A 55,701-nucleotide genomic window follows, 5' to 3' on the forward strand; every position below is an offset into this window, starting at 1 on the left:
ACAAGGAGATGGCCGCAAGAGAAGGGTGGGGTCTGACCCGTAGGGTCAGACCCCTTTGTATCCGTCAGGAGGGGAGCGATGCACCAAAAAACAACTACTGATGACCAACCTTCTTCCGAACCACCACCAGCAACCGCCAAACATGGCTAAGCGACCAGTCATACAGCGCGAACAATCCAACAAACGCCGCAAACATCAGCCACTCGGGCAGGTGGAAGAACTCACCAAGCAGTCCAACGCTGGCGAACAACATGGCCACTATGGTGATCATCAGCAGAGCTTCGCGGTCGGAGAATCCGGCGCGCATGAAGATGTGGTGCAGGTGGTCACGGTCTGGTTTCATTACCGACTGCCCTTTGCGGGCGCGGCGTACCATGATGGCGACCATATCCATCAGGGGGATGGCGATAATCCACAGGGCCGTTACCGGGCGCATGGCCATTTCGCCGGGCTGGGTGGCGTTTACCAGCAGCCACACCACGGCAAAACCGATAAACATGGAGCCCGCATCGCCCATAAAGATGCGGTTGCGGAAAGGGGGAATACGCAGGTTAGCCATCAGATAAGGCACCAGCGCGCAGCTTATACCAACCGCCAGCGCCAGCTCAGCCACCAAACCGGAGGACGTGCTGAACAACAACGCCAAAGAGCCCAGCGCCACCAGCGACAGGCTACCAGCCAGGCCGTCGATGCCATCCACCATGTTAAAGGCGTTGGTGGCACCAATTACCGCGGCAATGGTCACCAAAGGCCCGAGAATACCGAGCTCAATGGGCCCCAAACCCAGCAAATCACCAAAGGTTACCAGCGAGGTACCAGAGCCAAAAGTCAGTACAGCGCCCAAAAGAACCTGCACACCCAGGCGGAATTTCGCAGGAAGGTCCCGGGCATCGTCTACTGCCCCCACAATCACTAGCAGCGCGGCGCAAATCAGGAACAGCCCATGGCCACTGATCAGCGGCATGCCAATCATCCAGGCCACGCTCACGCCTATAAAAGCACTCAAGCCACCAATCAGCGGCACCGACCCCTTGTGGAGTTTCCGGTGGTCAGGCGTATCCAACAAGTGCACCCTGCAAGCAATCGGGCGCAGGAAAAACAATGAGAGATAAGAAAAAAAGCCAGCCATAAGGCCGACGGAACTAGCCGCTTCCATGTGTAGGTCTCTCGTTAATTCAATAATGCCACTAAGCAGGGGACCACCTTAGCTGCTAAATAAACCCTGTGCTATGAGCACAAAGTAGACAGTATAGCGGAGGTGTTAACCTTACGTTACATGCCTGGAGGGATTTAACGTTGTTTTACTAAGGAGATGGTCAGGGAGAATGGCGTTGGCAGATGGTCAGACCCCTTCGGGGCCCGGCAAAGGGGTCTGACCCCACCGGGGTCAGACCCCTCTCACTCCCAAACTTCGGCAGGGGAAGGAAGTTAGCAGATGGTCAGGGGTCTGACCCGTAGGGTCAGACCCCTTCGCGCCCTTTTCGCAGACTCCTCACCTAAGCAGCGTCTCAGCCTGCACAAAAATCTGACCCAGGTGCTCCGCCCCCAAAAAACTCTCCCCATAAATCTTACAAAGATCCTCAGTCCCACTAGGCCGCGCCGCAAACCACCCATTCCGGGTCGTCACCTTCAGGCCACCAATCGCCGCACCATTGCCCGGCGCCGTGGTCATGGCCTCCACAATCGGGTCTCCGGCCAGCTCGGTAAACGGCAAGTCCTCCGGCTTCAGGGTTTTCAGCTTTTGCTTCTGCGCAGCGGTAGCGGGGAAGTCTTTACGGCGGTACACCGGCGCGCCGTATTTATCCGTCAGCTCCGCATAGTACTCACTCGGCAACTTGCCAGTCTTGGCGCGAATCTCCGCAGCCAGCAGGCACAAAATAATGCCGTCTTTGTCGGTGCTCCAAGGCTTACCATCAAATGTCAGAAAACTCGCCCCGGCGCTTTCTTCGCCGCCGAACACCAGCTCGCCGGTGTACAGGCCTTCCACAAACCATTTGAAGCCCACGGGCACTTCGTACAGCCCCCGGCCCTGCCCGGCTACCACGCGATCAATAATGGAAGACGACACCAGGGTTTTACCCACCTTCAGCCCCGCGCCCCACTGCGGCCGGTGGCTGAGCAGGTAATCGATGCACACCGCCAGGTAATGGTTCGGGTTCATCAGGCCGGCAGCGTCGACAATGCCGTGGCGGTCGGCGTCCGGGTCATTACCGAAGGCCAGGTCGAAGCGGTCTTTGATATTCAGCAGGTTGGCCATGGCGGCAGTGCTGGAACAATCCATGCGAATCTTGCCGTCGTGGTCCGGGGGCATGAAGGCGAAATCCGGGTCTTGGTTGCGGTTGACCACTTCCAGGTCCAGGCCATAGTGCGCCGCCACTGCATCCCAAACCGCCAGCGCCGCGCCGCCCATGGGGTCCACACCCAGTTTCAGGCCGCTGCTGGCAATGGCGTCCATATCCACCACCTGCCCCAGGCGCTGCACGTATTCCTGCACAAAATCCCAGGGCTCGGCCGCCACCACCGCCTGCCGGCGCGGAGAAGTCTTCACACCCGCAAGCCCGGCTTCCAGCAACTCATTGGCCCGCCGCTCAATCCAGCCCGTAGCATCCGTACCCGCCGGGCCGCCGTCCGGGCCGTTGTATTTAATCCCGCCGTCTTCCGGGGGATTGTGAGAGGGCGTAATAATCAACCCATCCGCCAGCGCGGCAGTCTTATCGGCGTTGTGCACCAGAATGGCGTGAGACACCAGCGGCGTGGGCGTAAAGCCACCGTCAGAATCCACCCGCGTCACCACGCTGTTACCCGCCAACACCTCCAACACCGAATCCATCGCCGGGCCAGACAGGCCGTGGGTGTCTTTGCCTACGTACATCGGCCCGGTAATGCCCTGCTTGCTTCGCCAGTCCACCACCGCCTGGGTAATGGCCAGGATGTGGTAGCGGTTGAAGCTCCGGTTCAGCGACGTGCCGCGGTGGCCGGACGTGCCGAAAGTGACTCGCTCAGCGGGGTTTTGGGGGTTGGGGGTGTGTTCTTTGTAGGCTGCCAGTACTTTGTTCATTTCGGAAGAGGGTTCCATTTTTTGGCCACGAAATCCACGAAAGGACACGAAAAAATTAAGAGACTAATAAATGATGCGCTTTACTGTGGCTTTGGGAAAAGCAAAGTTGACTAACAAGCCGAGCTTCAAACCTGTCGCCTTCAAGTAGTTGATTAACTGGGATTCTGCTGCGAGCGGGACTTTTTGCTGGGCCTTTAGCTCAACGATAATGCGATTCTCCACGAGTAAATCCAAACGGTGCTCGGCTAGGGGCTGGCCTTTGTAGTTGATGGTAACCGCGGCTTCAGACTCCACAGCCAACCCAGCAGCCCGCAATTCGTGTACCAACGCCCGCTGATACACCGATTCAAGAAAACCACAACCCAGGTGGCGATAAACCTCGTATACACAACCGGTAATCCGGTAACAAAGCTCTTTTTCCTTGAGCATCATCTAGTCCTTTTACTGATTTTTTTTGCCACGAAATCCACGAAAAAACACGAACAAAGATGACTGATAAGAAAAACCAAAAGCTTTCTATCTTTAATTTCGTGTTTTTTCGTGGATTTCGTGGCCAAACAGTCCTTATCTTTTCATTTTTCCGTGTCCTTCCGAGGATTTCGTGGCAAAAAAGTCTTTAACCCACAGAATCACAAGTCCAGCTTATACCGAGCATAGCGCCCTTTGCTATAAATGGGCGCCAACACACCCTTAACAACCAGGTGTTGGAGATCCCGGGTAGCAGTGGCTTTGGAGCAACGCGTTAAGTTCTGATATTTCGCCGCATTGATCCCATTTTCAAAGCTCGGCGCATCCTGGCCCAGCATCCTGCGAATCAGCTTAAGCTGTCTGTCATTCAGAGATTCAGTGTCGAGCCCGTCCCAGAAGCGGGCCTTTCTCACCACGTACTGAATAACATCAAACGCACCTTCCAACGCCTCAACAACCCGCTCGCCAAACCAATTAACCCAAGGCGTCACATCCAGCGTATCTTTCGACGCCTTGTTAAGCTGCTGGTAATAAGCCTTCCGATGTCGACTTAACACCGTTGCCAGGCTCATCATCAGCGGCTGCCCCAGCATCTGGCACACAGCCACATCCGCAATAGCCCGCCCCACCCTGCCATTACCGTCTTCATAGGGGTGAATCGTTTCAAACCACAGATGAGCAATCGCCGCACGCGCCACACCGGGTAAGGCGCGGGAGCCATCCTCAAACCAACCCAGGAACCGCTGCATTTCCTCGGGCACACGCACAGAAGGCGGCGCCTCAAAGTGAACTGTCGGATTGTGAACAGGGCCAGAGACGATCTGCATGGCATCTGGATGAGTACGCCACTGCCCCGCCATGCCGGCCGGGCCCAAAAACGGGCCAGAATTGTGCGCCGGAAGCACCAGTTCATTCCAGTGATGCAGGCGTTCCGCTGTTAATGGTTCTTCGTAAAGGTCCATCACTTCAAGAATCAGAGCGGAGATACCTGCCGCTACCGGGTCATGTACCGCCATCTTCTCATTGGGGCTCAAAAAATGATTCTTGATGGAGCTGCGCACATCCGCGCGATTAAGCGATTCACCCTCAATCGCACTGGTTTCGATCGCAGCGCTGACCAGAAGATCCAACTTCGCTTCGCTACCAAGGCTTTCCGGCAAAACCGCCATCGCCCCAAGAATCTTATGAGACGCCGCAAGAGCCTTACTCGTCCAGAGCTCTGCAGAGTTCTGATCAAAGCTGTAAGCAGGCCAGTTGTCCAGTTGCCATGTATACATCGAATGAGCCATTAGCAGATATCTATCGGCTCACTTTAGCATGAAATAATGAGCCGTTAGAAAAAACTTAACGGCTCAACCAAAGCTGGCGCCCCTTCTTAGAGAGAATTTTTGCCACGAAATCCACTAAAAACACGAAAAAATTATTAAAAAACGTTTTTTTATCTTTTAACCCTTTCGTGTCCTTTCGTGGATTTCGTGGCAAAAAAAGCCCTTAACCCCCAGCCTCAGCCATCACCAATCAGTGTTCAGACTCAGACTGATGACAAACGTTGCTTAATATGAGCTTCAATAACCTTTTGATAGCAAGCGGAGATGTGTCTCTTTTTCTGCCTTAAGGCATCGATTTCGGATCTCGTCAACTGTTCGAAAGCCGACGAGATATCCTGCTTCGTTAGCTGTGAGGGCGGACGTGTGTATTCCGAAGATTTGTCTGATTTCATCTCCAAAACGCTCCTGTAATAGCCTTATATGCTGTTTAGCTGGCCGAAAATCCTTAGAACGACCAGCGTTAGCTAACACCAGTGTACCAAGAACCTGCCCTCCATGGAGCAGCAGATAATTCGCAAGCTCTGCCAGAGTGCCTCCCATGCTCGTAACATCGTCAACCAGAACATAATGAGCACCGCTCTTCACCGCACCTTCAAACGATGGCCGCAAGCGCAGCCTCTCCATCGGATCAGCACCTGTATGAAAAACACGCTGCAGCTGAACGATATCGGTTTCACTTTCACCGTTGAATATCTCTGCAGCCATGAGCGATAAAATAAGCGGCAACGCATTATCACCCGATGCCTCCCTCGCAAAAGGCGAGACAAATATCGCACCCTCTGGAAACTCTCTTCGAAGACCGTACAGAAAATCGAAAGCAAGATCCTCGATCAACTCAAGTGCGGCATTTGGGTCACCGCCTTTGGCTGCAGTGTATGACGAATGCGCTTTTAGATCCTCATCAGTACTAAAAAGATGAAAATGCTGCGCATCGGGGGGTATTGCGTAAACGCGCTCCATTTGTCTTACGTTGTCAGACATTGTAACGCAAATTCCGGACGAATGATGATGCTCTTCATAGCGCTTCCTTACTCCCTGGAGTTAACTGGAATTCCTTTTTCTAGCCAAAGTATTCCTATTTTTTCGTGTCCTTTAGTGGATTTCGTGGCAAAAAAGTCTTTAGCAGTCACCCACCAAATCCACACCTCCCCCCCTAGAGTTAATTGGAATTCCTTTTCTTGACCAGGCTTTCTCTAAAAAAGCTCACTGTGGCTGCCAATTCTCGCCAGCTGCAGCGTGCCGTTATCAACCCTGTAGATCAAAACCAGGTCTGGCTTGATGTGGCAATCCCTGAAACCATGCCAGTTGCCGGTCAGAGCGTGGTCGACATTCTTGTCTTCCAGTGGCTCATCACGCTGCAGCTTAGAGATAATGCGTCCCACCTCGACAATATCCGGGATGGGCAATTTCGTTATCTTTTTGAAGTCTTTTTTAAACTGGGTTGAGTATTCAAGGCTGTGCATGCGCGATTTTGCCATCCGTGAGCTCTTCTAAAAGGCTATCCAGCGACTCCGCGCGGTGCCCCCTCCCTTCCCTGAGTTCCTGCATAGCAGCAGTGCTCGTTTCATTCGGCTGCGGCACCTTGATCTCAAAGGGAATCCCGCCGTGATTAATAACCGCACGAGCAAACAATTTAATGGCTTGTGACGGGCTAAGGCCAACCTCGTCACAAATATGCGAGAACGCAACCTTGGTATCGTGGTCTATACGGGCACTAAGCATCTCGGTTTTCATGACGCGCTCCATTTGTCTTACGTTGTCAGACATTGTAACGCAAATTTCGGACGAATGATGATGCTCTTCATAGCGCTTCCTTGCTCCCTGGAGTTAATTGCAATTCCTTTTTCTAGCCAAAGTATTCCTATTTTTTCGTGTCCTTTAGTGGTTTTCGTGGCAAAAATTCACAACGCCCACCCGCTTGGCGCACAAACTAAGCCACACTCTCACGCTTTGGGTGAGCCTGATCCCCCAACCCAGCCAACAGCCCCTGCACACTGATGTCTTCATCCAGGGCATCCCAGTGAATACCATGAACACTCAGCTCAAAAGCTTCACGGCTTGCACTATCAGCACTCAACAAACGGGGAAACCAAACCAGCGGCGCACCAACCGTTCGGCCATCGGACAACAAAACCCAAAGGTTATCCTCATCAAACCAGACTTTCTCAGGCGAAATAGTCATGCCACGCATCCTCCAAAAGCTTCTGATTTGCCTGCACCGCTTCTAACAGTACCCGAATATAGAAAAAGAACTTGAATCCTTGAAGTCTGAAAACTACGGGCACTTACATCTCCCTCCCTGGAGTTTATTGAAATTCCTTTTTCTAACCAAAGTATTCCTATTTTTTCGTGTCCTTTAGTGGATTTCGTGGCAAAAAAAGTCTTTAACAGTCACCCACCAAACTCACACCACCCCACCCCAAACGCCCAACCAACTCCCCCAACCCGGGGCTCTTGTACGGCACCGAATCATCCTCCCACCGCCGCCGCACGCTCTCATGCACCACCGGCTCCACCGCCCGCACATGCTTGCGCCCCATGGCCTTATAGAAGCCCTTGTACTCATTATGCTGCCGCCCTGCATAATCCGGGTTCAGGCGCAGGAGGAAGTGGGGTTCCAGCCCCAAGCCGCAGGCCTGGGCTTCGCGGGCCATCCACTCGCCGGGGATATCGCCCAGTGCGTGGTCCGGGTAGCCACCGCCGATGTCGGTATGCACACCGGCAAACCACACCTGCTGCAAATCAATCCCCGCCTTGGGGCTCCACAGGGTAGGCTCGAAATCTTGCCGGTTTTCGTCTATGGCCACCGCATGGCGGGCGTGGTTGATGATGCGGCTGGGCTCGGTGTCGTGGAACAGGTAGCGGCTGGTACCCAGGGTACCCAGAAACGGCGCGGGAATGCCCAGGGCGCCGACGGTATCGAACACGCCGATAAAATGAATACGGCTGACATCCGCCACCGCGTAGTTTTTGCGGAAGGTCTCCGCCTTCTCCCGCCCGGGGGCAGAGGCCGGGCCGCGGTTGCGGTACAGGGCATAGGCATGGCCCACCTTCTCGGCATGCTCACGCCGCAAAATCCCGCAGTTGCGAATCAGCCCCGCCAGCGAACGCACGGTATAGGCACCGCGGCTGAACCCGAACAGATACAGCGCATCACCCGGCTCGTAGTTGTGCACCACAAAGCGGTAGCAATCCTGAATGTTCTTGTCGATGCCCTTGCCGGTAATACCGCCAGAGAACTTGTCCCCCTCCGAACCCACACCCCAGTCGTAAAACACCACCTGCTTGTGGCCAGCGGCGTCTTCCGGGGCAATGCCCTCAGCCAGGCGCAGAACGTGGGTGGAGGTGTCGGACTCCGGCGATTGCCAGGTTCCGTCTGAACAGATGATGATGTTTTTCATGGTGCCTCCTGTTCCCTGGAGTTAATTGGAATTCCTTTTATAGGGCTTGCCCCTACCCTTCTTTATTGATTGTTTGCCACGAAATCCACGAAAAAACACGAACAAAGAAAATCACAAACACCCCAAATAAGCCCCAACCACCAAATCCTCACTAAACCGCTCTTCCATCCTCCCCCGAGCCGCCTCCCCAGCACTCTGCACCTCAGCAGCATCCATCCCCAAAACCCGCCGCATAACCCCAGCCAAAGACTCCGCACTGCGCACCTCACACAACCACCCGGTCACCTCCGGCTCTATGGCATGGCGGCAGCCGGGTACGTCGGTCACTATGGCCGGGCGGCCCATGGCGGCGGCTTCCAGAACGGTGCGGGGCATGCCTTCGCGGTAAGAGGGCAACACCAGCACATGGGCCTGCTCAATCAACGGGCGAACGTCGTCTGTGGCACCCGGGTATTCCACAATGCCCTCGGCCTGCCACTGGCGAACCTCCTCCTCGGAAATCGCCGTGCGGTTACTCACCCCCAGCGGCCCCACCAACAGGCAACGCACATCCAGCCCTTCGGCTTTCAGCTGCCGGCAGGCTTCGGCGTATTCCCGAACGCCCTTATCCCCCAGCAATCGGGCAATCATAATAAAGGTGAACGGCCCGCCTTCTGGCAGGGGCGAGGCCTGAAACCGCTGCAAATCCACGCCGGAGCCGGGCAACAGGGTATAGGGCGTATCCCCCAGCAACCCCTTATCCCGAAAAACCGACAAATCTTCTTCATTCTGGAAGAACAAGCGCCGAGCCCGGCGGTTCACCAGCCCATACACCTGCCGCACCCGCCGGAATAGCCAGGAATCGTGAATAAACGCCGTACCCAGGCCGGAAATGTTGTTGGCAAACGGAATCTTCTGCAGCGCGCACACCAGGCCGCAATAAATGTTCATCTTCACGGTAAAGTTGAACACAAAATCCGGCCGGTACCGGCGCATCACCGCCCAGATAAACCGCAGGCTGCGCAACTCCTGCACCGCGCCCGTGCTCTTGCCATCCAGCGGCAAGGCAATGTGCTCCGCACCCAGCTCATCCACCAGGCGCTGGCTGAAGTCATCCGGCGGCGACAGGCAAATCACCCGGTTACCCTGCGCAAGCAACGCCTGAATCGTGCTCGCGCGAAAGTTATACAAATACCAGGAGGTATTAGACGTAAGAAAAACCACCGGCTTCAAAAGCGCACCCGCCTGCCCGTTCAATGCTCCAGATACCAAGGCATAGCCTTAGCAATCCCCGCCCGAATCCGAAACTCCGGCGCATACCCCAGCTTACTCGCCGCCTTTCCAATATCCGCCTGAGAATGCCGAACATCCCCCGGCCGAAAATCCCGGTACACCGGCTCTTTGTCATACACCACGCCATTCTCCGCCAGGGCACTCTTCAGCGCCGCGAACAGATCATTCAGCGTGGTGCGATCACCCACCGCCACGTTGTAAACCTCATTCTTGGCAGAATCCTCCGCCGTGGCCGCCAGCAGGTTGGCTTGCACCGCGTTTTCGATAAAGCAGAAATCCCGGCTGGTGTCGCCATCGCCGTTGATGAACACATCCTCACCCCGCACCATGGCGGCGGTCCATTTCGGGATTACAGCGGCATAGGCGCCATCCGGGTCCTGGCGCTTGCCGAACACATTGAAGTAACGCAGGCCAATGGCCTTGAAGCCGTAACTGCGGGCGAACACCTCCGCATACAGCTCATTCACATACTTGGTGACCGCATAAGGCGACAACGGCTTGCCAATGTTCTCCTCCACCTTCGGTAACGCCGGGTGATCGCCATAGGTGGAGCTGGACGCCGCATACGTGAAACTCTTCACCCCCGCATCCCGCGCCGCCACCAGCATGTTCAGAAAACCGGTAATGTTGGCCGCATTGGTGGTGATGGGATCATTCAAAGACCGGGGCACCGAACCCAGTGCCGCCTGGTGCAGCACATAATCCACACCCTCGCAGGCCCGGGCGCAATCTTCCGGATTACGGATGTCGCCCTCGATAAACTGAAACCGCGCCCACTGCTCTGCAGACACCAGGCTGCGAACCTCATCCAGGTTGCGCCGATAACCGGTCGCGAAGTTGTCCAGGCCTACTACGCGCTGGTTCAGCTTCAGCAGGTGCTCCAGAAGGTTGGAGCCGATGAAGCCGGCTGCGCCGGTGATTAGCCAGGTTTTGGGTTGTTTGGGGAGTTGGTCGAGAAGTTGCGGGTAGCGCCGATTATCAGCAGAGAGCATCAGAGAACCTTTTAGAATTTATTGGCCACGAAAACCACGAAAAGACACAAAAAATACGGAAGAGATAGTTAGCGCCCCACCAAACGCCCGACAATCTCTTTGATCGCCCGGCTACTCCCATCCAGCGCACTGGTTTCAGGGAGCAGGTTTCGCCACAAAGGCCTGGACAGCACCTCATGGTCGGTAGCGACAGGAATAACCTCCAGGTCCTGAGCCTCGAACAATCCCTTCGCCCTTGGCATGTGATAGGCAGAAGTGACCAGAAGAATCCTGCTAATACCCTGCTCTGCCAGTATCTCCGCGGAGTATTCCGCATTCTGGGTAGTATTCCGGCTCCGGTTTTCCAGAACCATCGCCTGGCCGGGAACTCCGAGATCCTGCATAAACTGGCCCATAGCTTCCGCTTCAGACGCAGCACTGTGCGAAGGATCGCTGCCACCGGTCAGCAGCACCAATGGTGCTTTAGAAGCATGGTACAGCCGGGCAGCATGCCAGACTCGATCAGAACCGGATTCCAGATTCGGATACAGGTCGCCATGGCCGGCAGGCGACACACCGCCGCCCAAAACCACAATAGCCTCAGCCTGGGGCACTTCTTGAATCGCTATTGGTGGGTGTTGATCTTCCAGATAGCCGCGAACCCAGTTACTGGCGGCAGGTAGAGACCAGAACCACAGCCAGAGCAACGCTAAGATACCAAACCAGAAAGCATGGCGCTTACGACCTACCAACGCGAGAAGCAGCGCAAGCAGTCCGCCAAATAACGATGCGCCCAGAGGCGACATCAGTGCTATAGCAACCTTGGAGACTACAAACATGGTTTAGTCATCAATCAGTCTCGAGCCGGCTCAACCTCGAAACTCTTAGCCTTCGCCCGAAAATACTCGTTAGTTTTCGATTTGCACCAAGCAACAGCATGCTTTTCATAAAAAGCAAAATAGATAATTCCGGCGACCAGAGACGCGCCAGAGATAACCCAAAATGCCAAAACTGGGGACCAGTTTTCGGAAAGCATCGGAAGGATTCGAGCAATAACAGACTGAGCCGGGTTGTGCGCGAGATACACAGAATACGAAGCTGCACCGAGATACAGAAGAAGCCGAGGGGCCGGCACTTCCAGATTCTCGACCCTCGTGAACAGAACAATCATAGCGGCAAACACCAGCCCGATGTAGATCCGGCTGAATCCATTTATCACTAATACATAAAGAGCGGTCGCCAACACCAAAAAGCCCGCCCAATATACAATTCGGCTCAAGCGGAATTGCGGACAGAGAAACACTGCCATTCCAACGTAGAACCAAAGGTTCAAAGGATTCAAAAGAACCTGAAGAAAACCCGAATCAGGAACGTCAAGCAACTGCCGCAAGAAAAGGATTGCGAGTAACCAGCTCCCCATTACGCATATGAACAGCGTTCTCGATATGAAAATCGACGCGAACAGCAGATAAAAAAGCAACTCATGCTTGAGCGTCCAGGCAACGCTGAGCGCTGTAGCCTCAACGGTCGGTAGCAGCGTAAAACTGGTTAGCAAGCCAATTTCTCGATCAGCCGCACTCAGCTCCGGCAGAAGTTGGTACGCAAAATACAGTGCAACGCCAACGGGCAGATACGGAACATAAATTCTGACGAGTCTGTGCGAAAAGTACTCACCAAGCGTTTTACCCTTTGCAAGCATCCGCGAAGAAGCAAAAGCAATGATAAAGCCAGAGAGGACGAAGAAGAAATCTACTCCCAACAAACCCCGAGCGAAAAACGGGTAGTCCACACCCTCAAAGAACGCATTTGTCGTCAAGACCGCGTGGTGCAGAAGCACCCAGATGGCCGCCCCCCCCTCATTACTTCCAGCCATAAAAATTTCTTCATTTAGCACCTGAGTGACAGATCAGAGCGAGATCGTTTAAAAATTGGACCTATACTCTGGACCAGAAATAATCAATTCGCTCTGATACGGCACGTAGCAGATATTTGCATGCCGCGAAGTAGAGAACCATGCCACCATATAAACCCCATACATCAATACCGGAGCATAGATCGCAACTTTCACAAACCTACGAGAAAACACCAAAGGCGAAGCATACAAAAACACCAAAATGCTAACCGGCATCACGTAATAAATAATCCGGTGAAGCGCAATGGAGGACATCACAGCAACAGGAATCAACGCGATGGTAATCAGCATAAACAGGTTCATCATCGGAAAGAGATCCGGGTAGCGCTCCTTCAACTGGTTCTGTTTCCAGAAAAACATCCCGCACGGAATCAAGAGCAAAACAAACCGGATCAGTGCCCCACCGGACGAAACCTCACCATAGATCTGGTCAATATACCGATCCTGGTACACAGACAAACGATCGCCCAAGAGGAGAGCAACCAGAGGCGATGCCAGCAGAAAAATGATCAACAGCTTTTTAGCAGAAACATCCCTTCCCGCCAGAAACGCGATTGGAAGAAACATTGCAGCCGACTGGTGGAAAGTTGTTGCCAACAGTATGACGACCGCCGTCCCAATTTTGTTGCCTTTGCAAAAATAAACAAGGCTCAGCATCAGAAGGCTGACAGCAATTGCTTGGCGCAATCCTGACATTCCCAGCTGCACTACAAGTACTGGAAAGAAAAGCGCCAGAACCATCAACGAGCGCGGATACAAAAGGCTGAACCTGATCATGCATAAAACAATGATCAAGGATGAGAAAAATATCAGCCAGACATATTCGAGATCTAAGGAGTGAACCAGAAAATTGAGGAGGTGAAACCCGGGCTCCTCCATCAGCGCATAAGCGCTTACATCACCGGAATAATCAATCCGGTCAAACCGCATCAGATACCCGAAGTAATCACACCCAACCCAGTACCTGGTCCCCATAAAAAGCAGAAGAGCAAAACCAAACACGCCCAAGAAAAGAAAATTCACTCCTCTTGACACTTTCAGGCTGGCTGCAAAAACCAAAAAAAAGTAAAACGCTGCGTATGGAAGCATCAGTATGTAACTATCCTATCAAGCCCTTTCAGGCCCAACTGCATTCAGGCCAGTTCGGCCATGGTGACACTTTCCATGCCAAATTGATCACGGAGCGTTCGGAATTTCGCCAGTACGTCATCCAATTGCTTCAAATTCTGCTCCATATTCCTCCCCATATTGTGAGGATGCCACCACAGGTGGTAGGTATCACCACACCTTGCTGCATGCTCCATCTCAGCTTTTACCCTTTGCACATGGAACTTGGAATAGAGCGGCATCTTCGGGTTCCACGGGCGTAAAAACCTGGAGGCCCGAACGTCCACCACCCCATCCTGTACGGCAGGCGCATTATAAGAAAGGGAGCTGGATACCGGGAAAACGCCATCCAGAAGCCGCAGCCCACGAACAGCCAGCGTGTTTTCCTTACCTGACCTGGGGCGGTAAAGATAAGTGGGTGGATTCCCCCTGAATGCAGTTATCCCATGCTCCCTGCAACACGTCACGTGGTCATCCATCATCTGGTTTCGGGGAAACACAATCGATTTGAAAGTATGGCCAGCATCACCTGCTATAGCGCTGGCAGACTCAATATCCGCAGAAAAGTCTTCCACGGTTTGGCCAGGCTCCAGGCAGTAGTAGTGGGAGTATGTGTGGGTTGCCAGTTCCTGCCCCTCGGTATTGGCAATCTGGTCGACAAGGGAACGCCCAAAGTGTAACGGGTCCTCCCGCTCATTCGCGCCAACACCCGAGCGGATAAACTCGTAAGGTGACAGTTCGGAATTGATATATCCCGGCTCCTTCAAAGGGGCATAGCCCAGCATTTCATCTCTGGTACGAGCGAACAATAATCCCACCGTTGCCCAGGTTGCTTTCACCTGGCTTTCAGAGAAACGCTTGAGCATCTCTGGAATCGCCTTGCGCCCTCCGAGTACCGCATCACCATAGGATTGGTCAGTGCGATGGTCACGTACCCCCCACATCAGCTCGAAATCCAGGGAAATTACCAGTTTCGCTACCATGTCACTTGCTCCGCACCCTCTGCCTACCCTTGGCGACAAAGTTATTGATCTCAGCCAATGCAGGTTTAGGATCATCCATCGAAAAAACGGCGGAGATTCGTTTTTTGCTGCCGCCCAAGGTGTTGATGTCCGGAGGCGGAAGAATAAAGTCCTTGTTAGACCTATAAAACCAGGTAGACCAAAGATCTTTCAGAAGATACCGCCACCGAACACCATTCTGCTGCGGCAACTCGGGCAGCGCAACATCAAGCCCCGCCAACCGGTAATAAGCCGCCAATACCGGCTGTTTTGCCGCCCCAGAGCTGATGGAGAACCAAAGGGACGGCCGAACATTAATCTCAATGATTTTCCATTCCCCGGTTACGGGATCACGCTTGAACTCTGAAGCGGCGATACCACGATACCCAATCGAAGACAAAAGCTTCTCGGTGATCTGACGGCACTCATGCTCATCTGAGCTCTGCACCAGCGAGGCAGAACCGAACCCGGGCGGGTACTGACGCAGCTTTCTCGCGGTGAATGGCTGAACAGCGTTATTGCCTGAATCGAAATAGCCACAATAAAGAGCAATTTCGCTTTCCGGCCCGGGCACAATTTCCTGAGCCAGAAGCATAACGCTGCCGTCAGGAATCGAATCGAGTATTCCCTCTAGCTCACTCTCATCCCGAACCATCCAAACCTTTTTACCCTTCATCAGCTCCTTGATTTCATGAATTCGGCTTGGCTTGATAATGCACGGAAACCGCAACTCGTCACGTAACCCTCGGATTTCTGAAACCGTGCCTTTCCACAGCGTGGGGAAAGCCACACCCTGAGAGCCGCAAATTTCATAAAAGCTCTCTTTGTCCATGATCTGCGAAGCCAGACCGTCTGAGTATGACTCCTGAAAGAAAAAGTGCCGGGCGAGTCGTTCACTGTTCTCAATAATCAGGTCCACATCCTGATCGGATGTAGGAATGAGTACCGGCTTTTTTCCTTTTTCCGCAAACTCGGAAACCGGAAACATCTCACACAGCATATTCAGCCTGCGCTCTGGGTCTGGCTCGACAACCCTACCAGACAGATATCGAGAAGCACTTCCCGCCTGCGTTTCCGAAGAAACACCAATCACCGGCACTCCATGCCGCCCCAATTCCCGGACAACATGCAAACCAGTGGGCGAAAGCCCCATCACCACAGCATGCGGCAACTCAGTGGCGGTAAGCTTATTCATGGGTGGCACCTTTGGCTTCCAAAACATCATAGAACAAATCAACCATTGCTCGTGCTTGCTTTTCCGGGGAAAAACGAACCTCAACATCCGCCCTGGCAGCCTTGGAAATGCCCTCCCTCTGGGCTTTATCTTCTATCAACTCTGACAGTACTTGATACCAGTCCTCATTTTCCTTACACAGAAAACCAGTTTCACCGTGCCTGATCAGTTCAAGGTTGTAACCAATGCCGGCACACACCGGCACCACGCCTGCCGCCATATAGGTACGGGCCTTCCCGCCAGACTTACCGTTAGACCATTCATCCTGAGGCAAAGGCATTAAGCCGATATCGAATCGCGCCAGCCCTTCAACCTCACCCTCCAGAGACCATGCGGTGTTCACCCAGGGAACGCCGTCCATCGTAAACTCATTGCCCCCAATGATTTCCCACCTCACATCAGGATAGCGTGACGCCAGTTTCTGCAGGGGTTCCTGAATCAATTTGAGATACTTCACCGTGGTGGGCGAGCCCAGCCAGCCGATTGTAATGGGCCGACCCGCCTCTACATCCGTCCGCTCCCGGTAACGGCTTGTATCCTCTGCCACTTCAAGCGTGACAGCCTTACCACCTTCTGAACGGGCGCTATCCCTCAGCCAGTTATTACCCGCCACAGTACAATCTGCGATTGTAAACATATCGCGCGTTTTTTCAGGAGAACGCAGTAACGTTGCAATCGGGTTATAGCGGCTCGGCTTTTTAATAAACAGCGCATCGTCGAAATCGAAAAAGATCACTGCTCCATTTTTTTTTAGAAAACGCTCCAACACTGGGGGCCCAAACGGGAACAGCTCACGCTGCATGTAGATAACGTCATAACTGCGCCATTTGCTGAGAGCCTTCAACCTGGCCAAGACCGCCCTGGCCGTTGCCCAGACCTTTTTCAACGTATGGCCGGATTGAAGGGTCATCCTGTACATGGCCGTATCCATAAAGCTCTGCACAGTGCACTGAACCCCTAGTTTCTCCAGATGGGGAACATACTGGAACACGCGATAGCGGGAAGACGCACCTTCAAGAGGATAGCGAGTGAGGAACAACACCCTTAACGGCCTTTCCCTGGTCATTTCTGGCTTACCTCTGAATCATCACCGGCCAATTTGTGATAGATACGGCTGTACTCAGCCACGCCACCCTCAAGCGAAAAACGCTCCTCAGCTGCAGTCCTGCACCTCTGAGCAATGCCCGGCTCCTGTGCCAGCGCAATAAGCCGTTCAATGGCAGTATCCAGATTTGCCAGATCAACTCCTCCAGCCTCAGTGACTGGCAGCGTAATGCCCGTGTTAGTGGCTGCGAAGTCCTCCCGCACATCGCCCACACCATCATTTGCCAGACAAGGCTTTCCGCAAGCCAGGAATTCCCCCATACGGGTAGGGCATGATGCCCGCTTCGACCATGCCGGCTTTATAAAAAATATCCCTGCGTCCATGCGCGAAACCTGTTCGCCCACCTCATCAAAAGCCGCCTCGCGAATCTCCACCCTGTTCATATCCACACCGGCGGCCTGCAATTCTGCTCTGATCTTTTCGTGGCCACCCTTGTTGATAACCAGAAAGCGCGCATCGGCACGCCTATCAAACAGCCTGCGCACTGCGATAGCCACATCTTCGAACATGTACCAACTGCCGACCGAACCTATATAACCGAGCGTAAAATCAGCTCTCGGGACTTCGTGGTTCTTAAACAGGTCCAGGTTTGTACAGGTAGGGATAACAGAAACCGGCGGCACCCTGCCGCTCAGGTACTCGAACGCTGAAAACTCACTTACCCCGGACTTCGTTAGTGAAACCACATGGTCGGCAGCCAGAAACAAGCGCCGCTCTACCGTTTTGAAAACCCGATAGGGCGCACTGCGCCTGGACCAAATACCACCGTCCACGCGTTCGTCTGGCCAGAAGCCACGCATATCAAAAACGAACCGTGCTCCGGTTTTGCGCTTAACAGCCAACCCCATGAGACTTGCGATATAACTTCGGCAATGCACTAGATCAATGTCTGAAGCACGGGCAAGCCTAACAGCCAGTCGGGCCCCTTTGGCAATATCAAACATTGTCCCCACAAGGGGCGGCTTATTATTCCAGGTCAACGCATGCCAGTTCACACCGTGGGAGTCACAACGTTGTTTGAGCTTATTGTATCGCTCCGAGTCTTTGAGATTTTCACGCTTCTCGAAAGTCAGCAGTGTCATGCGGTGGTCTTTCGCCAAAGCGAGCACATATTGCAACACCTGGCTCTGGCCAAGCGGATCCATCAATCCGGTGTAGGAAATATAAAGAGTATTAGCCATGGAATATCGAGTCTTAAGTGGGCAGGGCGGCACCTTGCGAAGTCAGGGAGAGATTACATCAAGATATTTTTGAGCAATGCGTTGAAGGGAGAAATCCTCAGCACGAAGTTTAAGCCCGGCCTGGTCGCCCTTTTGGGTTAGGGCAGCAAAAATTGCCTGAGAAAGCGCTTGGGCATCACCAACTGGCACCAAGGCTCCATACTGCCCTGCAGCCAAAATCTCCGTCGGCCCAACGGGACAATCAGTACTGACAACCGGCAACCCATACTCCATGGCCTCAACAATCACATTCCCAAAACCCTCATAATCCGAGGACAGGACAAACAAATCAGAATGCGCATACCAAGGCCCTGGATCTACCGCAAACCCGGGGAGCAGAACCCTGCCTTGAAGCCCGAGGCAATCAACCTTCTGCTCCAACTGCTCGCGCATCTGCCCCTCGCCAAGAATGCATAGGGTTGCGCCAAGCGAAGCTGGCAGGCGGGCAAAGGCTTCAATCAGGAGATCATGCCGCTTAACAGGCTTCAGAGTACCCACGGTGAGGATGATCGGCCCTGGGCGCCCACTGATTTGTTCTGGACATGCGGCATTGACGTCGACTTTCCCTAATGCAGCCGGGTTATGAATTACGGTGAACTGTTCACGAGGAAGGCCGGACAATGTTGACAGATCATCTGCAATACCAGAGGAAACGGCAACCATAACATCTGCCAATGGATAACATAAACGCTGCGAAGACTGCATAACCAGCCGGTGTAATCGCCCATGGCGGCCGTAGGCAATGGATAAAGGCGAGTGTTCGCTGATGATGACGCGACCTTGGTATCCCGCTAGCCGAGCGGCTAAAGGCGCAAATACAGTTAGAGGCCACATTGCGGCGATAATTGCGTCTGGTTTGCTCTCTTTTAAATACTTAACCAAAGGCCTAAGTACGTTTCGAACTCTGGCTGCTTTCAAGTCTACAACTTTTGCCGATGCGGGAAGGTGATCCAATAACTCACCGACAGCATTCCGTAAGACAAACTCTGTTGAAACTCCGACACGCGCCCATTCATCAGCCAAGTTTACGTGGAGGCGTTCAGCACCGCCGGGGCGGAGGTCTGGAAGCACAATCCCGATGCGTAACTGGTCCAAACTAGTGCCTGCCACTATGAGGCCAATCGGTCGATTTTGAAATTCCAGGAATCAAGGAATTAAAGATCAGGAAGACATTCTTATCGAACGTTTCTCGGGAATATTCACGCAAGTGTGAAACGAGCATGCCCTTATCCACCCTGTGTGTGTCAGAAATTAACCATTGACGCCAATTTTCTACGTCGAAATCACTGAAAACCTTGCCGGCAACGCCGACGGCCTCCGGCAATCCACCCCGATCTGAAACCCCAAGTCGGCGGCCTTGAGACAGTGCCTCCACAGCGACTAAACCGAAGGGTTCATGCCATACAGAAGGCATCACCCACGTGTACGCCTGCTTGAACATTTCAGCCCTATCATTGGCCCACCCGATAAAGTGCATATTGGCGGGCATCTCGAATTGATCAGGCAAACGGTGTCCAAAAACCAAGAAGGTCTTCTCCGGTACCAATCTCGCCAACTCTGCAACAAACTGAACATTCTTGCCGGCCCGGTTTACAAAACCAACAGAGTTCATTGATTTGGCGTTAAAAGCGTTCTTTAAATTCAAAGACAACGTCAGTGGAGGATAAAGCAAACGAGTATCGAGCTCAGGGCCAATCAGCCCTCTAACCTGGCCCTGCATGTATTTACTATTAACCAACACCGTATCCGCATAACGCAAACTCGGTTTCAAGCCCTGCCCCGTCGCAAGCAACCGTTTGAGACTTTTTATGCGTTGCCTGAGATTCGCCCCCGGCACCGACCACCCAAAATCTTCATACGCCTGGACAATCGAGACCGTTTTAAAACCCCTTTTTCGTGCAATACCCAGTACAGCGTTGGTGGCTGAAGTCGTTATCAGAACCGTGCAGCTCGAATCCATGGGCAGCTGAGCCGTAAGCGTCTTGCGCCAACTCAAAGCACGAGCGCCCCGGACTCCTGTTCCCATCTCCTTGAAAACTTCTAACTTGACCCCCTCAGGCACACTAGGGTCAGGAGCATTCAGCGCAATGACCGAAACATCTACATGCTTCGCCAACGCTGCTACAAATTGATAGTTATACAGCGTCCCACCTGTAGAGCCGGCTGTCCCTGGCGGCAACCAATGCTCAAGCAAGTAGATTACTTTTACGTCCCTCACCAGCTTAGGTTCCTCGAACCTGGCCAAAACGGGCAAGCATTGAGCAACCGATCATTCAAGCCATCCAGCCGAGTTGGGCTAACTGGCAACTCGGACTGCCCGAGCAGCGGCAACCACTCTTCACCGCTACGAATGCTGATCGGGCCATCAACCTGCTTTCCAATGGATGAATAAAAGTCGTGGTACTTGAACCCATCACCAATCGGCCGTTCAGAGAGCTTCACCCACTGAGAGGGCACGCCATACGCTTCTGCACAGATCAGGCCGTGTAGCGACGAGGAAATAATCTCGTCACAGGAGCATATTTGGTCAATAACATCAAAAACACCGCCCGTGATATCAATAAGCAGCGAATCTTCAGGCAGAGCACCTGGCTGAACACATGGCAGATCCAATTCATAACAATGAGGAATTACTCCAACCTTATATCTCCGACCTATGTCTCTGGGCTTGTAGTATCTCGGCAATAAAAAAGCGGGATCTCCAACAACATCTGGACACTCAATGCCCAGCTGCTGCAGCCGCTCCATAGACCGGTAGCCACGAACGGCATGAACGGCAGCTGGAGCCTGTTCGATTCCTTGCTCCTCGCTTATAAAACCGACACCCCAAACTACGGCCTTCTTCCTTTGTGCATGCTCAAGAGAGCTACCAATCATGTAATAAATCGGGCGATCAGAGGTCGGGAATACGTCGAAAGCATGCACAACGTTCTTACCTGAAATCATTCTGGCAAGAACAGGGTTCAGTTTATCTCCCCAATTGATGCCAATGACACCTTGGCGAGCCCAGTGAAGAACCAAATATTCATTTTCCCGCCTCGCAGCATAAGTGCGAGCAATCTTCCCAGGAAGGTTCCCCAACCTTTTAAGGGTATTTTCCATAATGCTAACCATCTAATTTCAATAATTGTATTGTGTGACAACCAGACATCTAAAAAACAGAAATTAACTACCGAAAAATAAGACCAGAATTAAAACTCAAATAAAATTAAATTATAAACCCACTTATAACCGGAAGCCCATTAACCATTTATTTTTTTTAAATTCCAACCATTTCTTTAGGCACCTAAGCTTTTCTCTTTTTGAAACAAACCGCGAAACCAAAACATCAATTATACTTAAATCCCTACTAAACCCATCATAAACCTCAATCCTTAAACGCTTTCGGAATAGATACCCTTTCAAAGCCAAACCCAATGACTTAAAACAAACCTCATCAATTATTCTTTTTTCGCGTGCTTCTTCAAGATCTCGGAAATATTGAGCTTCCATAACCCCGAAGTCCATACTTCTCAGGCTTTCGATTCCGGAAAGATTATTTTCATGAATCCTTCTCAAAACCATAGGAACCTGTAAATACATTCCTTTTGAGCCGTAGATGGATCTAAAAAGCGCGGGCGTATCTTCTGCTGGACAATCAGTCATTAAAGACGAATAGCTCGTATACTTGGACCTTACATAAGCCCTTGAAGCCCCTATTAACCGAGGCGCATTTCCATCAAAAACATCCTCAACTGAAAAAGACTGCATTTCGAAAGCCGATCCTGAAGAGGATTTGATGTCGGGAAGCTCTCCGGAAAAATTTATGCATGCGCCCTCAAAACACCCGATTGTCTTATCGTTCAAAAATGCTTGGGCACTTATCGATGCCCTGTCAGGCATGGACACATCATCACCGGCCGCAACAACGACCAAATCGCCTTGGGCCTTCCTCATCACCAAATCGAAGTGAGCGGCAATCCCGAGGTTGTGTTCATTTTTTCTGACATATAGTTTGTGGGGCCCATTATATTGATCAGCAACCGACTTCATGATCTCGAACGTCCTATCCGTCGAACAATCATCAGAAAGAATAATCTCCAAAGGCTCATAAGTCTGAGCAAACGCCCCCTCAATCGCCTCCCGAATATACTTCTCCTGGTTATAGGCAAACAAAGCAAATGTTACTAGTGGGCGTTCTTGTGTACTTTCCTGCGTCATTTGAAAAATCCTGATAAGCCAGCATCACCGGCAAAACTACGAAACTATAGTGGGGGAAGATGCGTGTAGTTGTGGAGCGTCAGAAAACCACTCCAAAAACTCACAAACAGTCGGCAAACTCTCAGCCACATCGCCCAACTCACCGTCATCCAACCTTTTACAAAACTCCGCCCACTCAGGCTCGTCCTTCGCACCCGACAAACCAAGGACAGCTTCTATATCACCCTGCGGCCAGATCCAAACATTGTGAGCTTTAAGTTTTTCATGCAGCTTCTCAGCGACAGGCTTCCCTTCGTCAGTTGCGGCCCATTCCGCATATACCTGCGCGGCCTTCTTGGTTGCATTTTTGTTCGTTGGCCTGCCATCACCGCCGATTTTGATGCCAGAATCGCTCTCTGCCATAGCAGCAATCTGGCTTAGGCATTCACGCAAGTCTTCGTCCCCTCGGGATAACAAGCCATGTTTTATCGCTTGGCTTGGGGCATAGTCAAAATCTGCGATACCGAAGGCTTCTATCCCCAATTCTTTAAACACGCCCAACATACCTTTCATACCACCAACGCCATCAAGGGTAACCGTCGCTATTCTGTCAGCAGCCAAAGTGCACCCCTTTATGGATTCGTAAAGTGCAGGCAGGATTCGCTTTTCGGTTTTCCCTTCAACAATGACCACTCTGTCGCTAAACAACCAGGCGCTGGCGTTGGCAAGATCAAATGCCGTGTGTAGCTGAGTATCATTATCGGTGATACGTTTACGCAGCGCTTCGGCCATGCTGGGCATCACTACTGTCTGGCCCGTGGAGGGGCACTTTCTAGCTATTCTCGTTTCGACAATGGATTTTCTATCAATCATCATCGGTGAATGGGTGACGAACACTACTTGATAGGCCCCCTCAGAAAGCTTGGTCAGCGCTGCTCGCAACTGCTCCACGGCCTGCGGGTGTAGAAACAGCTCAGGCTCTTCAATCAAAAGAAGGCGCCTTTGGCCCTCGTCACTTCCGTTCGACTTTATATCTGCGAGGTAGCGTATCAACGCCATCTGGATGCTTCGCTGCGCACCGTGACCGAGACTGGAAAAATCGCGGATAGTGCCGCGCCCATCTTCACTCACCCGCACCGTGCCTTGCCGAAATACCGATGCAATTTCAGGAACGGGAATGTCAAGATGTATGTTTATTCCCGGAAAAAAATCCTGGAGCACGGAGGTTGCTTGAGAGTCAAAGTCATTCAATTGCGTAATTCTGGAAGGGCTTTCTGGCGCAAGGTATTGGCGCACATCATCCAGCAATCCTTGTAACCTGACACCGTGTTCCTTTTCAAGCGAGCTAGTGAATTCAGCAAGCAGCTTGCCCAGAGTTGTACCGTTTTTCGATTTGGTTGCATCTTCTGCAGCGTCTTGCATTGCTCCAATGAATATCGGTTCAGGAAACAACACCTGTAACGCTTGAGAAATACCCGTCGGGTTTTGCTTCCAGGCAGCCGGATCGCCCTCAGCTAGCCCAGGTTCCCGGATCTCCAGTTTCACCGCTTTGCTAACACTGCCGCCGGGCTCTTTCTGCTCCCTGCGGATTCTCAAGGTGCTGTTTTCAATAAACGGTTGTAACTTGTTTCTATGCTGCGCTTCTAATTTATCCAGAAGTACATCATCAAGCCCTTCAATGGTTGCTTCTACTGAGGCCGGTTTACTGGCGTCATAGAAATCCCCAACTGCCAGAGCCGTCGGTGATATCAGCCATGCAATGGCTGACATAATGTTAGATTTACCGGCATTGTTGTAACCAACGATGGGCGTGCAATTGCCTAATGCCAGCTCGATGTCTCTACACGATCGGTAGTTCTTTATGTGGATGCGGGAGAGGTGGTGCATTATCAGCTCCTGATTGGCCAACCTAATTTGTTATACAGAGCATAACCTTTAGTGGCCAACCGCCCTTCAGGCCCAGTTTTTTGCAGCACTATACGCCCCCCCACAACCCCGGTCACAACCGCGACTAACGGTGAAATAAGAAGGCCTAAACTCGGGCTACTCATAGCAATAACGAGGATGCTTAACGACAAAACCACCTGAAACCCAAATAATTTTAGTGAAAGCGTTTGCCAGCGAAAGCCCCGGAGATGCCTTACAAGTAGATAGACGGTAGCAAAATAAGCTACGTAACCCAGTAGAAATGCAACGCCAGTAATTTCCAGCCCCACCGTCGGCAATAGCAACCAGATCAACGCCAGGAACACCGCATTGAAACTGAGTTCCATGAAAAAATAAATCCGAGCATGAGCACCCGCAACAATCGCAAAGCTCATCGCCCAACTGGCCAACTTGAATACATTACCAACTGTCTGCCACTGCAGGAGTGTTGCAGCTGGCCCAAAGTCACCAGCATATAGCAGGGTAATGAGCCAAGGAGCCCAACCAATTAGCAGCAATAGTACGGGGCCGCCAATCGCGAGCCCCAATTGTGCCTGATCATTCATCAAACGATTGGCTACATCCTGGTTGTGAATCACCTCGGTCAGTCGCGGGTAATAATCGGCTCCCATGGCACCCAGAAGGAAACCGACGTAGGTCATAGTAATGCCCCAAGCAGCGGCGAAATAGCCGGCAGCGTCCAATCCTAGCTCCCGGGTTACGAGAGCTCGCACCAGCAATAATGTCCCCGTTGTTGCAAGACCACCCGCCATGAAAGCTGCACCAAGTCGCGCCATTGGTTTCCAGGTTGCCCAGATTTCTTTCAGGCCCATCGACGAGGTCGCGGCTTCTCTTGGCAACCTTCGTATAAAAAACAAAGCCGCCAATAGGTTTGCTAACGGCTGCACAATTAAAAACCAGATCAGTCCGGCTTTACCAAACCACCAAACAGCCAATAAACCGAACACAGTGGCCACAAATGCACCGATAACGGTCACCCGGCCCAAATCTCCAATGCGTCGCAGACCCTGAAGTAGCGCCGTGTGAGCTGTTGCTAACAGCGATAACAGGATCGCGATGCCCACCAAACCAATCTCAGTGGCGAGTGTGGCATCACCAGTTAACCAAACCGCCAAGGGCCCACGAAACAGCCATACTGCGACCATGGCCAAGGTACCTTGTACCAGGTGGGCCGCCAGAAGAACGCGGCTGACCCGGTTCAGCGTCTCCGCATTGCCCTTCGCACCTGCGATTTGCCTGACTCCACTGGACCCCATACCCAGCCCGGCGGCATTACCCACCATCTGCTTGAGGTTGTTGTAAATTCCCAACAACCCGATCCCAGCCGGCCCCAATAGCACGGCGATAACTTTCATGCGGATTATGGAGAGGGCAATATTGACCACTTGGGCGGAGCCGATCACCAGCATGGACCGGATCAGCCCGCGAGAGTTAGAGGAGTTGGAGTTGGTCATTAGACGCGATTGACCGCCTCTATCACCTGGCTCACCTGCTCGGGAGTCAGGTGAGGCCCCATTGGGAGGCTTAATACCGAGCGGTGAATCTCTTCGGTCAACGGCAACGAAATTTCCGAGAATGGCTTGTATGCTTGTTGTTGGTGCGGCGGCAGCGGGTAATGAATCAATGTCTGCACGCCCTGCTCCGCTAAATACCGTTGCAACGCTCCCCGTTCGGTAGAGCGCACAACAAATAAGTGCCAAACGTGGTTTTCACGGTTTTCGAGCACGGGCAACTGAATGTGCGGATTATCAATGTGCGCGAGGTAATACTCAGCCACATTCCGCCGGCCCTGAATCTCTTCATCCAAATGACGCAGTTTGACTCTAAGCATGGCGGCCTGGATCTCATCCAACCGGCTGTTTACACCCTGATAGAGATTCTCGTATTTCTTATGGCTACCGTAGTTACCCAATGCACGGATGGTTTTGGCCAGTTCTTCGTCATCAGTGGTAACAGCACCCGCATCGCCCAGCGCGCCTAGGTTCTTGCCTGGGTAGAAGCTGAATCCGGCCGCGTGGCCCCAGCTGCCAGCTTTGCGGCCTTCTATACTGGCCCCGTGCGCCTGCGCGGCATCTTCCAGTACCAACAGGCCGTGTTTATCCGCCAATTGCATCAGCTCTGGCATTGGGGATATCTGACCGTAGAGGTGGACGGCAACGATGGCTTTGGTGTTGGGGGTAATGGCTGCGGCTGTTTTATCCGGGCACAGGTTGAAGGTGGCCTCGTCCGGCTCGACCAGTATGGGCTTTAAACGATTTTCGGTGATGGCCAGTATGCTGGCGATGTAGGTGTTGGCTGGCACGATGACTTCATCGCCCTCTTTCAGCTTGCCCATTTCTTTCCAGGCTCTGAGGGTGAGAGTGAGCGCGTCCAGGCCGTTGGCTACACCGATGCAATGCTTACTGCCGCAATAGTCCGCGAACTCTTCTTCAAAGGCTTTTACTTCGGTGCCCTGGATGTACCAGCCGGAGTCGATTACGCGGGTAGCGGCGGCTACGAGTTCGTCTCTGTATTGGGCGTTGATTGCGTTTAGGTCTAGGAAAGGAATCATTCTTCAACGTACCTGATAATGCGGGCAGGGTTACCGACAACGACTGCCTTCGAGGGAACATCCTGTGTGACGACCGCTCCGGCTCCAACCATTGCTTCTTTGCCAATGGTAATACCGGGAAGAATGGTGGCATTTGCGCCAATGCTCGCGCCTTTACAGATTCTTATGCCAGAGAACTCATCAGGGTATTGCTTTGAACGGGGATAAGGATCATTTGTGAACGTCACATTCGGGCCGATGAAGACATCATCTTCGGCACGAGTTCCGTCCCAAAGTTGGACTCCTGATTTCACGGTAACTCTATCACCAACAACCACATCGCCTTCGATCAGGGTTTGGGCGCAAATGTTACAGTCCCGACCAATTTTTGCGCCTTTGAGGATGACTACAAATTGCCACACTTTTGTGCCCTCACCTATAGAGCATTCTGCAACGTCAGCAAGTGGATGGATGAAGCTCATTGGCTCACCTGCTTCAGGAAATCGTTATAATCCCGAATATAATCGGATTCGTCGTAGTGTTCGCTGGCAAGCACCAGCAAAACACAGTCTTTACTGAAGTCATGCATTTCCCGCCAGACCAGGTCCTCAATCACAAGGCCCTTGGTTGGGCAATCCAGCCAGACTTCTTCCCGCTGTTTACCATTATCCAGCACCATGCGGCACTTACCGGCCACACAGATCGCAACCTGCTTGAGGCTTTTGTGGGCGTGGTAACCGCGGCTCACGCCTTGTTCGGTGTGGTAGATGTAGTACACACGTTTGATGTCGAACGGGACGGCTTTGTCCATGCCGATTTCGACGGCTACCAAGCTACCGCGCTCGTCTCCAAGGCTCTGGAAGTCGATCCATTTCACCAGGCTCATACGCTTTCACCTTGCTGCGGGTACTTTTCAGCCTGGGCAAAGGAAACGGCCTGTTTGTCTTTCTGGGATACAAGTGGTCCTGCGCTGTTGTCCAGAGGCCAATCAATCGCAAGCTCTTTATCTGCCCAATGGATGGAGCGTTCATGCTCCGGTGCGTATAGATCTGTGCACTTGTACTGAAAATCTGCCGTGTCACTGGTGACCAGAAAGCCGTGGGCAAACCCCGGCGGCACCCACAATATTCGGTTGTTTTCTTCCGAGAGGTATTCCCCTACCCACTGGCCGAAGGTGGGTGAATTGGTACGCAGGTCTACCGCTACATCGAACACTTCGCCACGGGTTACCCGCACCAGCTTGCCCTGGGGCTGCTTGATCTGGTAGTGCAGGCCGCGCAGGGTGTTTTTAACGGAGCGGCTGTGGTTGTCCTGCACGAAGGTGGCGTCGATGCCGGCTTCGTGGAAGGCTTTTTTGTTCCAGGTTTCCATGAAGAAGCCGCGTTCGTCGCCGAACACTTTGGGTTCGATGAGTTTTACGGCGGGAATCTTGGTTTCGGTGATTTTCATAGAATTAAATGACGCTAATTGAAAAATAGATGTTAGTTATGTGCGCTTATTGATTGGAAGTCAGGCTTCTGAACTCTGCCAGAAGCAATTCCGGAACCCACACGCTGCCCTTGTTCTTTTAGGCTGATAAGGGGAGCAACCACGGAAACCGCAGCGGAGTGCGACAAGTGATCGTCGTCATAGTAGAGGGGAACTCCATTGCGCTCTATGTCACACCAATCTTCATCACAAAAGGCTTCCCACACAGATATAAACTGAACATGGCTTGGAACTCGTTCTGAAATAAACTGATCAGAAACTCCGGCGCGCTCTTCAACCCTGCCTCTGGGAATTCCACGAGGTACCTCGATGCCACCATGGCGTGCCAAAGCAATGGTATGGGGAACGCTAAAACCAGGCTCTGGAACCGCCCCAATAACAATCACCTTAATATCGCGTGCAGCCAATCGATCAAGGGTTTTCTTCAAAGACCGCTCTACAACTCGCGCATTTTCTTCAACGGAATGATTAAGAGTGTGCTCGTCTTCAAGGAAAGTGCGATTTGAACCACCGCTTTCTGGAAGCCACCCAGTCAGCTGAAAAGACCATCGACCGCCCAATATCACCGTATCGATTTCAGGATTGCTTTCAATCTCACCCCACACCTTAGTTCGGAACGCTGTGCACTCGTTATTTCTTGGATGATCGGATCGTTTAGCACCATCCAGAAGCGGGCACCCACCCTTCCAATAGAGCGTGCCCGCGCGCGCTCCCATCAGTCCAGAGGCCTCCACTGCCGGCCTGATTGCTGCGGCATGGCTATCCCCAATTATTGCGTAGCTAACAGCCAAGTCCGTATCACCAAAGCGACATTCATCTCGGTTATCAAAACCACCACATGGGGCGCGGAACGGGTCAACATCCTGCGCTGCCGCTAACGCAACGCGGGCCGGTTCGTCCAATCTGGCAGGGAATCCTGCATAGACAATCGAGATCAGCGCCAGAGCCGCCAATGCAATACCCCCCCCCCCAAGAGCTCCAAAACTGACCTTTGCGGGCATCAAATCTCTTTTTCGGAAGGGCTGCTCTACAAAACGCCATGAAAACCAGGCAAGAACAAATGTTGCCAGAATGGCTGCAACAGCTAATTCAAATTGAAGATGGATATTTGCAGTGCTAACGCGGAGTGCAGCGAGTACGGGCCAATGCCAAAGGTAGAGCGAATAGGATAACAACCCGATGAAGACTACAGGCCGATACATCAACACCTTGCGCACGATCCATGAGTTTCCGTCACTGTGTACAACCAGCGCAGCGCCCAGGCAAGGAAAAAGGGCCACCCAGCCAGGGAATGCCATGTCACTGCGAATATAGAAAACCGAGAATAGAATCAGCCCAATACCCAGCATTGGGAGTGATTCTTTCAAAAATTCCGATTTGACACGTGGAATTGCACCTGTCGCCAGAACAGCACCAATCGCGAGTTCCCAAGCCCGTGCGGGAAGGAGGTAATAAGCAACTGAAGGCTTATTCACGGAGAGCCATAGACTTGCCGCAAAGGCCGCGATCGTGCCGACAACCAGAAAGCCCTTTATCGATACCCGAAGCTTACAAAGGGCGATCAGAATTATTGGAAATACAACGTAAAACTGCTCCTCAACGGCCAAGGACCAGGTATGCAGCAATGGCATGAATTCCGCTGTTGGTGAAAAATACCCTGACTCACCCCAAAAGTAGAAGTTCGATATCGACAATAACGCGGCAATGCCGGATTCCGAAACACTAACTGCTTGGTCAGGCAGGCTGATCACCTGAAAAACCGACACTGTAACCAGAAGCATTACAAGCAATGCAGGAATAATTCGGCGTATGCGTCTTTCGTAGAACCGTTTGAATGAGAAGTGGCCTGCTTGCACCTCACGAAGAATGATTGAGGATATGAGGTAGCCACTAATTACAAAGAAAATATCGACCCCGACAAAGCCGCCTGGCAACCAGCTAGCACCGGCGTGAAACAAGATGACCGGCAATACTGCAAAAGCGCGAAGACCATCAATATCTGCGCGGTATTTTAAATCACTCATCACTTATCTCGTGTATGACTAATACTGGTATCTACCGAATGTAGATCCGAGCTGGCTTATTACCTGGCTGTTTTGACCAGTTTTTTCAGGTAGGCGCCGTAGCTGTTCTTTTTGAGGTTTTCGGCCTCGGCCAGCAGTTGTTCTTCGCCGATGAATCCCATGCGGAAGGCGACTTCTTCCAGGCAGGCGATTTTCAGGCCCTGGCGCTTTTCCAGGGTTTCGATAAAGCCGCTGGCTTCGTGCAGGGAGTCGAAGGTGCCGGTGTCCAGCCAGGCGAAGCCGCGGCCCAGCAGTTCCACGTTCAGATCGCCCCGTTCCAGGTAGGCCTGGTTGACGCTGGTGATTTCCAGCTCTCCCCGGTGGCTGGGTTCTACCTGTTTGGCGATGTTGACTACGTCGTTGTCGTAGAAGTAGAGGCCGGTTACGGCGTAATCGGATTTCGGGTTGGCCGGCTTTTCTTCTATGGAGATGGCTCGGTGGTTGTCGTCAAACTCCACTACACCGAAGCGTTCCGGGTCGGTGACCTGGTAGCCGAATACGGTGGCGCCCTTTTCCCGCTTGGCGGCGGCTTGCAGCATGTTGCTGAGGCCCTGGCCGTAGTAGATGTTGTCGCCCAGCACCAGGCATATGTTGTCCTGGCCGATAAAATTTTCACCGATAATGAAGGCTTGGGCTAGGCCGTCCGGGCTGGGTTGTTCCGCGTAACTGAGGTTAATGCCCCATTGGTTACCGTCACCCAGGAGGCGCTGGAAGCCTTGTTGGTCTTCGGGGGTGGTGATAACTAGGATGTCCCGGATGCCCGCCAGCATGAGTACAGAGAGCGGGTAGTAGATCATGGGTTTGTCGTACACCGGTAGGAGCTGTTTGGAGATGCCTCGGGTGATTGGGTAGAGGCGGGTGCCGGAGCCGCCGGCCAGGATTATTCCTTTCACTTTTGCTTCCTTTGATTTTGGTGCAGAGGGGTCTGTCCTCGTAGGGACAGACCCCGTCGTAACATTTTTGCCACGAAATCCACTAAAGAACACGAAATAAAAAACAAAGATTTAAAGATTTTTTAGTGTTCTTTCGTGGGTTTAGTGGCAAATTTCTTCGAGATATTCATTGAGCGTCAGCGCCAGTTGGCTTTGCCAGTCTGGGAGCTGGATGTTTAGGGCTTGTTGCAGTTTGGTTACGTCCATCCGTGAGTTCAGCGGGCGTTTTGCCGGTGTTGGGTAGTCGCTGGTTGGGATGGGGTTGGCTTTTGTGTTTTTGCCGGCCAGGCGGAAGATTTCTTGGGCGAAGCCGTGCCAGCTGGTTTCGCCGGTTGGGGCCAGGTGGTAAAGGCCTGCTTCCAGTTGGATGTGCACGGCCAGTGCGGTTACCTGGGCGATGAGCCTTGCCGGTGTGGGTGCGCCGATCTGGTCTGCCACTATGTTGAGTTCGGGTTTGGTTTCGGCCAGGCGCAGCATGGTTTTCATGAAGTTGTTGCCGCGGGCGCTGTAAACCCAGCTGGTGCGGAAGATTAGGTGGTCTGCTCCGCTTTGCTGGATGGCTTCATCGCCCTGCAGTTTGGTTTGGCCGTATACGCTCAGTGGGCCTGTGGCGCTGGTTTCCTGCCATGGGGTTGTGCCGGTGCCGGGGTAGACGTAATCACTACCGTAGTGAACCAGGCGTGCTTTGTTGGCCTTTGCGTATTCTGCAAGCTGTTTGGGTAAGCCGGCGTTGAGGCGTTGGGCTTCGGCTTGCTGAGTTTCGGCGGCGTCTACGGCTGTCCAGGCGGCGGCGTTTATGATCAGGTTTGGCTGAGTTTGGGCCAGGTAGTTATTGACGGCTTGTTCGTTGGTTAGGTCGAGTTCTTCTCTGCCCGGGGCGGTTATGGTGCCCAGGGGGGAGAGGGTGCGGTGGAGTTCGAAGCCTGCTTGGCCGGTTTTGCCTAGGAGTAAGATATTCATTTAAAGACCTTTTTTGCCACGAAATCCACTAAAGGACGCGAAATAAAAAACAAAGAATAAAAGATTTTTTAGTGTTCTTTCGTGGGTTTCGTGGCAAATCAATTGGTTGTTCCCAGGCGTTCGCGCTGGTAGCTGCCGTCTTGCACTCGTTGGCACCAGTCCAGGTTGTCCAGGTACCACTGGACGGTTTTGCGGATGCCGGTTTCGAAGGTTTCCTCCGGCGCCCAGCCGAGTTCTTTCTGGATTTTACTGGCGTCTATGGCGTAGCGCATGTCGTGGCCGGGACGGTCCTTTACGTTGGTGATCAGGTCCCGGTAGCTGCGTTCCTGCGGGCGGAGTTCCTGGAGGATGTCGCAGAGGGTGTGCACGACTTCGATGTTCTGTTTTTCGTTGTGGCCGCCGATGTTGTAGGTTTCGCCGGGTTGGCCTTCGGTGACGACTTTGTAGAGGGCTCTTGCGTGGTCTTCAACGTATAGCCAGTCGCGGATCTGGTCGCCTTTGCCGTACACCGGGAGCGGCTTGCCTTCCAGGGCGTTCAGGATCATCAACGGGATGAGCTTTTCCGGGAAGTGGTAGGGGCCGTAGTTGTTACTGCAATTTGTGACCAGTACCGGCAGGCCGTAGGTGCGTTGCCAGGCGCGTACCAGGTGGTCTGAGCTGGCTTTGCTGGCGCTGTAAGGGCTGCTGGGGGCGTAAGCCGTTTGTTCGGTGAACAGGTGCTCTTCCGCGTTGGGTATTTCACTTGGGTGCGGGAGGTCGCCGTAGACTTCGTCTGTGCTGATGTGGTGAAAGCGGAAATTGACTTTCTTTTCGGCCTCCAGCGCCTGCCAGTATTGGCGGGTGGCTTCCAGCAGGGTGTAGGTGCCTACGATGTTGGTTTCGATAAAGTCTGCCGGGCCGTCTATGGAGCGGTCTACGTGGCTTTCGGCGGCCAGGTGCATGATGGCGTCTGGTTTGTGTTGGGCCAGTACGCGGTCGACTTCGGCGCGGTTGCAGATGTCGACTTGTTCGAAGGCGTAGCGCTGGTTGTCGCTAACCGCCGCCAGGCTTTCGAGGTTGCCGGCGTAGGTGAGTTTGTCGAGGTTGACCACTTCATCGTTGGTGTGGGTGATGATGTGGCGGATGACGGCGGAGCCTATGAAGCCGGCGCCGCCGGTGACTAGGAGTTTCATTTTGGTGCTGTACTCGGGTGTTGAGTTTGTCGCTGGCTTTGGTGGGGGTCTGACCCCGTAGGGTCAGACCCCTTTGTAGCCTTCAGCTTTTGTCCGTGAGCGTCAGTGAGTGTCCGTGGCCAAAAGCCTTTTTTGGTTTTCGTGTTCTTTCGTGGGTTTCGTGGCAAAAATCCTGCCTTTGAGTTCGTCGCTGGCTTTGGTGGGGGTCTGACCTCGTAGGGTCAGCCCCCTTTGTAGCCTGCTTACTCGGATTTGTAGGAGTAGTTGTAGTAGCCGTAATAGCCGTAACTGGTCGCCGCTTTCTTTTCCATGGCGTTCAGGATGGTGCCTTTGAGGGTAACACCACCGGTAGCCAGGCGGTTTTCGGCTATCTGGATTTCTTTCGGGGTGTTTTGCCCGAAGCGCACGACCATCAGCGTGGTGCCGCATTGTTTGCCGATGATGGCGGCGTCTGTTACCGCGAGGATCGGCGGGGTGTCTATGATTACCAGGTCGAAGTGTTCACTCAGGTAATCCAGGAATTCGGTGAATCTGGCCTGCATCAGCAGCTCTGAAGGGTTGGGCGGGGCGCTGCCTCGGCTTACCCAGCTCAGGCCTTCTACTTCGGAGGTTTTCACGGCTTGCGCGAATTCCAGTTTGCCGGAGAGCACTTCTGAAAGGCCGTTGTGGGAATCCTGTTTGAAGGCTTCGTGTACGTGGCCTTTGCGCATGTCGCCGTCTACCACGACCACCTTCTGGCCGGCTTGTGCGCAGATGGCGGCCAGGTTGGCAGATATAAAGCTTTTACCAATACCCGGGCTTGGGCCGGCAATCACCAGGCGGTTGTTGCTGCCTTCCATCATGGCGAAGTGTAAGGAGGTGCGCAGGCCGCGGATGGCTTCTATGGACAGGTCTGCCGGGTTGCGTACGGCCAGCAGGCCACCTTTGGATTTACCTTTGCGCTTGCCGGCTTTCTTGCCTTTGGCGCTGCGGCGGTTTTCTTCTTCAGACAGCGGAACCGTGGCATAAACTGGCAGGTCCAGGTCTTCCAGCTGTTCCGGCGATACGATGCCCCGGTTAAAGGCGGCGCGCAGCAGTACGATGATCATGGCCAGCAGCAGGCCGCTCATGCCGGCTACGGCGACGATCAGGTTGCGCTTGGGGGCGACCTGGCCCTGCACTACGGCGTCGTCCAGGATGCGTACGTTACCCACGGTACCGGCCCGGGCCAGGCGCAATTCCTGCATGCGGTTGAGCAGCTGCACGTAGATTTCCTGGGTCACTTTTACATCGCGGCTCAGGCGCAAGATTTGCTGCTGGGTTTCCGGCAGGTTGCCGGTGCGTTCTTCCAGGCGGGCTTTTTCGCGCAGCAGCTGTTCTTTCTTTTCCAGCAGGGAGCGGTATACCGGGTGGTTGGGGGTAAAGCGCCGGGCCAGTTCGGTTTCCTGCAGCTGGAGTTCGTTCAGGCTGGCTTCAATGCTCACCAGGCTGTTGAGGGCGTTCTGGGTTTCAAAGCTGAGGTCTATGCTGTCGCTTTGCAGGCGGTATTCGTTCAGGCGGTTTTCGGCTTCGTTGAGCTGGTCGCGCACTTTGGGCGCCTGCTCTTCCAGGAATTCCAGGCTTTTGTCAGCTTCGGCGGCCTGGCGGGCGATGTTTTGGGTTAGGAACACGTTGGTGGTGGCGTTCAGGCTTTGCACCAGTTCATTTCCGTCTGGCCCGCTGATGTTGAGCTGCAGAATGCCGGTGTCTTTACCCCGGGGCTGGATTTCCAGGCGGCCTTGCAGGCCACGGATAGCGGCCAGGTGGCTTCGCTTGATCACGGTGTAGGTGGCGCCGGCCGGGGCGGTGAGTTCGTTTACGGTGAGCTCAAGCCAGGGGTTTTCAATGGTGAGCTTCTGGTTAACACGGCCTTTGCCCAGTTCGTTGCCTTGGGCATCCAGCATTGTGTAATTGCCCTGCCCTTCGGAGCGCAGAGTGAGTTGAAGGGTTTTGCTGTCGTGGCTGGCAACCAATTCGCGAATGTTGAGGGTTTCACCGGCCCATACGGTGGCGCTGCCTTCCGCAAAGCCCGGGCGCCGGGTGCCACGGCGCAAGAGCCATTCACCAATCACTGGCCAGGTGTTGGGGATAACCTTTACATCCAGGTCGGTCTGGTTAACCACCTGCCCCAGAATCATGCGGGAGCGCAGGATTTCCACTTCAGTGCTGGTGCTGGGTTCCTGGTTGCCCAACACTTGCGCCATGTCGGCCCCCGGAATGGTGCCGGACTTCTGCTCCACCTGCACCAGGGCATCCGCTTTATAGATGGGTGTGGAGAGCGTGGCGTAGATCAGGCCGATGACAGCAAAGATAACGGCCAGTACCAGAATGAAGATTTTGTGGTCCCACAGGCTGCCGAGCAGAAAGCCGATGTCGATTTCGTCGTTATCCTGGGCGGGCTGACGGCTGCGCACTGAGGTGTTGGTTGCTTGGGTCATTCGTGGCTCTTGGTGTTATTTCAATCGGGGAAGCCAGGCGGTTACGGCTTCTTCGAGTAGTTGGTGTACGTGGGCGAAGGCTTCGCGGCTTTTTTTGTAGGGGTCCGGGATGTCTGGCCGGCCCGGCAGCCAGTGGCCGATGAGCATAGTTTTGCCGGAGGCGGTTGGGTCCAGCTCTGCTACCCGGGCTTTCTGGCCTTCGCTCATTACCAGTATGAGGTCTGCATTCCTGAACATGGCGGTGGTGGCCTGGCGAGCTTTGTGCTCGCTTACATCCAGTCCAGCTTGCTGGGCCAGTTCCGCTGCGTTGGGCTCTGATGGGTGGTCTACCAGTGCGCCAAGGCCCGCGGATTCTACCGCTTTACTCGGCAGGCCGGCCTTGAGCATGGCTTCGGCCACCGGGCTGCGGCAGATGTTGCCGGTGCAGAGTACGAGTATGCGGTTAAACATACCGGGTTAGTCGCCCAGGTTTACAGCACGGTCACCCAGGAACAGGGCGGTGAACGACGGCACCAGCAGCGACACTACGCGGTTCCAGCGCGCCAGCGGGGCGGCGGTTACGTACACCATGTCGCGGTTGTTCAGGGTGAAGCCGTCTGCCAGTACCAGGGCGGTGGCGTCTTTGAGGTTGAGCTGGTACATGTCGATGAGGTGGTCGCTGTCTGGATCGGCATTTTCGGTACGGCGCACCACGAATACGCCGGTGGCATCAGACTGGCGCTCATTCAGCCCTCCGGCATTGGAAATGGCTTCGGCCAGGGTGAGGCCGTTGCGGCCCATGGGCAGGGTTTTGGTGCTGCCCACTTCGCCCAGCATGAAGACTTTCTGATCGTCGCCCAGAGGTACGTTGATGACGTCGCCCTGCTGCAGCAGTACGTTGTGGAGTTTGTTGCCGGTTTCGTAGATGGCCTTCAGCGACAGGCGGTAGTCTTTACCGTCCCGGGTAAGGGTTACGTTGCGCCAGTCTGCGCCTTCTTCCAGCCCGCCAGCCAGGCTGACCACATCCACCAGGCGGGTGGGTACGTTAGTGAGCGGGTACACACCCGGGCGTTCGACCGCGCCGCTTACATAGACACGCTGGCTGCGAAAATCCGCTACGGAGACATCCACCTGCGGGGTTTCAATAAAGCGCGCCAAGCGGCTGGCAACTTCTTCCCGCACTTCCTGGGTGGTCAGGCCTGCCACTTGCACGTAGCCGATGTAGGGGTAATAGATGGTGCCGTTTTCGTTAACCACGTTTCCGGATTCCTGCGAGCTGCGGTTGGAGCCGGCAGGTATGGTGAGTTCCGGGTGGTCCCATACGGTGATTTGCAGTACGTCGCCAATGCCGATTTTGTATTGGTAGTCGCTGTCTTCGCGGATGAGTTCCGCGGCGGGTGGTGGCACCTGGGTAACAATGGCCTGGCGCAGGGTGTCTGGCCCTATGCGGCTGATGTTTACCAGATGGCTGATGTCTTCTTCGGGTGGGCTTTTGTAATCCGGGTTCCAGCCGCTGGTGTTGATATGCGAGCCGGGGGTAAAGGCGCAGCCGGAGAGGGCCAGCAAGGCGGCCAGGGTGATGAGTGTACGCAATACCATAGTTGAAATGCCGGGATGTTTTTTGGTTTTCAGGCCGGTGATGATAGCCGGATTAAGGGGTTGTTGCATTAATCAGGTTTCAGACGTTGGTCAGAAACGGTTGCGCCAGCTGGCACTGGCAGACCAATGGTCCAGCTCTGTGTCTGCCAGCTGGATTTTCTTTTCGGTGCCACGCAGGTTGAGCTCCAGCCGGCCGTTGAACAAGGCGGCGCCGTAGCCCAGGTTGACGATGCCGGTTTTCTGGTTGGTGGCGGGGATGAAATAGCGCACGTCCGGGTCTGGCATTTGCGCGCGTAGCTGGCCGTCGCTGTTGAACTCGGCGTAGCTGAGGGCTAGCGAGAGGTTGTTGCCGTTGTCGAAGAACTGGTGCGCGCCCAGGGTGAGGGTTTCGGCATCGCCTTCGAAGCTGCTGGCCATGTTGCGGCCGTGGTGGCGGTAGCCGGTGCGGTACTGGAAGTGTTCGTAGGTGACGTTGGGCATGGCATCGCCCAGGAAGTCATCGGCGGTGGTGTTGCTGTATTCCAGGAACCATTGCTGGTCTGTGTTGAACAGGCCGGTAGTCCAGTCTGTGCCCAGCAGCCAGGATTTGCGGGCCGGGAAGGCGCCGGCTTCGTCTTCGCCCATCATTTGGGTGTACAGGCCCATGGATTGGTGGCCCAGGGCGAAACCGTAGCGGATGTCTATGCTGCCGAGCTGGTTGCCAGGGTCGTTCTGCGCGCCATCCTGGCTGTTGTCGCGGCCGATGAGGGCGTCCCACAGGGCGGAGCTGTTTTCTGGCCGCCCTTCCCCGCCATACATGATGGCGCGTGACAGGCCGATATCCAGGCCTTGTACCGGGCGGAAGGTGAAGCGCATGCCGATGAGTTTGGCGTTGTCTATGGTGCGCTTGTCCTGATACTGGCCGGCGAACACGGTGAGGTTCCAGGGGCCGATCCAGCTGAGCCATTTGGAGCCTGGTGATAGATCCCGCTTGCGGTTGAGCCATACGGCGGGCATGGGCCGGGCGTTGTTGGACAGAATCAGGCTGGACTGCCACCCCGGGCCCCACCAGCGGTCGATGGCGCCGGCGCCCAATACCCAGTTACCGAGAGTGCCGGCCAGGTAGCTGCCGTCGTAGCGGTATTGTTCGTCGTCTGTGGGGTTGGCCACCACGGTGGGTGACAGGCCGATGGCAAAGTGTTCGCCCTGCCATTGCCAGTCCAGCGTGGCCTGGCCTTCTTCCTGCCGCGCATTGCCGAAGCCTTGTACCAGGGGCTGCTCGGTACTGCCCGCCAGGGTGAGTTCGGTTTTGGTGCCGGTGCGGAACTGCGCCTGTTCTTCGGCATTGAGGTAGGCCATGGCGCCTGCGGTCGCGGTTGGGTCTGAGGTAACGCTTGGGTTGATGTCTTGCGCCACCGTGCTCCACATCACCGGCCAGGTGGATACCGTACGGTCGAAATGGCCACGGTCCGCCAGCTTTTGCAGGGCAAAACGCGCGCGGCTGTCGCCAGGTTCTATCCAGGGCGCAGCGTGGGTGGTTGCGGTGTAAGAAAGCGCCGTCAGGCACGCTACCGCCCCACCGACCAGGGTCCAGTGTTTTGAGGGCATACGAAGACTTGTTCAACGTTTGGACAAAGAGGCAGCGGCTGCGCCGAAGGGAAGATTTCCCAACTGACTCCTTGTCAGGGTTATGAGGATTTGCTCGAAAACCAGCGCGATTCTACGGGTTCCGGTGTTACAAACAAGTGACACCTTAGGCCAATAAGGCAAAATCAAGGACTTACACCGAAAAAACAATGTAAAAAATTGCAAACCGGAATCTGCGAAGGAATCTGACAAAGGGGTCTGACCCTACGGGTCAGACTCCCTGCCTACTCCAGAGCCAGCGCCCATCACCACCTATGGCCGAATCGCCGAAACCGGCACGCTAACCCGCTGCTGCTTCTGCATAAACGAAATCAAAACAATCACCCGCTCTTCCCCATCATAAGCCTGAAAAATCGCCCCGATGCCCTTGAACGGCCCATCATCCAGCTCCACCGCCTGCCCGGGCTTGATACCACCCTGCTCCGCCACCTTATCCATGCTGGTCTTGATGTGATCAATCACCTCATCCGCAATCGCCGCCGGCTTATTGGCAAAACTCACCACCCGAATCACCCCCCGGGTAGACCGCAGCTTCGCCCACATAGGGTTCGTCTGCTCCAGGTTCACAAATACATACCCCGGAAACAACGGCTCCAGCCGCTTCGCCCGCTTGCCGCCCTTCACCCTCTCCACCTCAATCTTCGGGTAGAAACAGGCAACATCCTGGTTCTGCAAATGCTGAACCGCCCGATCGCCCTGCGCAGGCTTATGTTGTAACGCGTACCAGGTCATCCCATTCCCCAATCCGGGGTCAGACCCCCGATACATTTGCCGAGGCAAAATGTACCGGGGGTCTGACCCGCTTTAAAACTTTCAGGCTACAAAGGGGTCGGGCCCTACGAGGCCCGACCCCACCCTTCTGCCAGCGCCTGTCATCCAAACTCAGCAACAGCCAAAGTAGCGGCAAAAATCCCCATGCAGCTGCTCAAAGCGGGATTCTGTCAGCTCACCATACTTCTTCTGCACCACAGCCTTGGAGATCACGAAGGTTTTTCTTACCATCACCTTGGAGGTTTTCGGCAATGTGCCTTCTCTGATATCAGAAGACTCCAGCAAAGACTCGTCAGAATTAAGCTTCTCAATCTTGCTGCTTATCGGGATTCCTACGAAATCATCAAAGGGCAAGTTATCTTTCAACACCACTACCGGCCGGCGCTTGCTCTTTTGAAAGTCTGAAAAGTAAAACTCGCAAAGCACGACATCGCCGGGCTTTATGTCCATACCTCGTCCTCTTGTGGATCCTTCCACTCATCAATGGTGCTCGCAGAATGCTCAGACATCGCTTTCGTTTCCTGGTCGGCATTATCTATAAGCACAACTACCCGAGCGTGCGCATTCATTAACCGCGCGTACTGTCCGGGAATCTTGACCACTCCGTCTTTGATCTGGGCTTCAAACTCAATTGCGTACATAACTTCTGCCCCGTTATCCGGGGTCAGACCCCCGATACATTTGCCGAGGCAAAATGTACCGGGGGTCTGACCCGCTCGTTAAAAATACCACCCGCCGGCCGCAATAAAGTGCGGATTCAAAATATCCTCTTTGCCATACACCAACGGCTTGCCATCCACAGTTTGCACCTGCCCCCCAGCCGCAAGAAGAATGGCATGAGCCGCAGCGGTATCCCATTCGCTGGTGGGCCCCATGCGCGGGTAGATGTCGGCGTGGCCTTCGGCGATGCGGCAGAACTTCAGGGAGCTGCCGGCCTGCACGGTTTCGTGGGGGCCGAGTTTGTCGATGAAGGCGCGGGTTTCGTCGTTGAGGTGGTTTTTGCTGGCCACCACCCGCAAGGTTTCCCGAGGCTCTGCCACGCGGATTCTGTGCACCCGGCCGGTGCGATCGCGCATGTGGGCGCCTTCGCCTTTGATGCCCCAGAAGGCTTCTTTCAACGCCGGCGCGGTAACCACGCCCATCACCGGCACGCCGTCTTCGATCATGGCGATATTCACGGTGAATTCGCCGCTGCGCTGGGTGAAGTCCTTGGTGCCGTCAATCGGGTCGATCAACCAGAACCGACGCCAGCTTTTGCGCTCTTCCCAGGGAATCTCCGCGCCTTCTTCCGAAAGAATCGGAATGTCCCGGCTGATGTTACGCAGCCCCTTGTAGATGATCTCGTGAGCTGCCTCATCTGCCGCGGTAATCGGCGAGTTGTCTTCCTTATACCGCACCTTGAAATCGGACTCGTAGATATGAAGCACCTTCTCACTGGCCTCATCCGCCAGCCTAATCACATCCGGAAGTATGGAGCTGTAGTGCATGATTGCATCCTGCCTGACCGTTTCCCCCATGTTAACAAACTTTGGGGGTCAGACCCCCAGTACATTTTGCGGGGTGAAATGTATTCTGGGTCTGACCCGGACTTCAGGAACGCTGCAGGGAGAAGGGGTTCAGAAATTGGCGTTGCCACAGGAGGTTTGCATCTACGGTGCTCAGCGCTGCTTCGTCGCACACGTCGGCCCAGTGGGTGTTTATGGTGCTGATCAGGTGGTCGAAGATGTCTTCGGCTTCTGATGGGGATAACAGAAATGAAGGCGCAGCCTTCAGGCAGGTAGCCAGCTGGCTCAGATTGTTTTGGCCCGCAATCAGCATGGCCTGAGAGGCTTCGTTGCCTGTTCTGCCTTGGGGGCAAATGTCGTAAGCCGGGGTGAGTTGAAGTTGCCGACCATCCCAGAAGGCTGCATGGTTTCTGGCGTGGTCATCCGTGTTGCCGCACAAGACGTTGAATACCAGACGGGTAAAGAGTTCTCGAAGGGCTTCAATGGGGTTTGCGAACCGGTGCCGTATGATTTCAGCGAAGTCTTCGTAACTGGCATAGCGCGCCATCATATCGTCCAGGCCCAGAATGGTGAGCGCCGATACCACGGCTTTTCTGGCCCAGCCTTTGGCTGTGTGCTCCCGGTCGAAGCGCTCGATCAGTAGGATATCCCGATTGGCCACGGAGGTCAGCCGCACCGGCGCGACACTTAGCCCCGCTAAGGCTGCCAAACGCATGGCGATGTATTCGGCTCAAGTAACTCTTACCGTATGTGAAGCTGAGCCGACCGTTCTCCGCTTCCAGCCGGCCCGCCACAACCGGCTCAACCTGACCGGGCAGCCAGATCCAGACATACGCTTCGTTATCAGAAATCATCATCCACTTCCGGCCTTGGTTTTCTTGCCGACTTTGGCAGCAAGGCCAGCGTCTGTTTTGCAGTGGCCAGAGCCCTTCCAAGCGCTGCAGGATCCTCCTCAAAAAGAGGGATCGAAAGAATCGTAGCCACCTCGAACACGGCACCAATGGCGCAGGCTGGGTCTGCTTTTTCGATACGCTGAAGCATGCTTCGAGATATGCCCGCCCGCTCTGCCAGCTCCTGTGCTGTCAGTTTTTGCCGGAGGCGCTCACTTCGGATGGACGTAGCGAGCAGCTCGAGGGCTGTTCGATTGTATCTGGAATATGGCCTGCTACTTATTTTCGACATAGTGATTTATTAAAAACTCATTTTAAACCTTTATGAGTAATTAATAACTCATTATGGTGAAATTGCAACCCGCCAGCTTTCAAAACGGGGTCAGACCCCCAGTACATTTTGTGAGGTGAAATGTATTGGGGGTCTGACCCGGGGTTGAAATTTTGGCGCAGGTGGGGCAGATTGTTGCGCTTTCAAATTAATCCACAAGGAATGTGTGATGCCCCGCCGACCAAGGATTTGTCCCGCCGGGATGCCCCAGCATGTGATTCAGCGGGGCAATAACCGGCAGGTTTGTTTTCAGGATTTGTCTGATTTCGCCACCTATTCGATGTATCTCACGCGCTACCAGGAGAGGTTCGAGGTAGATATCCACGCGTGGGTGTTCATGACCAACCACACCCATCTGCTGGTAACGCCGAAGACTGATGACGGGCTGTCGGCTTTTATGAAGTCGGTCGGGCAGTCTTACGCGCAGTATTACAACGCCCGGTACGAGCGCACCGGAGGCTTGTGGGAGGGGCGGTTCAAGTCTTGCCTGGTGGATACCGAGGAGTATTTCCTGCAATGCCAGCGCTACATTGAGTTGAACCCGGTGAAGGCAGGCATGGTGGATTACGCCGGCGAATACCAGTGGTCCAGCTATTTATGCCATGCCTACGGCAGCGGTTCGCGCTTTCATGTGCCTCACCCTTGTTACCTGGAACTGCAGCCGGATGCCGATCAGCGGCTGGTGAGTTATCGCAGTTTTGTCGCCAGCCCGATGGCGGAGGCGGTGGAAGACCAGATTCGATATTCCGCGATTGCCGGGCTGGCGCTGGGTTCTGAGGATTTCCAGAAGCGGATGAAGGAGCGGTATGGGGATGCTGCGGGTACCGGGACGGCGCCGGTGGGGTTTCGGCGGGAGCGGGTTTCCTGGATTTGATTCATACGTGCCTCGATTGGCAATCTTTGCCATAATTTACCGTCAGGAGGGCTTTTTTATGGCAACCATGAACATTTCCCTGCCCGAAGCCATGAAACACTGGGCGGAGCAGCAAGCGCAATCCGGGCGCTATTCGAATACCAGCGATTACGTGAGGGATCTGATTCGCAAGGATCAGGACAGATTGCGTAAGGTTGAAGAACTGCAGGCTCTCGTTACCGCCGGCATTGCCAGCGGGCCGGGAACACGCTCTATGGATGAGCTGAGAGCTGCTGCTAAAAAGCTAGCCATGGAGCGAGAGGGTTGGATTTAGCGGCGTTTTTCAGCCTGCCGCGTCAAATCTCCACCTCTTCAAACAACTCCGGCACCTCCGCATGCCAGCCAAATTTCTCAGTAATGCGCTTGCGCATGGTATCGCTGGCGACCATTTCGCCGTGGGTAACGTACACGCGTTCGGGCTTCAGGTGGCCTTGCTCAAGCCAGGCCAGGATTTCGTTGTAGTCGCCGTGGGCGCTCATGGAGTTCAGGTTGTGGATTTCAGCCTTCACGGGCCAGTATTCACCGTGGATTTTCACGTCTTCGGCGCCGTTTACCAACGCATCGCCACGGGTGCCGGGGGCCTGGAAGCCGGCGAAGACGACACTGTTGCGCGGGTTCGGCAGCAGGGTTTTCAGATGGTGCAGCACACGACCGCCGCTGGCCATGCCGCTGGCAGAGATGATGATGCAGGGATAGCGGGCGGCATCCAGCTCGATGGACTCTTCCACCGTGCGCACGAACTGGGTTTTGTCATCGATCAGTTCGCACTGGGCATGGTTCAGCTTGTGCTCTTTATGGTGTTTGATGAAGATTTCCGTGGCTTTGATGGCCATGGGGCTGTTCAGGTACACCGGCAGTTTGGGAATTTTTCCCTCGCCCATCAGTTTGTGCACCACGTATAGCAACATCTGCGCACGGCCAACAGCGAACGCAGGCATCAGCGTGATACCACCACGCCCGGCGGTTTTGGTGATAATCTCCGCCAAATCCCGCTCCGGATCAGACTCGCCATGGGTGCGATCGCCGTAGGTGGACTCGCACACCAACACGTCCGCCTTCTGTAACGGCTCCGGCGGACGCATGATGATGTCATCCTGCCGGCCCACATCACCACTGAACACCACGGTACGGTCCGCACCTTTGTGGTGAACATGCACGCAAGACGAGCCCAGAATATGCCCGGCCGGGGTGAAGGTAACTTCAAAGCCCTTCACCGGCTCGAATTTCTCGTGGTAATGCAGGGATTCGAAGTGCTTGAGCGCTTCCCGGGCATCCTTCTCGGTAAACAGCGGCTCCGGGTGTTCGTGTTTGGAAAACTTCTTCCGGAAGGCGTACTTGGCGTCTTCTTCCTGCAGGAAGCCCGCATCCGGCAGCAGCACTTTGCACAGCTCATGGGTGGCCTTGGTGCAGTAAATCTTGCCCTTGAACCCGTTCTTCACCAGCGCCGGCAGGTAGCCGGAATGGTCAATGTGCCCATGGGTGAGCACCACCGCATCAATCGTGGAAGGATCCACCGGAAACTTCGCCCAGTTCCGCCGCCGCAGGGTTTTCACGCCCTGATACATGCCGCAGTCGACCAACAGGCGATGGGAGTCATCTGAAAGCAAATAACGGGAGCCGGTTACGGTGCCAGTACCACCAAGGAAGCGAAGTTTCATAGGCGTGTATGTCCTTGTCTGCCGAATGATATTTCCAGCTTACCCCCTAAGCGGGGTCAGACCCAAAAACATTTTACGGGGTGAAATGTATCGGGGGTCTGACCCCCAAGTTGAAGTGTTCCCCAAGTCGCCAGCCCTGCCCCCCCGCAATGGAAGACACCGGCGGTGCAAAGCTCGCCGATGATTGGAATTGCCGCCCCGTTAACGACCGGAGATGTTGAGGAACTGGCGGCGTTTTTGACTACCTTGTGATTTTGGGGTGGGGGGGTCAGACCCCCGGTACATTTGGTGGGGTGGAATCAAAAGCCCAAAAACAGCATATCCAGTGCTGCGACAATTTCATCCTGCAGCTCAGCAAGGCTACCGGAGCAAAAGCGCAACTCAGTTTCCGGTACAGCGGCTATATATTGAGTAGCCATGACGACTTCCAGGCCGTTGATGCTGAACACCGGATTGAGCCTCTGCGCAGGGAATGGCGCCGACGATTTGGGCAGTAACGGCACGACTACTCGTGTGTTCAAGCCACTGAGAAGGTCGGACTGTACATCCAGCAGGTACCCTGCTCCTTCTTCATTTTCAAAAATATCGAAACGGGACATCAGAACTGCCGATGTCGTGCAAGAGGCAAGCCGTTGGCTTCAACATAGGCATTCGAGCTTTCAAGTGCCTTGGCGTTTTCGTTAAGCCACTTATTCTGCCTATGAAGTTTGACTGCTTCCGCAATTCCTGCCTCTGCAGACCGCGAGACATTGATTCCAAGGGATTTTGCCTCTTTAAGAAGAGCACTATCCAGCGACAGATTCGTCGGTTTACGTACGGATTTCGCAACTTCAGTAGTTCGCATGGCATGCCCCCTCGAACAGTATTTGAATCAGTATATGCGCATGGTTCTTAGGCATCAACAGTGCACAGGCAACGCCTGGAGCCTGTCGATGACCGGGTCAGGCTAGTGTCCAAGCGAGTGCCTACCCATGATTAACGCGTGAAGCCCCACAGCCCGGTACATTTGGCAAAGCGAAATGTATCGGGGGTCTGACCCCGCTATGCCACCATAGCCCGAAATGTCAGATTAATCCGCGGCGATTGCACCGTCTTCGTCGCCGGGAGGCTGTGCTGCCAGAAGGCCTGGGTACTTCCCTTCATCTCCAGCAGGCTACCGTGTTCCAGCATTAGCTTTATTTGATCCTTGCTCTGCTTGTGCCGGAATACAAACCGCCGGGGCGCACCGAGACTGAACGAGGCAATCGTGCCGTGCTTTTCCAGTTCGGCCTCGTCATCACTGTGCCAACCCATTGTCTCCTCGCCATTGTGATAAAGGTTGAGCAGGCAGGAGTTATAGCGCTCGCCACTGTGCTGCTCGACCAGCGCTTTCAACTCCGCCAGCACCGGAACCCAGGGCAGCGCCTGCTTGGTGGCCCTTGAATAGGTATAAGCAAACGGCCGGTCGCCATACCAGGCCACCTTACGGCGGGTGACCACAGGCCGGCCGAACATCACCAGCTCGTCGTGGGCCCAGGGGATTTCCTCCAGCAAACGCCGGAAGAAATCATCCGCCTGCCCTTGCCCCATCACCGTGCCGTAATAACGGACATCGCCATCGTAAGGCAGCAGGTTTTCTGGCGGGGTGAATTGGTCAAAGAGATCCATAATGCCCTCGTTAATTAACAAGTGCCTGTCCATGATCAGCTTATGTCCATGGTCAGGCTCGAATTAACAAGTGCCTGTCCATGATCAGCTTATGTCCATGGTCAGGCTCGCCGCAGGGCTGGTCTGAAAACACCGTCTGGCCGTTGGTCTTGCATTGGTAAACTGCAGTGTGGCCGAGTGCGGGAATGGAAAGACTAATTAAAAGCAGCGTCCTTTTGAGGGGCTAAAGCTAGTGCCTGTCCATGAATCACGATGAATCACGCCAAGTTTTCAAGCAGCGTGCGGCTGTATCTCCTTAGCAATCTTAGCTTCTTTGCCCAGCTGAGCCTGGCGCAGCTCAAACTCAGTTTGCAGGTTCAACCAGAACCGCGCACTGGTGCCAAAGTAACGAGCTAGTCGCAGCGCTGTGTCTGCGGAAACGCCCCGGTTCTCACGAACGATCTCGTTCATCCGCGTCGCAGGAACATTCAAAGCCTTCGAGAGCGCATTTACGCTCATCTCCAGCGGCTCCAGATACTCTTCCCGTAGAATCTCTCCAGGGTGAATGGGGCGCATACCATTGCTAATCATTGTGCGACCTCCTCAGTGGTAATCAACAATTTCAACATCTTCCGGACCGTCAGCAGTCCATCGAAAACACATCCGTTGCTCACAAGTGCCTGTCCACGATTGCAGACGATTGCATGACGCGCACGGAAATCAGCCAGTGCTTTTACAGAGGAATGGCCAGATGAGTCCCATCAGGAAGCTCAATATCCAAACGGACTTTCGCTCCCGCACTCTCCACGTTTCGCTTAATAGATGATAGCTTCAAGTCTTTACCAGCCTTTTCCATATTCGCAATCGTAGGCTGGGTCACACCCATGGCCTCCGCCATATCCTTCTGGGTTTTCTGCAATAATGCACGCACCTCGCTGAGACGAATCTCCATAAGTATGCGATCAGCCTTTAGCTGCGCCTGCCTGACAACTTCCGGCTTTTCGTTAGCCAGCAGTGTGTCCAAAGAACTTGCCATATCAGATTCCTCCCTTGAGCATTTCCAAATGGGCGGTAAATTCTCGATCTGCCAGTGGAATCATCTCATCATAAAACCGCTTGTCTTTCCCTGTCTTCTCACCAGCACAGAGAATTATGCCTGTACGGGCAGGATCGAATGCAGAATTAACAAGTGCCCAGAATTAACAAGTGCCTGTCCACGGAATCTTGTCATCAGCCCGGGTGAGTATGAGTTCGGTACCAGCCAAAAGGAAATGATGACGGTTGTCAGTGGCGCGCTGACTGTGCAGCTGCCGGGCAGTAAGAGCTGGGTTCGATACGATGCCGGAAAGGCTTTTGAGGTGGCCGCGAATACCAGTTTTAAGGTGAAGACTGAGTTGGATACGGCTTACTTCTGCACTTACGAGTAAGCTCGCCGGGGGTCTGACCCGCCTACTCTTCTTTCATAATACGAACGACCCGTTCGTCCATGCAGCTACGCACGAATGCATTCATTTCACACTGATCGCCGGACTCGTAAAAGCGGAGCATAAGTTCATTGAACTCGAGTTGGCGTGAAGCCGGGATATTGATGGCAGGATAGCCGTTGCTCAGCAGGTGGCCGTTCATCATAAAACGCCCCATGCGTTTGTTTACATCGTAGAAAAACTGGCAACGGGCCATGGTCAGGAACAGGTGGACAGCCTGATCGTAAACATCATCCATGTGTTGTAGGTCATCGATCATGCGGTCAAAACGTGCTGGAAGTTCGCTGGCAGCAGGCGGCTCGTAATCAGTGCCGGCAATCAGTACGGAGCCACTGCGAAAACAGCCCCACTCCAACGCTTCTTCCCTTGCAGCAACCGCATGCAGAGCCATCGCGCAATCGGCCGATAAACTGAAGATCCTTTCCCGGATCATCTGAAACAGCAGCTTCCAGGCCTCGCCCTGATTAACCGCGATTTGCTGATCGCTCAGCTGGTGCCCACCCACTGTGACACCCTGTAGCAAGGTTTGCACCTCCGGCAACGTGAAGTTGATGCCCTCCAGGCGCACTGCATCGTAAACAAATACCGACACCGCACGTTGTGCAAGCATAAGTGCTTTTTCGGGGTTGGGTGGCATTGACCAGTGGTTGTCTGTGGCGGTGGGCATTGCGGCTCCGGTTGGCGGTGCAACTGTCAGTTGTTTTCAAGACTGCCAATTTACCATACCGGTCGTTAAAAGCTGAGTTTACACTTGCTATGGAGGACACTGGTGCCTGTCCATGATCTTTAGCGAAGGCTAGCCCGGATTTCTCATAGCCACCCAGCCAGTCTCGCAGACCGGGCGGGTTACCGCCATGACCGCTCAGGTGCGGCCATTATTGGCTAATTATTGATCAATTTCTGTTGCCTGGACACACGGCCCCCTTTCCCCCATTGCGTCGGGCCGGGGGAGCCCGGGCATCTAACCCGGAGCAAGCCGGCGTACCAGATCCGTGAGTTCGTCTTTGTAGGGATAGCTGTCACTCATCAACACTCGGATTCGGCGAGTATTGCGGATGATGACCGCGCCAACTTTGATCAGCTTCAGCCGCAGGTTGCTGGCGCTCATCCGTTCGAAGGGCGTCTTTTTCAGGTGCTCTCGTAATCGCTCGAACAAGGTGTAAGCGAAGCCAGACAGGATCAGCCGCCATTGATTGGTCCACCACTGAACGCTCGACGTTCGATCCGCGAACAGATACAGCTGTTGGTCCTTGATCCTGTTCTCCATGTCGCCTCGGGCGCAGTACTGTTCGTAATAGAGCTTAAAACCGTCGTCATAGCGGGAGCTGATCACGAAGCGAGGGTTGGAACCCAGCTCGCCTTCTTCCAGGCGAGCCACCACCCAGCGAGGGAACTTCCAGGAATGCGCCTGATACCGAAACCGATAAGTGGCGGAGACTTTTTTACTGACTTTCTGGTGCGTGTCCCGGACCAGTTGTGACGGCGCTTCCACGTCCCTGAGCAACCGGCTGTTTTTGCTGATGCCGACCAGGTAATCCACGTTATTCCGGTCGCACCAGCTCAGCAATCGGGGACGGTAGAAGCCGCTGTCACCCCGGAACACGATGCGGGTATCAGGCCAGTACTGCCGAATGAACTTCACCAGCAGGGCCAGAATGGCCCAGCTGTGGCGGCTGTCACTGCGGTTACTGGTGCGCAGGTAGCTCACCAGCAGGTGACGGCCGCAGAACACGTACAGCGGAAAGTAACAGTGGTGGTCGTAATAAGCGTTAAAGAACTTGCCGGGCTGGTCACCATGAACCGGAATATCGGTACCGTCAAAATCCAGCACGATTTCCTTCGGCGGTGTCTCGTGCTGTTCGATAAAGTGATGCCAAAGTAGTTCGTGGGCTTTAACGACCGATTGCCTGTCCACCTGCTGCTCCATTCGGCACAGCGTGGACTTGCCGGCTAAATCGCTCTCTTTGCCAACCGCGGTTTGCAGGGCCTGATCAAAACGCAGCACCTCATGATCGTTCAGGTCTTCGTATCCTGCCGCCACGCCGAAGACCCGTTGCCGAGTCATGGTTTCCAACTTGTGGCGAACCAGCACTGGATTCCGTGAATCGTTAAGCACCGAGGCCAGGCGCTGAGTCAGACGGTGCTGTTTATCGACTTCCCGAAGCAGGAGCAGTCCAGCATCGGAGGTGATATGACCACCGGAAAAATCGGCTTCAATTTGGCGGCGAGAAAGTGGCGAGAAGGTCAGCTTTTCAGGTACCATTTTGGATAGCGGCTGTTGGTTCAGTGGTGATGGTGTAAGGTCCTGAAACCATAGCACTTTCAGCCGCTCCCTTCCTCCTTACGCTACCTTCTCATGAGAAATCCGGGCTAGTGCCTGTCCATGAATCACGCTGATACCAAACGACTGGTTGTAGAGGGTAGCAGCATGGGCTAGTCCAATATCCCAAGAAACCAAGCAGCCAGAATCGAGACAATAATCGAGATGAAAAAAGCCGACACTGGCACAACAGCCCAGAGCTTGAGGCTCCTCGGAAGCGTCTCGCTTTCATCACCCATCCTGGATTCAATCCGCGGACCAACCCTAGGAAGGTTCCGAAATACAAAAAAAGCAAAGACATGAACTACACGCATCCAACGCCCAATCGGACCATTACCCCATAGATCACGAACACTATCCAGTTGCTTACCAGGTGTCGCGATACGGTTTTCAACGTCCACAACCTTAGGAAACAATATCGTTAATATCAGAACCAAGAGAAGAAATCCTCCGAGCATCGAAATTAGAAATATCATTTCTGCAATATTCATGAGCTTCCCGTCATTCATGAATTGATTCCCGCACAAGCTCACCCGCAGCCTCACCGAGACCAGAACCGAACTGACCTCCCGCTGTAGCTCCCAATCCCCCAACAATGACCGCGCAGGCAACACCGCCTATTCCTGCAGTGGTTACACCCACTAATGTACAGGCGCCCGCCAAAGCACCACCAGCGGCACCAAAGATTGTAGCGCCCACTAGTTTTCCACTTTCCCTATACGCCACAGCCTGACACTCTTTCTCGTCGCCCACAGAGCATGCCTCACTGATTTTCATCGCAGACATAGACACATCCAGGGTGATCCCAAGATATCCCACATTTCGGGCATATTTTGCTCCCCGAGCCACTCGCTCATAATGCGTTGCATACCCAGGTATACCGCCAACCCCAGCCGTCTTCCAATTATGCACAATGCTCCTGGACGATAATCCCAACGCCCGCTTTAGTTTTGCATCATCATCCAGTGACATCCCCTTGCGGGCCACACTTCCCAAAGCAAAATCCAGTTTCTTGAAAAGCGCCCGCCGTTTCTCGAAGAACTCGGGATGGTTGAGATGCCCATGTTTCCGGTAACTGTCCTGATGAAGCCGCTCGATGTTCTTTAAAGTCGACTCAATGCTACTAATCTGTTTGGAAACCATCACGGCTCCAGCACCCAGCCCCGCCGAACCGGTCGAGGTGATGGCTTCCAATAAATCGTAGTATTTGACAAGAAACTGCGCTTCATCCTGTTCCAGTGACCTAACCTGGGCATTTACCTGCGCCGCCACCTCCATCAACTCGACTTCTTTTTGAGTGCATTCCATGCCCTCAGGGTCACCCAGCACAACCATCTCACCGGGCATCAGCTGTCCGCCCAGGCCTGGATTCAAACGATCAAAATGATCTGGCTTTGCCGAGGCGTCTCCGTACAAGGCGTTCAACAATTCCGTTTTGCTCATCGGCCTCTGAACGACGTGGTAACCCGGCTCTACCGCAGCCTGAGACTGATCCTTTGTTGGGGATGAGATTGGAGTTGATGCCGTCATACTGGATGCAGCGGGCCCACCTGCAGAGGCATTGTTCGTGCCATTACCGACACCGCTGGCACTTTGTGATTCCGGAATAGCGCTGCCAGAGAGATTAGCGCGAGAGGCCGCTTGCGGAGCTGGCTTTGACGGCGCCGGTGAGATACCCGAAAACGGCGTGGGCGTGAAGGTATCGCCAATCACAACGCTACCACTGCCGGTAGTGACGCCCCCGCACGAGACCGCGCTGCCTGTGACTGCCGCAGGAATACCGTTGATGAGCACGGTTGCCGAACCCGCAGCGATGGCTCGCGGGTGGGGAGGGTGTTTGGGCTTGGAGTGCGGGGCGAGAGGATCACCCACGCGGGCAACAGGTTTGCCGTCGATCAGGACATCGGGGGAGCCGGCAATAACCGGCGTGGGTGGGAATCCTTGGTGATCTGTACCCAAGTCACCCAGCAACACAACTTTCTTGCTCATTCCTTTGCGCCTTCTTTCCTTGAAGAGTCATCCATCGATTTCGGGGCCGTCACTGGCACCACACGCCATATGGTAAACAAAGACTCACCAAGACCCAATCAAAAAATTGGCAGGCTATTCAGACTATTTCCTGTCTATAATCAGTTCGAAGACTGATTATGCGGCAGATGCCTTTTCGCTCTGTGTCTGTCCATGCTCAAATTCAATGGCTACTCCTTAGCCCAATACCCAATGCTGGGTAATATGCAGATCGCGTCGCCCGTATATAACCCAGGGGGTGCTGCGGGCATTGTATATCCTGACTCAGTCGGTCACCTTACGAACGACAATGATCTGGTCATGGGCTTGGTGAGGGGAACCATCGGCGGTGTATATCGCTACAGCGATGTCCCCGAGTCTACATTTAACGGCCTACTATCCGCCTCATCTAAGGGAGGGTATTTCAATGAGTACATCCGTGATCGCTTCAGTTACGAAAAACTGGAGTAATCGCAGAAGGAATGCGCCTTTATGGCGCATTCCTCTCTCTTTCCTTGTGCTGGTCAGCTTAGGTCTTATACCGAACCTTGCATTTTCTGCGTGGCTTTCTCCTCACTTGGAGAGGTTCGAAAACTGCACGATTGAGAAAACATTTTTGGCATCAAAACTGAAGGGGCGCTCAATCACCTCGACTCTTTACGTTACACGTATCCAAGAGGACCAGGAGTCTCAAACTGCAAAGCTTTTCAGAGACCAGGGTTTGGCGGGAGAGATTGCCTATCGCCCGGTGTACCCGAGCGATACTGAGATTGAGGATTCTCGAACAATGGTCCTGACCAGCGTTGTGTATCGACGAAAAGCAAGCTCCTTGGAGAAATTCTTCAGTGGGTCTGAAACCCAGGTGTATTACGAGGTAAAGATGGGTGGCGAACGCTGCTCTGAATCTAGGCTCATTCGAACCGCCCCCTTTTGAAGTCTGTATCTGACGTTCTGGGCTACTCACCGATCGGTGTGCACCTCTTGAGCCCTACTTCGCGTATCTGTGCTGCCACCACAAACGTGCCGGGTTCTATGTGGTTTATAAGGAAATTGACGAAGCCCGATCAGGTGCTGTAGGAATTAACAAGTGCCTGTTCGCGCCCCCCAGTGAATTAGTGGTACTGGTGTTGAAGGTTGGCACAAGAGGAGACGTTTACAAATGAGTGCTCAAATTATTGAACGAGAAGGCAAACCAGAATATGCCGTGGTGCCCTACAACGAGTATCTCGAGCTGCTGGCACTTGCTGAAGATGCGCAGGATGCTGCAGACGCCAGCGCTGCAATGAAGGAGCTGGCCATCGGCGAGGATGAAACCGTTCCGGGAGACATTGCCGAACGCCTGATAACCGGGAAAGAACACCCGGTGAAGATCTGGCGAGAATACCGCGGGCTGACCCAAGAAGCCCTTGGCAAGGCGGCCGGAGTTGGCAAGTCATACATCAGCCAGATTGAGAACACTGGCAAAACTGCGTCCACCAAAGTTCTGAAAGCCCTGGCCGAGGCGCTTGATGTTGGGATGGACGATTTAGCTTAGTTGACCTAGCACTAAGCTAGTGCCTGTCCATGATCTTTAGCGGGGGCTGACCCGGTTATTGAAGTATTCGCCGCCGCTCCGCACGCAGGTGGTCGATTTCCCGGTTAACTCCGTCAATCTCTGCCTGATACCGCTTGCGAAGCACCTCTGCTTCCTGAGCTAACGAGCCTTCCCAGGTGGCACCGGCCAGGTTGTTGTTGGCGTTGGCTTTTTGCCGCTGATAGCGAATGAGCGCGTTGTCCATGTTCATTTTTGCACGGGCTTTCTGACGTTCCAGGCGCTCGATACTCCGGTCTATGCTTTCGACCTCACTTTTCCGGTCCCTGTGATCGAGAAATTCCTGGCCACTCTTGCCCAGCATTGAGCCTCCGCCAATACGTGCCGGGGCTTTAACCTGAATGCGCCGGGCATCTTCGCCACAGGGCTGGTCTGAAAACACCGTCTGGCCGTTGGTCTTGCATTGGTAAACTGCAGAGTGGCCGAGTGCGGGAATGGAAAGACTAATTAAAAGCAGCGTCCTTTTGAGCATGCTAACCTCCTTTTTGCTTACCATAGCGCAAATCTGGAGGGGTGTTGGTGAAAGAGTATAAAAGATGGTTGGTGGAGTGCTTGGTCAGGCTAGTGCCTGTCTACGATTGCATGGCTGATAAGAGTTATAAATACAAAATCTCGATGCCCTTTCTTCTCACAAGGTTCAACAATTTCAGCGATGCTCCGGCAGGCTTTTTCTCACCCGTCTCCCACTTCTGAACGGTTGAAACACTCACGTTAAGAATGGCAGCAAACACAGCCTGACTCATACGGGTCTGGCTGCGAATATTCCGGATTTCTTCCGGCGGGAGCTCTCTACTGTCAGTGCGACACAGCTCTTCGTATTCGCCGAGTCGCCGTTTACCTATCAGCCCAACGGCATGGAGATCCAATGCTGTTTCGCGAATTTCATTCAACAGCCGGTTGTCTCTGTCAGTGGTTGCCATAAGTAATCTCTTTCAACACTTTGCTTATTTGAGCTTTCTGCAGCTCCTGGTCTGAATACTGCAACAAATCCGCTGCCAACGCCTTTAGCGCTCGCAACTCCCTGGCCGACAGGTCTGAACGTTCGTTCTTGGCAAACCCAAACACAAAGAACCAACGGTCACCCAGGTTGGTGGCAACAAGCGCTCTCGAGCCACCTCTCTTGCCATGACTGTGCGATGCAATCCTTTTCTTAAAAACTCCACCACCAAGATCCGCATCTATCAGACCTTCATTCATTTCCATAACTGCCTGGCGGAGATCATCATCGCTCACTCCGTTTTTCCGCATCCATCGATAAAACGTTTTCGTTCTGAAGATCCTTATCATACGCGAACCATACCACTGAGTGGAACACCGGAACCAATAACATTTATAAGCCAGTTATATCCGGCAACAAGATGCTGTACATATATACAGCTTCAAATTATTGATGCATGATATGACCATGTCAACAGTCACGGAAGACAAGGACTTCACCATGCCCAAAGCCAGAGCAGAACTGGTCAGCGTTTCAGATACCCCCTTCTACCACATGATCTCACGCTGCGTGCGCCGCACATTCCTGTGCGGGCAAGACCGTGCCACTGGGCGCTGTTATGAGCACCGGCGAGGATGGATTGAAGAGCGAATCCGGTTG

At 53.9% G+C, this 55,701-nt stretch carries 63 protein-coding genes (1 of these 63 only partly in view); 7 read left to right on the plus strand and 56 right to left on the minus strand.

From position 1 onward, the window contains the following. Positions 1–94: 94 nt before the first annotated feature. The 42 genes from wecA to LWH94_RS19440 all read right to left on the minus strand — a co-directional run bounded on the left by wecA (position 95) and on the right by LWH94_RS19440 (position 42,466). Positions 95–1,156, minus strand: a complete 1,062-nt coding sequence (gene wecA, locus LWH94_RS14040) for a UDP-N-acetylglucosamine--undecaprenyl-phosphate N-acetylglucosaminephosphotransferase (RefSeq protein WP_332875499.1) — start codon at positions 1,154–1,156, stop codon at positions 95–97. Positions 1,157–1,492: 336 nt separating this feature from the next. Further along, positions 1,493–3,076, minus strand: a complete 1,584-nt coding sequence (gene pgm, locus LWH94_RS14045; protein WP_232902603.1) for a phosphoglucomutase (alpha-D-glucose-1,6-bisphosphate-dependent) — start codon at positions 3,074–3,076, stop codon at positions 1,493–1,495. A 45-nt stretch (positions 3,077–3,121) separates the two neighbouring features. Next, complete coding sequence (locus LWH94_RS14050) at positions 3,122–3,490, minus strand: GxxExxY protein (RefSeq protein ID WP_036218735.1); 369 nt, start codon at positions 3,488–3,490, stop codon at positions 3,122–3,124. 197 nt (positions 3,491–3,687) lie between these two features. Continuing rightward, positions 3,688–4,815 carry a Fic family protein gene (locus LWH94_RS14055; RefSeq protein WP_232902604.1) on the minus strand — a complete coding sequence of 376 codons (1,128 nt, stop codon included), beginning with the start codon at positions 4,813–4,815 and terminating at the stop codon, positions 3,688–3,690. Positions 4,816–5,091: 276 nt separating this feature from the next. Beyond that, positions 5,092–5,835 (minus strand): phosphoribosyltransferase, encoded by a 744-nt coding sequence (locus tag LWH94_RS14060; protein ID WP_022987658.1) that lies wholly within the window; start codon positions 5,833–5,835, stop codon positions 5,092–5,094. 212 nt (positions 5,836–6,047) lie between these two features. Continuing rightward, positions 6,048–6,332 (minus strand): type II toxin-antitoxin system YafQ family toxin, encoded by a 285-nt coding sequence (locus LWH94_RS14065; RefSeq protein WP_442914996.1) that lies wholly within the window; start codon positions 6,330–6,332, stop codon positions 6,048–6,050. Further along, positions 6,304–6,588, minus strand: a complete 285-nt coding sequence (locus LWH94_RS14070; RefSeq protein ID WP_036218763.1) for a type II toxin-antitoxin system RelB/DinJ family antitoxin — start codon at positions 6,586–6,588, stop codon at positions 6,304–6,306. The genes LWH94_RS14065 and LWH94_RS14070 overlap by 29 nt, the downstream gene beginning before the upstream one ends. A 196-nt stretch (positions 6,589–6,784) precedes the next feature. Next, positions 6,785–7,036, minus strand: coding sequence for a DUF2442 domain-containing protein (locus LWH94_RS14075; protein ID WP_232902605.1), 252 nt, complete (start codon positions 7,034–7,036; stop codon positions 6,785–6,787). A 202-nt stretch (positions 7,037–7,238) separates the two neighbouring features. Continuing rightward, positions 7,239–8,255: a DUF2235 domain-containing protein gene (locus tag LWH94_RS14080; RefSeq protein WP_232902606.1), complete on the minus strand. Its 1,017-nt coding sequence runs from the start codon at positions 8,253–8,255 to the stop codon at positions 7,239–7,241. Between the two features lie 111 nt (positions 8,256–8,366). Then, entirely contained in the window at positions 8,367–9,458 is a 1,092-nt protein-coding gene (locus LWH94_RS14085) for a glycosyltransferase family 4 protein (RefSeq protein ID WP_332875500.1), read from the minus strand. A gap of 29 nt (positions 9,459–9,487) precedes the next feature. Beyond that, on the minus strand, positions 9,488–10,519 hold the full coding sequence (locus LWH94_RS14090; protein WP_232902608.1) for an NAD-dependent epimerase/dehydratase family protein: 1,032 nt from the start codon (positions 10,517–10,519) through the stop codon (positions 9,488–9,490). 68 nt (positions 10,520–10,587) lie between these two features. Further along, a complete protein-coding gene (locus LWH94_RS14095; RefSeq protein ID WP_232902609.1) occupies positions 10,588–11,337 on the minus strand; it encodes a YdcF family protein in 750 nt (249 codons plus the stop codon). Positions 11,338–11,351: 14 nt separating this feature from the next. Further along, the gene (locus tag LWH94_RS14100) at positions 11,352–12,371 is read right to left on the minus strand and encodes an acyltransferase family protein (protein ID WP_232902610.1); all 1,020 of its coding nucleotides are present in this window, start codon (positions 12,369–12,371) and stop codon (positions 11,352–11,354) included. A gap of 48 nt (positions 12,372–12,419) precedes the next feature. Beyond that, the gene (locus LWH94_RS14105) at positions 12,420–13,499 is read right to left on the minus strand and encodes an EpsG family protein (protein WP_232902611.1); all 1,080 of its coding nucleotides are present in this window, start codon (positions 13,497–13,499) and stop codon (positions 12,420–12,422) included. A gap of 44 nt (positions 13,500–13,543) precedes the next feature. Next, a complete protein-coding gene (locus LWH94_RS14110) occupies positions 13,544–14,500 on the minus strand; it encodes a polysaccharide deacetylase family protein (protein ID WP_232902612.1) in 957 nt (318 codons plus the stop codon). Between the two features lies 1 nt (position 14,501). Further along, positions 14,502–15,713: a carboxylate--amine ligase gene (locus LWH94_RS14115; RefSeq protein ID WP_232902613.1), complete on the minus strand. Its 1,212-nt coding sequence runs from the start codon at positions 15,711–15,713 to the stop codon at positions 14,502–14,504. After that, positions 15,706–16,671, minus strand: coding sequence for a glycosyltransferase family 4 protein (locus LWH94_RS14120; protein ID WP_232902614.1), 966 nt, complete (start codon positions 16,669–16,671; stop codon positions 15,706–15,708). Before LWH94_RS14120 ends, LWH94_RS14115 begins: the two co-directional genes overlap by 8 nt. Positions 16,672–16,814: 143 nt before the next feature. Beyond that, positions 16,815–18,038 carry a glycosyltransferase gene (locus LWH94_RS14125; RefSeq protein WP_232902615.1) on the minus strand — a complete coding sequence of 408 codons (1,224 nt, stop codon included), beginning with the start codon at positions 18,036–18,038 and terminating at the stop codon, positions 16,815–16,817. A gap of 42 nt (positions 18,039–18,080) precedes the next feature. Continuing rightward, on the minus strand, positions 18,081–19,172 hold the full coding sequence (locus LWH94_RS14130; RefSeq protein WP_232902616.1) for a glycosyltransferase: 1,092 nt from the start codon (positions 19,170–19,172) through the stop codon (positions 18,081–18,083). 1 nt (position 19,173) lies between these two features. Further along, entirely contained in the window at positions 19,174–20,295 is a 1,122-nt protein-coding gene (locus LWH94_RS19545) for a glycosyltransferase family 4 protein (protein ID WP_232902617.1), read from the minus strand. After that, on the minus strand, positions 20,292–21,179 hold the full coding sequence (locus tag LWH94_RS14140) for a polysaccharide pyruvyl transferase family protein (protein ID WP_232902618.1): 888 nt from the start codon (positions 21,177–21,179) through the stop codon (positions 20,292–20,294). The genes LWH94_RS19545 and LWH94_RS14140 overlap by 4 nt, the downstream gene beginning before the upstream one ends. Before the next feature lie 123 nt (positions 21,180–21,302). After that, positions 21,303–22,277, minus strand: coding sequence for a glycosyltransferase (locus tag LWH94_RS14145; protein ID WP_232902619.1), 975 nt, complete (start codon positions 22,275–22,277; stop codon positions 21,303–21,305). Positions 22,278–22,313: 36 nt separating this feature from the next. Continuing rightward, positions 22,314–24,143: an ATP-dependent nuclease gene (locus tag LWH94_RS14150; RefSeq protein WP_232902620.1), complete on the minus strand. Its 1,830-nt coding sequence runs from the start codon at positions 24,141–24,143 to the stop codon at positions 22,314–22,316. 2 nt (positions 24,144–24,145) lie between these two features. Beyond that, positions 24,146–25,657: an O-antigen translocase gene (locus tag LWH94_RS14155; RefSeq protein WP_232902621.1), complete on the minus strand. Its 1,512-nt coding sequence runs from the start codon at positions 25,655–25,657 to the stop codon at positions 24,146–24,148. Next, positions 25,657–26,754 (minus strand): DegT/DnrJ/EryC1/StrS family aminotransferase, encoded by a 1,098-nt coding sequence (locus tag LWH94_RS14160; protein ID WP_232902622.1) that lies wholly within the window; start codon positions 26,752–26,754, stop codon positions 25,657–25,659. The genes LWH94_RS14155 and LWH94_RS14160 overlap by 1 nt, the downstream gene beginning before the upstream one ends. Next, on the minus strand, positions 26,751–27,215 hold the full coding sequence (locus LWH94_RS14165; RefSeq protein ID WP_232902623.1) for an acyltransferase: 465 nt from the start codon (positions 27,213–27,215) through the stop codon (positions 26,751–26,753). Before LWH94_RS14165 ends, LWH94_RS14160 begins: the two co-directional genes overlap by 4 nt. Then, positions 27,212–27,619: a sugar 3,4-ketoisomerase gene (locus LWH94_RS14170; protein ID WP_232902624.1), complete on the minus strand. Its 408-nt coding sequence runs from the start codon at positions 27,617–27,619 to the stop codon at positions 27,212–27,214. Before LWH94_RS14170 ends, LWH94_RS14165 begins: the two co-directional genes overlap by 4 nt. Beyond that, positions 27,616–28,182 carry a dTDP-4-dehydrorhamnose 3,5-epimerase gene (gene rfbC, locus LWH94_RS14175; protein WP_232902625.1) on the minus strand — a complete coding sequence of 189 codons (567 nt, stop codon included), beginning with the start codon at positions 28,180–28,182 and terminating at the stop codon, positions 27,616–27,618. The genes LWH94_RS14170 and rfbC overlap by 4 nt, the downstream gene beginning before the upstream one ends. Positions 28,183–28,214: 32 nt before the next feature. Further along, positions 28,215–30,245, minus strand: a complete 2,031-nt coding sequence (locus tag LWH94_RS14180) for an acyltransferase family protein (protein WP_232902626.1) — start codon at positions 30,243–30,245, stop codon at positions 28,215–28,217. Between the two features lie 59 nt (positions 30,246–30,304). Beyond that, entirely contained in the window at positions 30,305–31,177 is an 873-nt protein-coding gene (rfbA, locus tag LWH94_RS14185; RefSeq protein WP_232902627.1) for a glucose-1-phosphate thymidylyltransferase RfbA, read from the minus strand. Positions 31,178–31,318: 141 nt separating this feature from the next. Further along, positions 31,319–32,176, minus strand: coding sequence for a dTDP-4-dehydrorhamnose reductase (gene rfbD, locus LWH94_RS14190; RefSeq protein ID WP_232902628.1), 858 nt, complete (start codon positions 32,174–32,176; stop codon positions 31,319–31,321). A gap of 98 nt (positions 32,177–32,274) precedes the next feature. Further along, on the minus strand, positions 32,275–33,348 hold the full coding sequence (rfbB, locus tag LWH94_RS14195) for a dTDP-glucose 4,6-dehydratase (protein WP_232902629.1): 1,074 nt from the start codon (positions 33,346–33,348) through the stop codon (positions 32,275–32,277). Positions 33,349–33,590: 242 nt separating this feature from the next. Further along, the gene (locus tag LWH94_RS14200) at positions 33,591–35,804 is read right to left on the minus strand and encodes a polysaccharide biosynthesis tyrosine autokinase (protein ID WP_232902630.1); all 2,214 of its coding nucleotides are present in this window, start codon (positions 35,802–35,804) and stop codon (positions 33,591–33,593) included. A 15-nt stretch (positions 35,805–35,819) separates the two neighbouring features. Continuing rightward, positions 35,820–36,254: a low molecular weight protein-tyrosine-phosphatase gene (locus tag LWH94_RS14205; RefSeq protein WP_232902631.1), complete on the minus strand. Its 435-nt coding sequence runs from the start codon at positions 36,252–36,254 to the stop codon at positions 35,820–35,822. A gap of 6 nt (positions 36,255–36,260) precedes the next feature. After that, positions 36,261–37,451, minus strand: a complete 1,191-nt coding sequence (locus LWH94_RS14210; protein ID WP_232902632.1) for a polysaccharide export protein — start codon at positions 37,449–37,451, stop codon at positions 36,261–36,263. A gap of 21 nt (positions 37,452–37,472) precedes the next feature. After that, on the minus strand, positions 37,473–38,969 hold the full coding sequence (locus tag LWH94_RS14215; RefSeq protein WP_232902633.1) for a capsule assembly Wzi family protein: 1,497 nt from the start codon (positions 38,967–38,969) through the stop codon (positions 37,473–37,475). 291 nt (positions 38,970–39,260) lie between these two features. Next, positions 39,261–39,740, minus strand: coding sequence for a transcription/translation regulatory transformer protein RfaH (gene rfaH / locus LWH94_RS14220; RefSeq protein WP_232902634.1), 480 nt, complete (start codon positions 39,738–39,740; stop codon positions 39,261–39,263). A 150-nt stretch (positions 39,741–39,890) separates the two neighbouring features. Beyond that, positions 39,891–40,229, minus strand: coding sequence for a type II toxin-antitoxin system PemK/MazF family toxin (locus LWH94_RS14225; RefSeq protein WP_232902635.1), 339 nt, complete (start codon positions 40,227–40,229; stop codon positions 39,891–39,893). Next, a complete protein-coding gene (locus LWH94_RS14230; protein ID WP_232902636.1) occupies positions 40,220–40,420 on the minus strand; it encodes a hypothetical protein in 201 nt (66 codons plus the stop codon). Before LWH94_RS14230 ends, LWH94_RS14225 begins: the two co-directional genes overlap by 10 nt. Before the next feature lie 78 nt (positions 40,421–40,498). Further along, positions 40,499–41,266 (minus strand): 3'(2'),5'-bisphosphate nucleotidase CysQ, encoded by a 768-nt coding sequence (gene cysQ, locus LWH94_RS14235; RefSeq protein WP_058341266.1) that lies wholly within the window; start codon positions 41,264–41,266, stop codon positions 40,499–40,501. 103 nt (positions 41,267–41,369) lie between these two features. After that, a complete protein-coding gene (locus LWH94_RS14240; protein WP_232902637.1) occupies positions 41,370–41,999 on the minus strand; it encodes a type II toxin-antitoxin system HipA family toxin in 630 nt (209 codons plus the stop codon). A gap of 128 nt (positions 42,000–42,127) precedes the next feature. Then, positions 42,128–42,466 carry a helix-turn-helix domain-containing protein gene (locus LWH94_RS19440; RefSeq protein ID WP_199455915.1) on the minus strand — a complete coding sequence of 113 codons (339 nt, stop codon included), beginning with the start codon at positions 42,464–42,466 and terminating at the stop codon, positions 42,128–42,130. A 241-nt stretch (positions 42,467–42,707) separates the two neighbouring features. Here LWH94_RS19440 and LWH94_RS14250 point away from each other — a divergent pair, with 241 nt between their 5' ends. After that, on the plus strand, positions 42,708–43,379 hold the full coding sequence (locus LWH94_RS14250) for a transposase (RefSeq protein WP_232902639.1): 672 nt from the start codon (positions 42,708–42,710) through the stop codon (positions 43,377–43,379). 58 nt (positions 43,380–43,437) lie between these two features. Further along, positions 43,438–43,692 (plus strand): type II toxin-antitoxin system ParD family antitoxin, encoded by a 255-nt coding sequence (locus LWH94_RS14255; RefSeq protein WP_232902640.1) that lies wholly within the window; start codon positions 43,438–43,440, stop codon positions 43,690–43,692. Positions 43,693–43,714: 22 nt separating this feature from the next. On the opposite strand, the gene LWH94_RS14260 is transcribed toward LWH94_RS14255, so the two are convergent. From LWH94_RS14260 to LWH94_RS14285, 7 genes are all read right to left on the minus strand, one after another. Next, positions 43,715–45,076, minus strand: a complete 1,362-nt coding sequence (locus LWH94_RS14260; protein ID WP_232902641.1) for an MBL fold metallo-hydrolase — start codon at positions 45,074–45,076, stop codon at positions 43,715–43,717. Between the two features lie 299 nt (positions 45,077–45,375). Beyond that, the gene (locus LWH94_RS14265) at positions 45,376–45,675 is read right to left on the minus strand and encodes a CcdB family protein (RefSeq protein WP_232902642.1); all 300 of its coding nucleotides are present in this window, start codon (positions 45,673–45,675) and stop codon (positions 45,376–45,378) included. Further along, positions 45,675–45,920: a type II toxin-antitoxin system CcdA family antitoxin gene (locus LWH94_RS14270; RefSeq protein ID WP_081699735.1), complete on the minus strand. Its 246-nt coding sequence runs from the start codon at positions 45,918–45,920 to the stop codon at positions 45,675–45,677. Before LWH94_RS14270 ends, LWH94_RS14265 begins: the two co-directional genes overlap by 1 nt. A 197-nt stretch (positions 45,921–46,117) precedes the next feature. Further along, a complete protein-coding gene (locus LWH94_RS14275; RefSeq protein WP_232902643.1) occupies positions 46,118–46,723 on the minus strand; it encodes an alpha-ketoglutarate-dependent dioxygenase AlkB family protein in 606 nt (201 codons plus the stop codon). 52 nt (positions 46,724–46,775) lie between these two features. After that, positions 46,776–46,931 carry a DUF4124 domain-containing protein gene (locus LWH94_RS19645; protein WP_442914997.1) on the minus strand — a complete coding sequence of 52 codons (156 nt, stop codon included), beginning with the start codon at positions 46,929–46,931 and terminating at the stop codon, positions 46,776–46,778. A gap of 62 nt (positions 46,932–46,993) precedes the next feature. Then, positions 46,994–47,293 carry a HigA family addiction module antitoxin gene (locus LWH94_RS14280; protein WP_232902644.1) on the minus strand — a complete coding sequence of 100 codons (300 nt, stop codon included), beginning with the start codon at positions 47,291–47,293 and terminating at the stop codon, positions 46,994–46,996. A 142-nt stretch (positions 47,294–47,435) separates the two neighbouring features. Continuing rightward, positions 47,436–47,738 (minus strand): helix-turn-helix domain-containing protein, encoded by a 303-nt coding sequence (locus LWH94_RS14285; RefSeq protein WP_232902645.1) that lies wholly within the window; start codon positions 47,736–47,738, stop codon positions 47,436–47,438. Positions 47,739–47,871: 133 nt separating this feature from the next. On the opposite strand from LWH94_RS14285, the gene ppnP reads away from it, so the two are divergent. Further along, complete coding sequence (gene ppnP / locus LWH94_RS14290; protein WP_332875501.1) at positions 47,872–48,129, plus strand: pyrimidine/purine nucleoside phosphorylase; 258 nt, start codon at positions 47,872–47,874, stop codon at positions 48,127–48,129. Between the two features lie 22 nt (positions 48,130–48,151). Here ppnP and LWH94_RS14295 read toward each other — a convergent pair whose 3' ends face one another. The 4 genes from LWH94_RS14295 to LWH94_RS14310 form a co-directional block, all read right to left on the minus strand. Then, a complete protein-coding gene (locus tag LWH94_RS14295; protein ID WP_232902646.1) occupies positions 48,152–48,853 on the minus strand; it encodes a Fic family protein in 702 nt (233 codons plus the stop codon). 294 nt (positions 48,854–49,147) lie between these two features. Beyond that, positions 49,148–50,449: an IS1380 family transposase gene (locus tag LWH94_RS14300; protein WP_232902647.1), complete on the minus strand. Its 1,302-nt coding sequence runs from the start codon at positions 50,447–50,449 to the stop codon at positions 49,148–49,150. A 170-nt stretch (positions 50,450–50,619) separates the two neighbouring features. Then, entirely contained in the window at positions 50,620–51,015 is a 396-nt protein-coding gene (locus LWH94_RS14305) for a hypothetical protein (RefSeq protein WP_230714405.1), read from the minus strand. Continuing rightward, positions 51,008–52,495 (minus strand): type VI secretion system PAAR protein, encoded by a 1,488-nt coding sequence (locus LWH94_RS14310; protein ID WP_232902648.1) that lies wholly within the window; start codon positions 52,493–52,495, stop codon positions 51,008–51,010. Before LWH94_RS14310 ends, LWH94_RS14305 begins: the two co-directional genes overlap by 8 nt. Positions 52,496–52,834: 339 nt before the next feature. Between LWH94_RS14310 and LWH94_RS19650 the strand changes: the two genes are divergently transcribed. From LWH94_RS19650 to LWH94_RS14320, 3 genes are all read left to right on the plus strand, one after another. Next, on the plus strand, positions 52,835–52,984 hold the full coding sequence (locus LWH94_RS19650; protein WP_442914998.1) for a KTSC domain-containing protein: 150 nt from the start codon (positions 52,835–52,837) through the stop codon (positions 52,982–52,984). Further along, positions 52,941–53,447, plus strand: a complete 507-nt coding sequence (locus tag LWH94_RS14315) for a hypothetical protein (protein ID WP_232902649.1) — start codon at positions 52,941–52,943, stop codon at positions 53,445–53,447. The genes LWH94_RS19650 and LWH94_RS14315 overlap by 44 nt, the downstream gene beginning before the upstream one ends. 225 nt (positions 53,448–53,672) lie before the next feature. Beyond that, the gene (locus tag LWH94_RS14320) at positions 53,673–54,047 is read left to right on the plus strand and encodes a helix-turn-helix domain-containing protein (protein WP_022987716.1); all 375 of its coding nucleotides are present in this window, start codon (positions 53,673–53,675) and stop codon (positions 54,045–54,047) included. A gap of 55 nt (positions 54,048–54,102) precedes the next feature. On the opposite strand, the gene LWH94_RS14325 is transcribed toward LWH94_RS14320, so the two are convergent. The 3 genes from LWH94_RS14325 to LWH94_RS14335 all read right to left on the minus strand — a co-directional run bounded on the left by LWH94_RS14325 (position 54,103) and on the right by LWH94_RS14335 (position 55,391). Continuing rightward, on the minus strand, positions 54,103–54,576 hold the full coding sequence (locus LWH94_RS14325; protein ID WP_232902650.1) for a DUF4124 domain-containing protein: 474 nt from the start codon (positions 54,574–54,576) through the stop codon (positions 54,103–54,105). A 124-nt stretch (positions 54,577–54,700) separates the two neighbouring features. Then, a complete protein-coding gene (locus LWH94_RS14330; RefSeq protein ID WP_011786122.1) occupies positions 54,701–55,024 on the minus strand; it encodes a helix-turn-helix domain-containing protein in 324 nt (107 codons plus the stop codon). Further along, on the minus strand, positions 55,011–55,391 hold the full coding sequence (locus LWH94_RS14335; protein ID WP_269802604.1) for a type II toxin-antitoxin system RelE/ParE family toxin: 381 nt from the start codon (positions 55,389–55,391) through the stop codon (positions 55,011–55,013). Before LWH94_RS14335 ends, LWH94_RS14330 begins: the two co-directional genes overlap by 14 nt. A 118-nt stretch (positions 55,392–55,509) precedes the next feature. Here LWH94_RS14335 and LWH94_RS14340 point away from each other — a divergent pair, with 118 nt between their 5' ends. Further along, positions 55,510–55,701 carry the 5' end (the start) of a transposase gene (locus LWH94_RS14340; protein ID WP_232902652.1) on the plus strand. Its footprint extends 807 nt past the window's final position, so only the first 192 of its 999 coding nucleotides appear in the window; it begins with the start codon at positions 55,510–55,512; its stop codon lies off the right edge, out of view.

The sequence above is a fragment of the Marinobacter sp. G11 genome (assembly GCF_021282325.1).
Taxonomy (GTDB): domain Bacteria; phylum Pseudomonadota; class Gammaproteobacteria; order Pseudomonadales; family Oleiphilaceae; genus Marinobacter; species Marinobacter vinifirmus.

Coding starts and splice junctions, on each gene's coding strand:
- LWH94_RS14095 (WP_232902609.1), bottom strand. CDS start 11,337: ATGTTTGTAGTCTCCAAGGTTGCTATAGCACTGATGTCGCCTCTGGGC.
- LWH94_RS14060 (WP_022987658.1), bottom strand. CDS start 5,835: ATGTCTGACAACGTAAGACAAATGGAGCGCGTTTACGCAATACCCCCC.
- cysQ (WP_058341266.1), bottom strand. CDS start 41,266: ATGCACTACAGCTCCATACTTCCGGATGTGATTAGGCTGGCGGATGAG.
- LWH94_RS14170 (WP_232902624.1), bottom strand. CDS start 27,619: ATGAGCCTGGTGAAATGGATCGACTTCCAGAGCCTTGGAGACGAGCGC.
- LWH94_RS14165 (WP_232902623.1), bottom strand. CDS start 27,215: ATGAGCTTCATCCATCCACTTGCTGACGTTGCAGAATGCTCTATAGGT.
- LWH94_RS14065 (WP_442914996.1), bottom strand. CDS start 6,332: ATGGCAAAATCGCGCATGCACAGCCTTGAATACTCAACCCAGTTTAAA.
- LWH94_RS14050 (WP_036218735.1), bottom strand. CDS start 3,490: ATGATGCTCAAGGAAAAAGAGCTTTGTTACCGGATTACCGGTTGTGTA.
- LWH94_RS14250 (WP_232902639.1), top strand. CDS start 42,708: ATGCCCCAGCATGTGATTCAGCGGGGCAATAACCGGCAGGTTTGTTTT.
- LWH94_RS14230 (WP_232902636.1), bottom strand. CDS start 40,420: ATGTACGCAATTGAGTTTGAAGCCCAGATCAAAGACGGAGTGGTCAAG.
- LWH94_RS14080 (WP_232902606.1), bottom strand. CDS start 8,255: ATGAAAAACATCATCATCTGTTCAGACGGAACCTGGCAATCGCCGGAG.
- LWH94_RS14310 (WP_232902648.1), bottom strand. CDS start 52,495: ATGAGCAAGAAAGTTGTGTTGCTGGGTGACTTGGGTACAGATCACCAA.
- LWH94_RS14070 (WP_036218763.1), bottom strand. CDS start 6,588: ATGAAAACCGAGATGCTTAGTGCCCGTATAGACCACGATACCAAGGTT.
- LWH94_RS14140 (WP_232902618.1), bottom strand. CDS start 21,179: ATGGAAAATACCCTTAAAAGGTTGGGGAACCTTCCTGGGAAGATTGCT.
- LWH94_RS19440 (WP_199455915.1), bottom strand. CDS start 42,466: ATGTCGAAAATAAGTAGCAGGCCATATTCCAGATACAATCGAACAGCC.
- LWH94_RS14280 (WP_232902644.1), bottom strand. CDS start 47,293: ATGATTAGCAATGGTATGCGCCCCATTCACCCTGGAGAGATTCTACGG.
- LWH94_RS14335 (WP_269802604.1), bottom strand. CDS start 55,391: ATGATAAGGATCTTCAGAACGAAAACGTTTTATCGATGGATGCGGAAA.
- LWH94_RS14270 (WP_081699735.1), bottom strand. CDS start 45,920: ATGCGAACTACTGAAGTTGCGAAATCCGTACGTAAACCGACGAATCTG.
- rfbD (WP_232902628.1), bottom strand. CDS start 32,176: ATGAATATCTTACTCCTAGGCAAAACCGGCCAAGCAGGCTTCGAACTC.
- LWH94_RS14075 (WP_232902605.1), bottom strand. CDS start 7,036: ATGACTATTTCGCCTGAGAAAGTCTGGTTTGATGAGGATAACCTTTGG.
- LWH94_RS14255 (WP_232902640.1), top strand. CDS start 43,438: ATGGCAACCATGAACATTTCCCTGCCCGAAGCCATGAAACACTGGGCG.
- rfbB (WP_232902629.1), bottom strand. CDS start 33,348: ATGAAACTCCTAGTCACCGGCGGCGCCGGCTTCATAGGCTCCGCCGTC.
- LWH94_RS14120 (WP_232902614.1), bottom strand. CDS start 16,671: ATGTACAGGATGACCCTTCAATCCGGCCATACGTTGAAAAAGGTCTGG.
- LWH94_RS14320 (WP_022987716.1), top strand. CDS start 53,673: ATGAGTGCTCAAATTATTGAACGAGAAGGCAAACCAGAATATGCCGTG.
- LWH94_RS14110 (WP_232902612.1), bottom strand. CDS start 14,500: ATGGTAGCGAAACTGGTAATTTCCCTGGATTTCGAGCTGATGTGGGGG.
- rfbC (WP_232902625.1), bottom strand. CDS start 28,182: ATGAAAATCACCGAAACCAAGATTCCCGCCGTAAAACTCATCGAACCC.
- LWH94_RS14155 (WP_232902621.1), bottom strand. CDS start 25,657: ATGACCAACTCCAACTCCTCTAACTCTCGCGGGCTGATCCGGTCCATG.
- LWH94_RS14305 (WP_230714405.1), bottom strand. CDS start 51,015: ATGAATGACGGGAAGCTCATGAATATTGCAGAAATGATATTTCTAATT.
- LWH94_RS14295 (WP_232902646.1), bottom strand. CDS start 48,853: ATGCCCACCGCCACAGACAACCACTGGTCAATGCCACCCAACCCCGAA.
- LWH94_RS14145 (WP_232902619.1), bottom strand. CDS start 22,277: ATGACGCAGGAAAGTACACAAGAACGCCCACTAGTAACATTTGCTTTG.
- rfaH (WP_232902634.1), bottom strand. CDS start 39,740: ATGACCTGGTACGCGTTACAACATAAGCCTGCGCAGGGCGATCGGGCG.
- LWH94_RS14315 (WP_232902649.1), top strand. CDS start 52,941: ATGAGTACATCCGTGATCGCTTCAGTTACGAAAAACTGGAGTAATCGC.
- LWH94_RS14205 (WP_232902631.1), bottom strand. CDS start 36,254: ATGTTTAACCGCATACTCGTACTCTGCACCGGCAACATCTGCCGCAGC.
- wecA (WP_332875499.1), bottom strand. CDS start 1,156: ATGGAAGCGGCTAGTTCCGTCGGCCTTATGGCTGGCTTTTTTTCTTAT.
- LWH94_RS14200 (WP_232902630.1), bottom strand. CDS start 35,804: ATGACCCAAGCAACCAACACCTCAGTGCGCAGCCGTCAGCCCGCCCAG.
- pgm (WP_232902603.1), bottom strand. CDS start 3,076: ATGGAACCCTCTTCCGAAATGAACAAAGTACTGGCAGCCTACAAAGAA.
- LWH94_RS14225 (WP_232902635.1), bottom strand. CDS start 40,229: ATGGACATAAAGCCCGGCGATGTCGTGCTTTGCGAGTTTTACTTTTCA.
- LWH94_RS14105 (WP_232902611.1), bottom strand. CDS start 13,499: ATGCTTCCATACGCAGCGTTTTACTTTTTTTTGGTTTTTGCAGCCAGC.
- LWH94_RS14160 (WP_232902622.1), bottom strand. CDS start 26,754: ATGATTCCTTTCCTAGACCTAAACGCAATCAACGCCCAATACAGAGAC.
- LWH94_RS14125 (WP_232902615.1), bottom strand. CDS start 18,038: ATGGCTAATACTCTTTATATTTCCTACACCGGATTGATGGATCCGCTT.
- LWH94_RS14325 (WP_232902650.1), bottom strand. CDS start 54,576: ATGCTCAAAAGGACGCTGCTTTTAATTAGTCTTTCCATTCCCGCACTC.
- LWH94_RS14285 (WP_232902645.1), bottom strand. CDS start 47,738: ATGGCAAGTTCTTTGGACACACTGCTGGCTAACGAAAAGCCGGAAGTT.
- LWH94_RS14300 (WP_232902647.1), bottom strand. CDS start 50,449: ATGGTACCTGAAAAGCTGACCTTCTCGCCACTTTCTCGCCGCCAAATT.
- LWH94_RS14090 (WP_232902608.1), bottom strand. CDS start 10,519: ATGCTCTCTGCTGATAATCGGCGCTACCCGCAACTTCTCGACCAACTC.
- LWH94_RS14180 (WP_232902626.1), bottom strand. CDS start 30,245: ATGAGTGATTTAAAATACCGCGCAGATATTGATGGTCTTCGCGCTTTT.
- LWH94_RS14115 (WP_232902613.1), bottom strand. CDS start 15,713: ATGAATAAGCTTACCGCCACTGAGTTGCCGCATGCTGTGGTGATGGGG.
- LWH94_RS14055 (WP_232902604.1), bottom strand. CDS start 4,815: ATGGCTCATTCGATGTATACATGGCAACTGGACAACTGGCCTGCTTAC.
- LWH94_RS14275 (WP_232902643.1), bottom strand. CDS start 46,723: ATGGATCTCTTTGACCAATTCACCCCGCCAGAAAACCTGCTGCCTTAC.
- LWH94_RS14240 (WP_232902637.1), bottom strand. CDS start 41,999: ATGCGTTTGGCAGCCTTAGCGGGGCTAAGTGTCGCGCCGGTGCGGCTG.
- LWH94_RS14210 (WP_232902632.1), bottom strand. CDS start 37,451: ATGCAACAACCCCTTAATCCGGCTATCATCACCGGCCTGAAAACCAAA.
- LWH94_RS14260 (WP_232902641.1), bottom strand. CDS start 45,076: ATGAAACTTCGCTTCCTTGGTGGTACTGGCACCGTAACCGGCTCCCGT.
- LWH94_RS14150 (WP_232902620.1), bottom strand. CDS start 24,143: ATGCACCACCTCTCCCGCATCCACATAAAGAACTACCGATCGTGTAGA.
- LWH94_RS14100 (WP_232902610.1), bottom strand. CDS start 12,371: ATGGCTGGAAGTAATGAGGGGGGGGCGGCCATCTGGGTGCTTCTGCAC.
- LWH94_RS14330 (WP_011786122.1), bottom strand. CDS start 55,024: ATGGCAACCACTGACAGAGACAACCGGCTGTTGAATGAAATTCGCGAA.
- LWH94_RS19650 (WP_442914998.1), top strand. CDS start 52,835: ATGGGCTTGGTGAGGGGAACCATCGGCGGTGTATATCGCTACAGCGAT.
- LWH94_RS14265 (WP_232902642.1), bottom strand. CDS start 45,675: ATGTCCCGTTTCGATATTTTTGAAAATGAAGAAGGAGCAGGGTACCTG.
- LWH94_RS14215 (WP_232902633.1), bottom strand. CDS start 38,969: ATGCCCTCAAAACACTGGACCCTGGTCGGTGGGGCGGTAGCGTGCCTG.